The sequence below is a fragment of the Enterobacter sp. TMH.L2 genome (genome assembly GCF_050847315.1).
Classification (GTDB): domain Bacteria; phylum Pseudomonadota; class Gammaproteobacteria; order Enterobacterales; family Enterobacteriaceae; genus Cedecea.
Window position 1 is genome coordinate 1 of record NZ_CP193791.1, and the last position, 57,671, is coordinate 57,671.

General features: G+C 57.2%; 50 protein-coding genes and 1 tRNA gene (1 of these 51 running past the window's edge). 30 read left to right on the top strand and 21 right to left on the bottom strand.

The genetic code is table 11. From position 1 onward, the window contains the following. The 6 genes from dnaA to yidA all read left to right on the top strand — a co-directional run bounded on the left by dnaA (nucleotide 1) and on the right by yidA (nucleotide 7,596). Entirely contained in the window at nucleotides 1-1,383 is a 1,383-nt protein-coding gene (gene dnaA / locus ACREYP_RS00005; protein WP_008460649.1) for a chromosomal replication initiator protein DnaA, read from the top strand. 4 nt (nucleotides 1,384-1,387) lie between these two features. Next, a complete protein-coding gene (gene dnaN, locus ACREYP_RS00010; protein WP_008460651.1) occupies nucleotides 1,388-2,488 on the top strand; it encodes a DNA polymerase III subunit beta in 1,101 nt (366 codons plus the stop codon). Then, complete coding sequence (gene recF, locus ACREYP_RS00015; RefSeq protein ID WP_039298758.1) at nucleotides 2,489-3,562, top strand: DNA replication/repair protein RecF; 1,074 nt, start codon at nucleotides 2,489-2,491, stop codon at nucleotides 3,560-3,562. It begins immediately after the preceding gene. 28 nt (nucleotides 3,563-3,590) lie between these two features. Beyond that, nucleotides 3,591-6,005, top strand: a complete 2,415-nt coding sequence (gene gyrB / locus ACREYP_RS00020; RefSeq protein WP_008460653.1) for a DNA topoisomerase (ATP-hydrolyzing) subunit B — start codon at nucleotides 3,591-3,593, stop codon at nucleotides 6,003-6,005. Between the two features lie 231 nt (nucleotides 6,006-6,236). Beyond that, complete coding sequence (locus tag ACREYP_RS00025; protein WP_008460654.1) at nucleotides 6,237-6,635, top strand: YidB family protein; 399 nt, start codon at nucleotides 6,237-6,239, stop codon at nucleotides 6,633-6,635. A gap of 148 nt (nucleotides 6,636-6,783) precedes the next feature. After that, nucleotides 6,784-7,596 (top strand): sugar-phosphatase, encoded by an 813-nt coding sequence (gene yidA / locus ACREYP_RS00030; protein WP_008460655.1) that lies wholly within the window; start codon nucleotides 6,784-6,786, stop codon nucleotides 7,594-7,596. Between the two features lie 53 nt (nucleotides 7,597-7,649). Here yidA and ACREYP_RS00035 read toward each other — a convergent pair whose 3' ends face one another. Then, entirely contained in the window at nucleotides 7,650-8,771 is a 1,122-nt protein-coding gene (locus tag ACREYP_RS00035; protein WP_336818930.1) for an agmatine deiminase family protein, read from the bottom strand. Between the two features lie 130 nt (nucleotides 8,772-8,901). Here ACREYP_RS00035 and ACREYP_RS00040 point away from each other — a divergent pair, with 130 nt between their 5' ends. Both ACREYP_RS00040 and ACREYP_RS00045 read left to right on the top strand, forming a co-directional pair. Further along, on the top strand, nucleotides 8,902-9,777 hold the full coding sequence (locus ACREYP_RS00040; protein WP_336818932.1) for a LysR family transcriptional regulator: 876 nt from the start codon (nucleotides 8,902-8,904) through the stop codon (nucleotides 9,775-9,777). A gap of 45 nt (nucleotides 9,778-9,822) precedes the next feature. Then, on the top strand, nucleotides 9,823-11,088 hold the full coding sequence (locus ACREYP_RS00045; RefSeq protein ID WP_498881411.1) for a YidR family protein: 1,266 nt from the start codon (nucleotides 9,823-9,825) through the stop codon (nucleotides 11,086-11,088). A 5-nt stretch (nucleotides 11,089-11,093) separates the two neighbouring features. On the opposite strand, the gene ACREYP_RS00050 is transcribed toward ACREYP_RS00045, so the two are convergent. Continuing rightward, nucleotides 11,094-11,426, bottom strand: coding sequence for a YceK/YidQ family lipoprotein (locus tag ACREYP_RS00050; RefSeq protein WP_008460661.1), 333 nt, complete (start codon nucleotides 11,424-11,426; stop codon nucleotides 11,094-11,096). Between the two features lie 314 nt (nucleotides 11,427-11,740). Between ACREYP_RS00050 and ibpA the strand changes: the two genes are divergently transcribed. The 3 genes from ibpA (at nucleotide 11,741) to ACREYP_RS00065 (ending at nucleotide 14,483) form a co-directional block, all read left to right on the top strand. Further along, nucleotides 11,741-12,154 carry a small heat shock chaperone IbpA gene (gene ibpA / locus ACREYP_RS00055; protein WP_008460663.1) on the top strand — a complete coding sequence of 138 codons (414 nt, stop codon included), beginning with the start codon at nucleotides 11,741-11,743 and terminating at the stop codon, nucleotides 12,152-12,154. Nucleotides 12,155-12,267: 113 nt separating this feature from the next. Continuing rightward, nucleotides 12,268-12,696, top strand: coding sequence for a small heat shock chaperone IbpB (ibpB, locus tag ACREYP_RS00060; RefSeq protein ID WP_008460665.1), 429 nt, complete (start codon nucleotides 12,268-12,270; stop codon nucleotides 12,694-12,696). Between the two features lie 128 nt (nucleotides 12,697-12,824). After that, nucleotides 12,825-14,483, top strand: coding sequence for a putative transporter (locus ACREYP_RS00065; RefSeq protein ID WP_008460667.1), 1,659 nt, complete (start codon nucleotides 12,825-12,827; stop codon nucleotides 14,481-14,483). Here ACREYP_RS00065 and ACREYP_RS00070 read toward each other — a convergent pair. Further along, entirely contained in the window at nucleotides 14,478-15,221 is a 744-nt protein-coding gene (locus ACREYP_RS00070) for a GntR family transcriptional regulator (RefSeq protein WP_336818935.1), read from the bottom strand. The genes ACREYP_RS00065 and ACREYP_RS00070 overlap by 6 nt on opposite strands. A 224-nt stretch (nucleotides 15,222-15,445) precedes the next feature. Between ACREYP_RS00070 and ACREYP_RS00075 the strand changes: the two genes are divergently transcribed. The 8 genes from ACREYP_RS00075 to ACREYP_RS00110 all read left to right on the top strand — a co-directional run bounded on the left by ACREYP_RS00075 (nucleotide 15,446) and on the right by ACREYP_RS00110 (nucleotide 23,537). Beyond that, nucleotides 15,446-17,068: an alpha-glucoside-specific PTS transporter subunit IIBC gene (locus ACREYP_RS00075; RefSeq protein ID WP_008460671.1), complete on the top strand. Its 1,623-nt coding sequence runs from the start codon at nucleotides 15,446-15,448 to the stop codon at nucleotides 17,066-17,068. Then, nucleotides 17,065-18,387 carry a 6-phospho-alpha-glucosidase gene (locus tag ACREYP_RS00080; RefSeq protein ID WP_008460673.1) on the top strand — a complete coding sequence of 441 codons (1,323 nt, stop codon included), beginning with the start codon at nucleotides 17,065-17,067 and terminating at the stop codon, nucleotides 18,385-18,387. The genes ACREYP_RS00075 and ACREYP_RS00080 overlap by 4 nt, the downstream gene beginning before the upstream one ends. A gap of 162 nt (nucleotides 18,388-18,549) precedes the next feature. Continuing rightward, the gene (locus ACREYP_RS00085) at nucleotides 18,550-19,359 is read left to right on the top strand and encodes a hypothetical protein (protein WP_336818938.1); all 810 of its coding nucleotides are present in this window, start codon (nucleotides 18,550-18,552) and stop codon (nucleotides 19,357-19,359) included. Beyond that, nucleotides 19,343-20,056 carry an RES family NAD+ phosphorylase gene (locus ACREYP_RS00090; RefSeq protein ID WP_498881052.1) on the top strand — a complete coding sequence of 238 codons (714 nt, stop codon included), beginning with the start codon at nucleotides 19,343-19,345 and terminating at the stop codon, nucleotides 20,054-20,056. Before ACREYP_RS00085 ends, ACREYP_RS00090 begins: the two co-directional genes overlap by 17 nt. A 121-nt stretch (nucleotides 20,057-20,177) precedes the next feature. Further along, nucleotides 20,178-21,146, top strand: coding sequence for a cellulase family glycosylhydrolase (locus tag ACREYP_RS00095; protein ID WP_336818943.1), 969 nt, complete (start codon nucleotides 20,178-20,180; stop codon nucleotides 21,144-21,146). A gap of 113 nt (nucleotides 21,147-21,259) precedes the next feature. Beyond that, the gene (locus tag ACREYP_RS00100) at nucleotides 21,260-22,024 is read left to right on the top strand and encodes a basic amino acid ABC transporter substrate-binding protein (RefSeq protein WP_085938922.1); all 765 of its coding nucleotides are present in this window, start codon (nucleotides 21,260-21,262) and stop codon (nucleotides 22,022-22,024) included. A gap of 39 nt (nucleotides 22,025-22,063) precedes the next feature. Next, a complete protein-coding gene (locus ACREYP_RS00105) occupies nucleotides 22,064-22,828 on the top strand; it encodes an amino acid ABC transporter permease (protein ID WP_126354136.1) in 765 nt (254 codons plus the stop codon). Then, nucleotides 22,815-23,537, top strand: a complete 723-nt coding sequence (locus ACREYP_RS00110) for an amino acid ABC transporter ATP-binding protein (protein WP_008460680.1) — start codon at nucleotides 22,815-22,817, stop codon at nucleotides 23,535-23,537. The genes ACREYP_RS00105 and ACREYP_RS00110 overlap by 14 nt, the downstream gene beginning before the upstream one ends. A gap of 27 nt (nucleotides 23,538-23,564) precedes the next feature. Here the strand turns inward: ACREYP_RS00110 and ACREYP_RS00115 are convergent, their stop codons facing one another. The 5 genes from ACREYP_RS00115 to dsdX all read right to left on the bottom strand — a co-directional run bounded on the left by ACREYP_RS00115 (nucleotide 23,565) and on the right by dsdX (nucleotide 30,070). Then, nucleotides 23,565-24,548: a nucleoside hydrolase gene (locus ACREYP_RS00115; protein WP_336818947.1), complete on the bottom strand. Its 984-nt coding sequence runs from the start codon at nucleotides 24,546-24,548 to the stop codon at nucleotides 23,565-23,567. A 1-nt stretch (nucleotide 24,549) separates the two neighbouring features. Beyond that, the gene (locus ACREYP_RS00120) at nucleotides 24,550-25,581 is read right to left on the bottom strand and encodes a LacI family DNA-binding transcriptional regulator (RefSeq protein ID WP_008460682.1); all 1,032 of its coding nucleotides are present in this window, start codon (nucleotides 25,579-25,581) and stop codon (nucleotides 24,550-24,552) included. A gap of 91 nt (nucleotides 25,582-25,672) precedes the next feature. Continuing rightward, a complete protein-coding gene (locus ACREYP_RS00125) occupies nucleotides 25,673-27,067 on the bottom strand; it encodes an MFS transporter (protein ID WP_008460683.1) in 1,395 nt (464 codons plus the stop codon). A gap of 319 nt (nucleotides 27,068-27,386) precedes the next feature. Next, a complete protein-coding gene (gene dsdA / locus ACREYP_RS00130) occupies nucleotides 27,387-28,715 on the bottom strand; it encodes a D-serine ammonia-lyase (protein ID WP_336818950.1) in 1,329 nt (442 codons plus the stop codon). 17 nt (nucleotides 28,716-28,732) lie between these two features. Further along, the gene (gene dsdX, locus ACREYP_RS00135; RefSeq protein WP_336818952.1) at nucleotides 28,733-30,070 is read right to left on the bottom strand and encodes a D-serine transporter DsdX; all 1,338 of its coding nucleotides are present in this window, start codon (nucleotides 30,068-30,070) and stop codon (nucleotides 28,733-28,735) included. A gap of 224 nt (nucleotides 30,071-30,294) precedes the next feature. Here dsdX and dsdC point away from each other — a divergent pair, with 224 nt between their 5' ends. After that, nucleotides 30,295-31,230, top strand: coding sequence for a DNA-binding transcriptional regulator DsdC (dsdC, locus tag ACREYP_RS00140; RefSeq protein ID WP_008458760.1), 936 nt, complete (start codon nucleotides 30,295-30,297; stop codon nucleotides 31,228-31,230). Here dsdC and emrD read toward each other — a convergent pair whose 3' ends face one another. Then, nucleotides 31,231-32,415: a multidrug efflux MFS transporter EmrD gene (emrD, locus tag ACREYP_RS00145; protein WP_008458757.1), complete on the bottom strand. Its 1,185-nt coding sequence runs from the start codon at nucleotides 32,413-32,415 to the stop codon at nucleotides 31,231-31,233. Between the two features lie 362 nt (nucleotides 32,416-32,777). Between emrD and fhuE the strand changes: the two genes are divergently transcribed. Then, nucleotides 32,778-34,943 carry a ferric-rhodotorulic acid/ferric-coprogen receptor FhuE gene (gene fhuE / locus ACREYP_RS00150; protein ID WP_336818955.1) on the top strand — a complete coding sequence of 722 codons (2,166 nt, stop codon included), beginning with the start codon at nucleotides 32,778-32,780 and terminating at the stop codon, nucleotides 34,941-34,943. Nucleotides 34,944-35,001: 58 nt separating this feature from the next. On the opposite strand, the gene ACREYP_RS00155 is transcribed toward fhuE, so the two are convergent. The 3 genes from ACREYP_RS00155 to ACREYP_RS00165 form a co-directional block, all read right to left on the bottom strand. Continuing rightward, the gene (locus ACREYP_RS00155; protein ID WP_336818957.1) at nucleotides 35,002-35,280 is read right to left on the bottom strand and encodes a hypothetical protein; all 279 of its coding nucleotides are present in this window, start codon (nucleotides 35,278-35,280) and stop codon (nucleotides 35,002-35,004) included. A 112-nt stretch (nucleotides 35,281-35,392) separates the two neighbouring features. Further along, a complete protein-coding gene (locus tag ACREYP_RS00160) occupies nucleotides 35,393-36,175 on the bottom strand; it encodes a metallophosphoesterase family protein (protein WP_336818959.1) in 783 nt (260 codons plus the stop codon). After that, nucleotides 36,165-37,703 carry an MFS transporter gene (locus ACREYP_RS00165; RefSeq protein WP_498881053.1) on the bottom strand — a complete coding sequence of 513 codons (1,539 nt, stop codon included), beginning with the start codon at nucleotides 37,701-37,703 and terminating at the stop codon, nucleotides 36,165-36,167. The genes ACREYP_RS00160 and ACREYP_RS00165 overlap by 11 nt, the downstream gene beginning before the upstream one ends. A 114-nt stretch (nucleotides 37,704-37,817) precedes the next feature. Between ACREYP_RS00165 and ACREYP_RS00170 the strand changes: the two genes are divergently transcribed. From ACREYP_RS00170 to idnR, 7 genes are all read left to right on the top strand, one after another. Beyond that, on the top strand, nucleotides 37,818-38,711 hold the full coding sequence (locus tag ACREYP_RS00170; protein WP_336818962.1) for a LysR family transcriptional regulator: 894 nt from the start codon (nucleotides 37,818-37,820) through the stop codon (nucleotides 38,709-38,711). Nucleotides 38,712-38,796: 85 nt separating this feature from the next. Beyond that, entirely contained in the window at nucleotides 38,797-39,408 is a 612-nt protein-coding gene (locus tag ACREYP_RS00175; RefSeq protein WP_336818964.1) for a hypothetical protein, read from the top strand. A 187-nt stretch (nucleotides 39,409-39,595) separates the two neighbouring features. Further along, nucleotides 39,596-40,270, top strand: a complete 675-nt coding sequence (locus ACREYP_RS00180; RefSeq protein WP_498881054.1) for an HAD family hydrolase — start codon at nucleotides 39,596-39,598, stop codon at nucleotides 40,268-40,270. A 424-nt stretch (nucleotides 40,271-40,694) separates the two neighbouring features. Next, nucleotides 40,695-41,726 (top strand): L-idonate 5-dehydrogenase, encoded by a 1,032-nt coding sequence (idnD, locus tag ACREYP_RS00185; protein ID WP_336818968.1) that lies wholly within the window; start codon nucleotides 40,695-40,697, stop codon nucleotides 41,724-41,726. Between the two features lie 24 nt (nucleotides 41,727-41,750). After that, complete coding sequence (gene idnO, locus ACREYP_RS00190; RefSeq protein WP_336818970.1) at nucleotides 41,751-42,515, top strand: gluconate 5-dehydrogenase; 765 nt, start codon at nucleotides 41,751-41,753, stop codon at nucleotides 42,513-42,515. A gap of 194 nt (nucleotides 42,516-42,709) precedes the next feature. Next, nucleotides 42,710-44,029, top strand: coding sequence for a gluconate:H+ symporter (locus ACREYP_RS00195; RefSeq protein ID WP_008458734.1), 1,320 nt, complete (start codon nucleotides 42,710-42,712; stop codon nucleotides 44,027-44,029). A gap of 65 nt (nucleotides 44,030-44,094) precedes the next feature. Beyond that, entirely contained in the window at nucleotides 44,095-45,093 is a 999-nt protein-coding gene (gene idnR / locus ACREYP_RS00200) for a DNA-binding transcriptional regulator IdnR (RefSeq protein WP_008458732.1), read from the top strand. A gap of 421 nt (nucleotides 45,094-45,514) precedes the next feature. Here the strand turns inward: idnR and ACREYP_RS00205 are convergent. The 3 genes from ACREYP_RS00205 to ACREYP_RS00215 form a co-directional block, all read right to left on the bottom strand. After that, a tRNA-Sec gene (locus ACREYP_RS00205) sits at nucleotides 45,515-45,609 on the bottom strand. Between the two features lie 128 nt (nucleotides 45,610-45,737). Beyond that, on the bottom strand, nucleotides 45,738-46,652 hold the full coding sequence (locus ACREYP_RS00210) for an alpha/beta hydrolase (protein ID WP_336818974.1): 915 nt from the start codon (nucleotides 46,650-46,652) through the stop codon (nucleotides 45,738-45,740). A gap of 83 nt (nucleotides 46,653-46,735) precedes the next feature. After that, on the bottom strand, nucleotides 46,736-47,071 hold the full coding sequence (locus ACREYP_RS00215) for a nuclear transport factor 2 family protein (RefSeq protein WP_336818976.1): 336 nt from the start codon (nucleotides 47,069-47,071) through the stop codon (nucleotides 46,736-46,738). A 204-nt stretch (nucleotides 47,072-47,275) separates the two neighbouring features. On the opposite strand from ACREYP_RS00215, the gene ACREYP_RS00220 reads away from it, so the two are divergent. Next, nucleotides 47,276-47,497 (top strand): YgdI/YgdR family lipoprotein, encoded by a 222-nt coding sequence (locus ACREYP_RS00220; RefSeq protein WP_166994781.1) that lies wholly within the window; start codon nucleotides 47,276-47,278, stop codon nucleotides 47,495-47,497. 51 nt (nucleotides 47,498-47,548) lie between these two features. Here ACREYP_RS00220 and fdhE read toward each other — a convergent pair whose 3' ends face one another. Genes fdhE through fdnG form a run of 4 tightly spaced genes read right to left on the bottom strand, consistent with a single transcriptional unit; the run spans nucleotide 47,549 to nucleotide 53,072 of the window. Beyond that, nucleotides 47,549-48,478 carry a formate dehydrogenase accessory protein FdhE gene (gene fdhE / locus ACREYP_RS00225; RefSeq protein ID WP_008458723.1) on the bottom strand — a complete coding sequence of 310 codons (930 nt, stop codon included), beginning with the start codon at nucleotides 48,476-48,478 and terminating at the stop codon, nucleotides 47,549-47,551. Beyond that, nucleotides 48,475-49,110, bottom strand: a complete 636-nt coding sequence (gene fdoI, locus ACREYP_RS00230) for a formate dehydrogenase cytochrome b556 subunit (protein WP_008458721.1) — start codon at nucleotides 49,108-49,110, stop codon at nucleotides 48,475-48,477. The genes fdhE and fdoI overlap by 4 nt, the downstream gene beginning before the upstream one ends. Beyond that, nucleotides 49,107-50,009 (bottom strand): formate dehydrogenase subunit beta, encoded by a 903-nt coding sequence (gene fdxH, locus ACREYP_RS00235; protein WP_008458719.1) that lies wholly within the window; start codon nucleotides 50,007-50,009, stop codon nucleotides 49,107-49,109. The genes fdoI and fdxH overlap by 4 nt, the downstream gene beginning before the upstream one ends. Before the next feature lie 12 nt (nucleotides 50,010-50,021). Beyond that, a complete protein-coding gene (gene fdnG, locus ACREYP_RS00240; protein ID WP_336818979.1) occupies nucleotides 50,022-53,072 on the bottom strand; it encodes a formate dehydrogenase-N subunit alpha in 3,051 nt (1,016 codons plus the stop codon). Nucleotides 53,073-53,251: 179 nt separating this feature from the next. Between fdnG and fdhD the strand changes: the two genes are divergently transcribed. Beyond that, on the top strand, nucleotides 53,252-54,076 hold the full coding sequence (gene fdhD / locus ACREYP_RS00245) for a formate dehydrogenase accessory sulfurtransferase FdhD (RefSeq protein WP_336818981.1): 825 nt from the start codon (nucleotides 53,252-53,254) through the stop codon (nucleotides 54,074-54,076). A 210-nt stretch (nucleotides 54,077-54,286) separates the two neighbouring features. Here fdhD and exaC read toward each other — a convergent pair whose 3' ends face one another. After that, the gene (exaC, locus tag ACREYP_RS00250; RefSeq protein WP_166878657.1) at nucleotides 54,287-55,825 is read right to left on the bottom strand and encodes an acetaldehyde dehydrogenase ExaC; all 1,539 of its coding nucleotides are present in this window, start codon (nucleotides 55,823-55,825) and stop codon (nucleotides 54,287-54,289) included. 135 nt (nucleotides 55,826-55,960) lie between these two features. Further along, on the bottom strand, nucleotides 55,961-57,671 hold the 3' portion of the coding sequence (gene selB, locus ACREYP_RS00255) for a selenocysteine-specific translation elongation factor (protein ID WP_336818984.1). It continues 125 nt past the right edge of the window; only the last 1,711 of its 1,836 coding nucleotides appear in the window; its start codon lies beyond the right edge, outside the window; its stop codon occupies nucleotides 55,961-55,963.

Here is a 57,671-nt window from a genome sequence, read left to right on the forward strand (position 1 = left end):
GTGTCACTTTCGCTTTGGCAGCAGTGTCTTGCCCGATTGCAGGATGAGTTACCAGCCACAGAATTCAGTATGTGGATACGCCCCCTACAGGCGGAACTGAGCGATAACACGCTGGCTTTGTACGCGCCTAATCGTTTCGTGCTCGACTGGGTGCGGGATAAATATTTAAATAATATCAATGGGTTGCTCAACGATTTTTGCGGCAGCGATGCACCTTTATTACGCTTCGAAGTTGGCAGCAAACCCGTGACTCAGCCCGTTGCCGCTATGGCAACCGCGGCGGCCCCTGCCCAGGTTGCACGCGCTGCAGCGCCGATGCGCCCAAGCTGGGATAACATGCCTGCGCCTGCTGAGCCGTCCTACCGTTCTAACGTTAACCTGAAACACACCTTTGATAACTTCGTTGAAGGTAAATCGAACCAGCTGGCTCGCGCGGCAGCACGCCAGGTGGCCGATAACCCAGGCGGCGCGTATAACCCGCTCTTCCTTTATGGCGGCACCGGTTTAGGTAAAACGCACCTTTTACATGCGGTGGGTAACGGCATCATGGCCCGCAAGCCGAATGCCAAAGTGGTGTACATGCACTCTGAGCGTTTTGTTCAGGACATGGTTAAAGCACTGCAGAATAACGCCATCGAAGAGTTCAAACGCTACTACCGTTCGGTGGATGCGCTGCTTATCGATGACATCCAGTTTTTTGCCAATAAAGAACGTTCACAGGAAGAGTTTTTCCACACCTTTAATGCCCTGCTGGAAGGGAATCAACAGATCATTCTGACGTCGGATCGCTATCCAAAAGAGATCAACGGCGTGGAGGATCGTTTGAAATCCCGTTTCGGCTGGGGGCTGACGGTGGCGATCGAGCCGCCGGAGCTTGAAACCCGTGTGGCGATCCTGATGAAAAAGGCCGACGAGAACGATATCCGTCTGCCGGGCGAAGTGGCCTTCTTTATTGCCAAGCGACTGCGCTCCAACGTCCGCGAGCTGGAAGGGGCGCTGAACCGCGTAATCGCCAACGCCAACTTTACCGGCCGGGCGATTACCATCGACTTCGTGCGTGAAGCGCTGCGCGATCTGCTTGCGCTTCAGGAGAAGCTGGTCACCATCGATAATATTCAGAAAACGGTGGCCGAGTATTATAAAATTAAGGTCGCTGACTTGCTGTCCAAGCGTCGCTCCCGTTCCGTTGCCCGTCCGCGCCAGATGGCGATGGCGCTGGCAAAAGAGCTGACCAACCATAGCCTGCCGGAAATTGGCGATGCTTTTGGTGGACGCGACCACACCACGGTTTTACATGCCTGCCGCAAGATTGAGCAGCTGCGTGAAGAAAGCCACGATATTAAAGAAGATTTCTCCAATTTAATCAGAACATTATCTTCGTGACGCTATGAAATTTACCGTTGAACGTGAACATTTATTAAAACCGCTGCAGCAGGTAAGTGGCCCCCTCGGAGGCCGCCCGACTCTGCCTATCCTGGGCAACCTGCTGCTGCAGGTGGCTGAAGGTGCACTCTCTTTAACCGGTACCGATCTGGAAATGGAGATGGTGGCGCGCGTGGCGCTGGTACAGCCTCATGAACCTGGGGCTACGACCGTACCGGCACGTAAATTCTTCGATATCTGCCGTGGCCTGCCGGAAGGGGCTGAAATTGCGGTACAGCTGGAGGGCGACCGCATGCTGGTTCGCTCCGGGCGTAGCCGCTTTTCGCTTTCCACGCTGCCGGCGGCAGACTTCCCGAACCTGGACGACTGGCAGAGCGAGGTAGAATTTACCCTGCCGCAGGCGACCATGAAGCGCCTGATCGAAGCCACCCAGTTCTCTATGGCGCATCAGGACGTTCGTTATTACCTGAACGGCATGCTGTTCGAAACCGAAGGCGAAGACCTGCGTACCGTTGCAACGGACGGCCACCGCCTGGCGGTTTGTTCGATGCCGGTTGGTCAACCTTTGCCTAATCATTCGGTTATCGTGCCCCGTAAAGGTGTGATTGAGCTGATGCGTATGCTCGACGGCGGTGAAACCCCGCTGCACGTACAAATCGGCAGCAATAACATTCGCGCTCACGTCGGCGACTTCATCTTTACCTCCAAGCTGGTGGATGGCCGCTTCCCGGACTACCGTCGCGTGCTGCCGAAGAACCCGGATAAACACCTCGATGCAGGCTGCGACCTGTTGAAGCAGGCGTTTGCCCGTGCGGCGATTTTGTCGAACGAGAAATTCCGCGGCGTGCGCCTGTTCGTCAGCGAGAACCAGCTGAAAATCACGGCAAACAACCCCGAGCAGGAAGAAGCAGAAGAGATTCTGGACGTTTCCTACGACGGTACCGAGATGGAAATCGGCTTCAACGTCAGCTATGTGCTGGACGTGCTGAACGCCCTGAAGTGTGAGAACGTCCGCATTTTGCTGACCGACTCCGTTTCCAGCGTGCAGATTGAAGACGCGGCCAGCCAGGCGGCGGCCTATGTTGTTATGCCAATGAGACTGTAGATGTCACTTACGCGTTTGCTGATTAAAGACTTTCGCAACATCGAAAACGCGGATCTCGCTCTTTCTCCTGGCTTTAATTTTCTGGTCGGTGCTAACGGCAGCGGCAAAACCAGCGTGCTTGAGGCGATTTATACCCTCGGGCACGGTCGTGCTTTTCGCAGCCTGAAAATTGAACGCGTGATCCGCCATGAGCAGGACGCTTTTGTTTTGCACGGGCGGCTTCAGGACGGTGAAAGGGAAACCTCAATCGGCCTGACCAAAGACCGCACCGGCGACAGCAAAGTACGTATTGACGGCAGCGACGGCCACAAAATCGCCGAACTGGCGATGATGATGCCGATGCAGCTGATTACGCCCGAGGGGTTTACTTTGCTGGGCGGCGGCCCCAAATACCGTAGAGCTTTCCTTGATTGGGGCTGCTTTCACAATGAACCTGGCTTTTTTGTGGCCTGGAGTAACCTCAAACGCCTGCTGAAGCAACGTAACGCCGCGTTGCGCCAGGTGACACGCTACGCGCAGCTGCGCCCGTGGGATCAGGAGCTGATTCCGCTGGCCGAGCAAATCAGCCGCTGGCGCGCCGACTACAGCGCCGCCATTGCGGAAGATATGGCCGATACCTGCGCACAGTTTTTACCGGAATTTGCCCTGAGCTTCTCTTTCCAGCGCGGCTGGGAGAAAGAGAGCGACTATAGCGAAGTGCTGGAGCGCAATTTCGAACGCGACCGGATGCTGACCTATACCGCGCACGGCCCACATAAAGCGGATTTTCGTATTCGTGCCGACGGGGCGCCGGTGGAAGACACGCTCTCGCGCGGGCAGCTTAAATTACTGATGTGCGCCTTACGACTGGCGCAGGGTGAGTTTCTCACCCGGCAGAACGGGCGGCGTTGCCTGTATCTGATAGATGATTTTGCCTCTGAACTGGATGACGCCAGGCGCGGCCTGTTGGCCAGCCGGTTAAAGGCCACGGAGTCACAAGTTTTTGTTAGCGCGATCAGCGCCGAACATGTGATGGATATGGCGGACAAAAATTCAAAGATGTTCGCCGTGGATCAGGGTAAAATAGCGGATTAACCCAAGATTAAATGAGCGAGAAACGTTGATGTCGAATTCTTATGACTCCTCCAGTATCAAAGTCCTTAAGGGGCTGGATGCGGTACGTAAGCGCCCGGGCATGTATATCGGCGATACGGATGACGGCACCGGTCTGCACCACATGGTATTTGAGGTCGTGGATAACGCTATCGACGAAGCGCTCGCGGGCCACTGTAAAGACATCGTGGTCACTATCCACGCGGATAACTCCGTCTCGGTAACCGATGATGGCCGTGGTATTCCTACCGGTATTCACCCGGAAGAGGGTGTTTCTGCCGCGCAGGTTATCATGACCGTACTGCACGCTGGCGGTAAGTTTGATGACAACTCCTATAAGGTGTCCGGCGGCCTGCACGGCGTAGGCGTCTCGGTGGTTAACGCCCTGTCCCAGAAGCTTGAGCTGGTCATTCGCCGCGAAGGTAAAGTGCATCAGCAAACCTACATCCACGGTGAGCCTCAGGCTCCGCTGGCAGTGACCGGTGACGCCGATGTGACCGGGACTCAGGTGCGTTTCTGGCCGAGCCATGAAACCTTCACCAACGTAACCGAATTCGAATACGAAATCCTGGCTAAGCGCCTGCGCGAGCTGTCGTTCCTGAACTCTGGCGTGTCTATCCGCCTGATCGACAAGCGCGACGGTAAGCAGGATCACTTCCACTACGAAGGCGGCATCAAGGCGTTTGTTGAGTACCTCAACAAGAACAAAACCCCGATTCACCCGAACGTGTTCTATTTCAGCACTGAAAAAGACGGTATCGGCGTGGAAGTGGCGCTGCAGTGGAACGACGGTTTCCAGGAAAACATCTACTGCTTTACCAACAACATTCCTCAGCGCGACGGCGGGACTCACCTTGCGGGCTTCCGCGCGGCGATGACCCGTACCCTGAACGCCTACATGGACAAAGAAGGCTACAGCAAAAAAGCCAAAGTCAGCGCCACCGGTGACGATGCGCGTGAAGGCCTGATTGCCGTCGTTTCCGTGAAAGTGCCGGATCCTAAATTCTCTTCCCAGACCAAAGACAAGCTGGTTTCTTCGGAAGTGAAATCCGCAGTTGAGCAGCAGATGAACGAACTGCTGGCTGAATACCTGCTGGAAAACCCGTCTGACGCGAAAATCGTTGTCGGCAAAATTATTGATGCGGCGCGCGCTCGTGAAGCTGCACGTCGCGCACGTGAAATGACCCGCCGTAAAGGCGCGCTCGACCTGGCTGGCCTGCCTGGTAAGCTGGCGGACTGCCAGGAACGCGACCCGGCGCTGTCTGAACTGTACCTTGTGGAAGGGGACTCTGCGGGCGGCTCTGCAAAACAGGGGCGTAACCGTAAGAACCAGGCGATCCTGCCGCTGAAAGGTAAAATCCTTAACGTTGAGAAGGCGCGCTTCGACAAGATGCTCTCTTCTCAGGAAGTGGCGACGCTTATCACCGCGCTGGGCTGCGGCATTGGCCGTGACGAATACAACCCGGACAAGCTGCGCTACCACAGCATCATCATCATGACCGATGCGGACGTCGATGGTTCCCACATTCGTACGCTGCTGCTGACCTTCTTCTACCGTCAGATGCCTGAAATTGTTGAGCGCGGCCACGTCTATATTGCACAGCCGCCGCTGTACAAAGTGAAGAAAGGCAAGCAAGAACAGTACATCAAAGACGATGAAGCGATGGACCAGTACCAAATCGCTATCGCCCTTGACGGTGCGACTCTGCACACCAACGCAAGTGCACCTGCACTGGCCGGTGAACCACTCGAGAAGCTGGTGGCGGAATACAACACCGCGCAGAAAATGATTGGCCGCATGGAGCGCCGTTATCCACGCAACCTGCTGAACAACCTGGTTTATCACCCAACGCTGCAGGTGGCCGACCTGGCCGACGAAGCGAAAGTGACGCAGTGGATTTCTGCGCTGACCGTGACGCTGAACGAAAAAGAGCAGCACGGCAGCACCTGGAAATACGATATTCACCATAACAGCGAGCTGAACGTGTTTGAGCCGATTGTACGCGTGCGTACTCACGGCGTGGACACTGACTACGTGCTGGAAAAAGAGTTTGTGGAAGGGGGCGAATATGGCCGTCTTTGCGCACTCGGGGAGAAGCTGCGTGGCTTGATTGAGGAAGATGCGTTTATCGAACGCGGCGAACGCCGTCAGCCGGTAACCAGCTTCGAGCAGGCGCTGGAGTGGCTGCAGAAAGAGTCCCGCCGTGGTCTGGCAATCCAGCGCTATAAAGGCCTGGGCGAGATGAACCCGGATCAGCTGTGGGAAACCACCATGGATCCTGACAGCCGTCGCATGCTGCGCGTGACCGTTAAAGACGCGATTGCTGCGGACCAGCTGTTCACCACCTTGATGGGCGATGCGGTTGAACCACGTCGTGCGTTTATCGAAGAGAACGCCCTGAAAGCGGCGAACATCGATATCTAAGGCCTGCCCAGCCAGACTAAAGAGCCGTGCTTTTAGCACGGCTTTTTCCTTTTTTGTGGCTAGCAGCCGAAAATCAATGAATTGATTTTCCTGGTTTATTTTTTGGTGTCCTCTGGTATTTCATCTATACCTTTGCCTCACCATCGTGATGGAGCCGTGCTTTTAGCACGGCTTTTTTTATGGGCGCTATACTTTCCGGTGTCGATTTTCTACATCACAGAGGGAAACCCCATGGGACTTTTTGATCAGGTTGCGGGCTCGCTGCTGAACGGTGACGCCGGTAAATATCAGGCCATTCTAAGCTGGGTAGAACAGCAGGGCGGTATTCAGGCGCTGCTGGACAAGCTGCGCCAGGGCGGCTTAAGCGAAATCGTCTCCTCGTGGCTCAGCAGCAACAGCACAAATCAGCCGCTGAGCGGCGACCAGATAACTCAGGCCCTGGGTTCGCCGTCCGTTGCCGCGCTGGGGGAAAAACTGGGCGTGGATACCGGCTCGGCTTCCGCTTTACTGGCGGAATACCTGCCGAAGGTGATCGACGCGCTGTCGCCAAACGGTGAAGTGACGCCGGAAGCCCATAACGACTTGCTAAGTGCTGGCGTTAACCTGTTGAAAGGTAAGTTGTTCAGCTGACCTTTTTGTTGGCCCCGGCTGTATGTCCGGGGCTTTTAAAAGAGGAGTTTGCCTGCCGCCTCTCATCCCCCTTTTCCCCGGAGTTTGCTGCTGTTTTTTGAGCGGAATCGCGTTAGCATGAGGTAAATCCATTACCTCTGAAGATCTCATGACCATAAAACTGATTGCAATTGATATGGATGGCACGCTGCTGCTGCCAGACCACACTATCTCTCCGGCGGTAAAACAGGCCGTTGCGGCGGCGCGCGAGCGCGGCGTGAACGTCGTGATCTGTACCGGTCGTCCGTTTGCTGGCGTTGAAAGCTACCTGCGTGAGCTGCAGATGGATAAGCCCGGCGACTACTGCATCACTTACAACGGCGCGCTGGTGCAGAAGGCAAGCGACGGCAGCACCGTCGCCCAGACGGCGCTGAACTATGACGATTATCGTTTCCTGGAAAACCTGTCCCGCGAAGTGGGTTCACACTTCCATGCGCTGGATCGTCATACCCTTTACACCGCGAACCGCGATATCAGCTACTACACGGTGCATGAGTCCTTTATCGCCAGTATTCCTTTGGTGTTCTGCGAAGCGGAAAACATGGATAAAAACGGCGAGTTCCTGAAAGTCATGATGATTGACGAGCCGGCTATTCTCGATGAGGCCATCACCCGAATCCCGGCCGACGTCTTTGAGCGGTATACGCTGCTGAAAAGCTCGCCTTACTTCCTGGAAATCCTCGACAAGCGTGTCAACAAAGGCACCGGCGTGAAGTCACTGGCGGAGAAACTGGGCATTAAGCCGGAAGAAGTGATGACCATTGGCGACCAGGAAAACGACATCGCAATGCTGGAATACGCCGGTATGGGCGTGGCGATGGACAACGCGACCGACAAAGTGAAAGCCGTCAGCAACTTCGTCACCAAATCCAACCTGGAAGACGGCGTGGCCTACGCTATCGAGAAGTTTGTGCTGAATTAACCGGCTCTTATCTCGTCTGCTGGAGAGGGGAGCGCCAGGTGCGCTCCCTTTTGTTATTTCACTGCGGGTAACTGATTTGTTACACAGTGAATCCCTCCGCCTCCGGCGGCAATTGCGTCGATGTTAAGCTGCACAACCTCACGTTCAGGGTAGAGCGTCGACAGCAAACTAAACGCCGCCTCGTCCGTCTCTTCATCGCCAAACTCCGGGGCGATAATCGCGCCGTTAATCACGAAGTAATTGATGTACCCGGCGGCAAAGTCCGGGTTTCCTTCGCTGAAGCGGCTTGCGCGTGGGACCTGCGGCGGCGTGACGGTGTGAACCTGTAGCCTGCGACCCTCGGCGTCAGTGGCCTGCCTGAGGATGTCCAGGTGCGTCTGCGTCACTTTGTGGTCCCAGGAATCCGGGTCGGGATCGAGGTTGGCGATCACTACGCCGGGCTCAACAAAACGGGCGTAAAAATCGACATGGGCATCGGTAATATCTTTGCCTTTGATGCCCGGCAGCCAGATGATCTTTTTCAGGCCAAGCTGTGTTTTCAGCTCCTGCTCTACCCGGTCGCGGCTCCAGCCCGGATTGCGGTTGGCGTTTACCCAACTGCTTTCGGTCATGATGCCGGTGCCGTGCCCGTCCACTTCAATCCCGCCACCTTCGCCCGTCAGCGCGCTGCGGATGAACGGCGCTGCACCGTATTTTTCGGCCATAAATGCCGCCAGCTTCGTGTCTTTGCTGTGCCGCTGCTTATTGCCCCAGCCGTTGAAGTTAAAGCCCACGGCGGCGAGTTTGCCTGCCGATGAAGTGACAAAGCACGCGCCGGTGTCCCGCATCCAGATGTCGTCCAGCTCGGTCACCACGTAAGTGACGTTGTGGCTGCCGCATTTTTCCTCCGCCAGCGTGCGTTCGTGCTCCCGGCAAAATACCGTCAGCGGCTGGTAACCGGCGATGGCGTGCGCGATGCGCCCCAGGGCATCCTGCACGTCAGGGGTAAAATCTTTCCAGATAGCGCGCTGAGCGCCAAACGCGATAAATGCACGTTGCTGCGGTTCTCCTTCGTCAGGCATACGCCAGCCCGGGCTAACGGCCGCGAAGGCAGAAACAGGCAGCCCGAGAGAACCCGCCATACCCATCCCGGCCAGCACCGAGGTACATTTAATAAATTCACGACGCGTTGACATACCGGACTCCCGTATAGCTGTTTTAACGTAAGAAATTCTGCTCAGTATTACAGGTGGATATTTCATCACTGGCTGAATTCGGCTTCCAACGATATATTTAGCGGACATCTGATTAGCCTGGCTTATCGACATGTTAAAACACTGGCCACCGTTAAATGCCCTGCGTGGGTTTGAAGCCGCCGCGCGTCTGGGAAGCTTTCACCAGGCTGCGTCTGAACTGCACCTGACCCAGTCGGCCATCAGCCAGCAAATCCGCAGCCTGGAGGATTACCTGGAGCAGCCGCTGTTCTTTCGCAGCGGGCGCAGCGTCAGCCTGACGGACGCCGGCCAGGATCTCTACAGCACCGCGCAGGTCATGCTGCAACAGCTGGCGGTGGGTATTCGTCGGCTCGATCAGTACCGCAAGCCGAATCAGCTTATCGTGAACACCACGCCCGCTTTCGCCAGGCACTGGCTGTTGCCTAATCTGGCGGACTTTAATCGCCGGTATCCGCAGACCGATCTTTGGCTGTTCACCAGCTTCGACCCGCCGGATATGGCCAGCGAAACCGTCGATGTGGCTATCCGGGATGACCTCAGCCAGCAGGCAGAATGTCTTTTCGAGGTGTTGTACAAGGATAGACTTTATCCGGCCAGCCATCCCGCCGTGCAGGATTTGCCGGTAGAGCAGCGACTAACGCTGCACGGCGAACGCGAGATGAGCTGGGAGCACTGGAGCGTGGCTGGCGGGGTGGACGTCGGCCAGCAAAGCCAGGGGATGAATTTCTCCGATCCTGGATTGTTGCTTGACGCCGCCGCAGACGGGCTGGGTATTGCGCTTGTCAGCCAGCTGCTGGCAGAAAGAAAAAGGGAAACTAAGCAACTTCGCCCGCTGGTGGAGCAAACCGTGCGCGGCGCTGACTGGGCGTGGCTTATCCATCGTGAAAGCGAAAATGACCCGTTAACCCGCCAGTTTTGCGCGTGGCTCCGGGGCAGGTTGCATGGCAAAGTGGAAAGGCCTGGCTAATTCTTTTACCCTGAGGCGTACTCAGCGCTTCAGGGCAAAATCGTGATCAAACAACTCACCTTCGCACCGCGTCATCATCAGCTTACCAACGTTAACACCTGGACGCCGGACAGCCAGTGGCTGGCCTTCGACGTTCGGCCTTCGGGAGCCTTTTTTACCGGCACAACCATCGAGCGAGTTAATATCCAGAACGGTGACGTCGAGGTGGTTTATCGCGCCCCTGAAGGCGCCCACGTTGGCGTGGTGACCGTGAACCCACGGCAGCCGGAGCGCTACGTTTTCATCCATGGCCCGGAAAATCCGGACGTCGACTGGCACTATGACTTCCACCACCGCCGTGGCGTGGTTGTGGCGCAGGGTGAGGCCAGCAATCTTGATGCAATGGACATTACCTCGCCCTATACCCCAGGCGCGCTGCGCGGCGGCAGCCATGTTCACGTCTGGAGCCCGGACGGCAGCCGCTTGAGCTTCACCTACAACGACCACGTTATGCACGAGCTTGATGCGCGCCTCGACCTGCGTAACGTCGGCGTCGCGCTGCCGTTTGGCCCCGTGACGCCGGCTAAACAGCATCCACGAGAATACGGCGGGAGCCATTATTGCGTGCTGGTGAGCCGCACGACGGCAGAGCCAGAGCCCGGCAGCGATGAGATTAACCGTGCCTACGAAGAAGGCTGGGTCGGGGAACATGGCTACCGGAAGCCAGACGGCAGCGTTCAACGCTGGGCGCTGGCGTTTATCGGCGATACCCGGTTAGCAAACGGCGAGAAGGTGCCCGAGCTGTTTATCGTGGACCTTCCCAATGAGCCGAAGGCTTACCAGCAGGCCGGAAGTGAACCGCTGTATGGCACCGCCACGACGCTGCCAGCGCCGCCAAAAAGCGTGATGCAACGTCGGCTGACCTTTACCCATCAGCGCCGTTATCCGGGTCTGGTGAATCAGCCCCGGCACTGGATCCGCAGCAGCCCGGACGGCAGCCAGCTTGCCTTCCTGATGCGCGACGACAGCGGCGTGGTGCAGCTTTGGGTGATATCCCCGAACGGCGGCGAGCCCCGGCAGGTTACCCACGGTGAGCACGACATTCAGTCGGCCTTTAACTGGCATCCTTCAGGTAAAGCTCTTGGGTTTGTGCAGCAGGGGCGTGTGGTGCTGTGTGACGCGCAAAGCGGGGTCATTACGCCATTAAGTTCGGCAGAGGGCGAAGCACCTTCTGGCGATGCCATCGTCTTCTCCCCGAACGGCAAGCAGGTTGCCTGGATGCAGGACGCCGAAGGTTTCCGCCAGTTATGGAGCGCGGAAACCGGCCTGTAAATGATTCAGTGAGGCAGTTCTGCCGGTGGGATAACGGCGTTAGTGGCCAGATTCTGTTGCTCGCTGGCTTCCACACGCGATCTCACCGAATTGTCCTTGCGGAACATATCCCACGGCAGCAGCACCGTGTCGAGCACGGCGGTAAACGGCAGGTCTAGCGCAACCAGCGGCTTGATTGCCCAACTGGTATCGTCGTCGCCAAGCGTTGCCGCACTGGCTCGGGTACCAGGATACAAGCCTTCTTTGCCGCCGCTGTGTGACATCATACTTGAGCAGCCGGTCAGTAATAACAGCCCGCTGCTAATCACCAGAGTTGGAAACCAGTTTCTCATTATCATTTTGCTGTCATCTTCAATGGTTGGCGGAGTACCAGCCCCAGCGGAGTTATAACACCCGCCCGTGATTTAAAAATGTTCCTCGTTCCGCTCTGCGGCGGCTATCGCATATTTTTAACCTTTTATGCTGTTTGCCAGTCTAAGTAAGGAAAGCCATTCACGCAAAAAATTTGCGTTCAGGCGCCTTGAAAAATTTTAAGCAAGCCACATTTTAGTAGGGTAACCAGAGAGAGTACGCCGATTGGGTACTCAGGTTCATGGCCTGTCCAAAGGGAAGGCTTTTACATCTTACTCGCTGATTTCAGGAGCTTTTTATTATGCGTAACTTCGATCTTTCTCCGCTGTACCGTTCCGCCATTGGTTTTGACCGTCTGTTTAATCTGCTGGAAAGCAACCAGAGCCAAAGTAACGGCGGCTACCCTCCGTACAACGTTGAATTAGTGGACGAAAACCACTATCGCATTGCTATCGCCGTCGCCGGTTTCGCAGAAAGCGAACTTGAGATCACTGCCCAGGATAACTTGCTTATCGTCAAAGGGGCGCACGCGGGCGAGCAGCAAGAGCGGACTTACCTCTACCAGGGCATTGCCGAACGCAACTTCGAGCGCAAATTCCAGCTGGCGGAAAACATCCACGTTCGTGGCGCGAACCTGGTCAACGGCCTGCTGTACATCAGCCTGGAACGTGAAATTCCTGAATCGATGAAGCCTCGCCGCATCGAAATCAACTAATTCATGGGGTCGCGCCGCGCGCGGCCCGTCATCAAGCTGGCTTGCCGTCAGGGAGCCAATGCCCGTTCGCATGCGGGCAGGTTATTTCTTGCTTCAAAGAAGGAGAAAACACTATGCGTAACTACGATTTATCCCCACTTCTGCGTCAATGGATCGGCTTCGATAAACTGGCCAACGCGCTGCAGTCCAGCGGTGAAAGCCAGGGCTTCCCGCCGTACAACATCGAAAAAAGCGACGATAACCATTACCGCATCACGCTGGCTTTGGCCGGTTTCCGCCAGGAAGATCTTGATATCGAGCTGGAAGGCACCCGCCTGAGCGTGAAGGGCACCCCGGTTAAACCGGAAAAAGAGACCAACTGGCTGCATCAGGGGCTGGTGACTCAGCCGTTCAGCCTGAGCTTTACCCTGGCCGAGCATATGCAGGTCTCAGGGGCAACGTTCACCAACGGCTTGCTGCACATTGACCTGGTGCGGGACATCCCGGAAGCGGTTGCTCCGCAGCGGATCGCCATTAGCGAACGCCCGGCGCTGAATAGCTAAATAATTTTCCCATATGAAGTATTAAGGCCCCTGAAAATGGGGCCTTTTTTGTGCTCCGCACCCCATTATCCTCCCCATAGCTCTGCCAGAATCCTTAGTAACAATAATGTTATTCACAGGGATTATATATGAGTGGAATAGCGTTAACCGTCAGCATGCTGGCGCTGGTTGCCGTCGTGGGATTGTGGATCGGTAATATCAAGATCCGCGGGGTGGGCTTCGGGATCGGAGGCGTGCTGTTTGGCGGCATTATTGTCGGCCACTTTGTCAATCAGGCCGGGATTGGCCTGAACGGCGATATGCTGCACTTTATCCAGGAATTTGGGCTGATCCTGTTTGTTTACACGATAGGCATCCAGGTCGGACCCGGCTTCTTCTCATCCCTGCGCGTTTCCGGCCTGCGGCTAAATTTGTTCGCTATTCTTATCGTTGTGCTCGGTGCGTTGGTCACTGCCGTGGTCTACAAGCTGTTTGATGTGCCGCTGCCTGTGGTATTGGGGATCTTCTCCGGTGCCGTCACGAATACGCCAGCGCTGGGGGCCGGGCAGCAGATCCTGACCGATCTCGGTACGCCGGGGCAATTGGTTGACCAAATGGGGATGAGCTACGCGATGGCCTATCCGTTTGGGATTTGCGGCATCCTGCTGACCATGTGGCTGTTACGCATGGCCTTTCGCGTCAGCGTTGACAAAGAAGCTCAGCAGTTTGAAGCCAACAGCGGCCAAAATCATGCCCAGCTGCACACCATGAATATCTGCGTCGCCAACCCAAACCTGAACGGTCTGGCGATTCAGGACATCCCTATTCTTAACAGCGACGAAATAATATGCTCCCGCCTCAAACGCGGAGAGCTGCTGATGGTGCCTTCTCCAGGCACCCTCGTTCAGACTGGCGACCTGCTGCACCTCGTTGGGGCAGAAAAAGATCTGCACAAAGCGCTGCTGGTGATCGGCAACGAAGTGGATACTTCGCTTTCCACGCGAGGCACGGATCTGCGGGTTGAGCGCGTCGTGGTGACCAACGAAAAGGTTCTGGGCAAGAAGATCCGCGATCTGCATCTGAAGCAGAAATATGACGTGGTGATATCTCGCCTTAACCGCGCCGGGGTCGAGCTGGTGGCCAGCAGCAACGCCAGCCTGCAGTTCGGCGACATCCTCAACCTGGTCGGACGCCCTCAATCGATCGACGCGGTGGCCGCAGAGGTCGGTAACGCGCAGCATAAGCTGCAGCAGGTGCAAATGTTGCCGGTGTTTATCGGCATCGGGCTTGGCGTGCTGCTGGGCTCCATTCCGCTGTTTATCCCAGGTTTCCCGGCGGCGCTGCGCCTTGGCCTGGCTGGTGGGCCGCTGATTATGGCGCTGATCCTCGGGCGCATCGGCAGCATCGGCAAGCTTTACTGGTTTATGCCGCCGAGCGCGAACCTGGCGCTGCGTGAGCTGGGTATCGTCCTGTTTCTGGCGGTGGTCGGGCTCAAGTCCGGCGGGGATTTTATCGACACGCTGCTGGTGGGCGACGGCGTAAGCTGGATTGGCTACGGCATTCTGATCACCGCGGTGCCGCTGATTACCGTCGGCCTGCTTGCTCGCCTGCTGGTGAAGATGAACTACCTGACGCTGTGCGGCATGCTGGCGGGCTCGATGACAGACCCACCTGCGCTGGCCTTTGCCAACGGGCTGCATGCGACCAGTGGAGCCGCCGCGCTTTCTTACGCTACGGTTTACCCGCTGGTGATGTTCCTGCGCATTATTACTCCCCAACTGCTGGCGCTGCTGTTCTGGGGACTATAGCTCTCCGCCGCCCGACTGGCCGGGCGGCGCCCTCGAATGATCCCGGCGTAAGTGGTAATCCACCTGATATTCGCTGGCATTTCTGAACATCACTGAATAGTTAAGAAATTCGCCTTTGTCGCTGTAGGAGAGCGAGGTGATGCGCAAAATCGGTGTCGCCTCCGCGATGTTCAACAGTTTTGCCGTTTTTGCGTCGGCGAGTACCGGCGTCAGCGTTTCATAGTTGCCGCTGATGACTATCTGGCATTCATCTTCGATATAGCTGAATTTTGACCCCTCAAGGTGGGCCAGGGACAGGTTGCGAAAGAGTTTGACCGGCATATAGCTGTCTTCCACCATCAGCGGCTTGCCGCCCACGGCGCGCACGCGGCGGGAGTAATAGATTTTTTCGTCGATCTTAATGCGCAGCAGGCTGGCTATCGCCGGGGGCGCGGGCATCACGTTAAATTCCAGCACCTCGCTCAGCACCTCTTTGCCCTGGCTGCGCATCACTTCCACAAAACCCGTCAGGTTAGTGGTTTCGTGGTGAACGTCTTTTTTTGTCACCCAGGTACCGCTGCCCTGGCGGCGATTAACCAGACCCCAGCCCACAAGCAAATCCACCGCTTTACGAATCGTCATGCGCGACACGCCAAATTCTTCAGCCAGCTTCTTTTCCCCAGGCAGGGGGCTGCCTAGGGTGTAGTCGGCAGAATTAAGCCGCAGCCGTAGCCTGTCGGCAATTGATTTGTAGATCATAGCTGGACATCTCCAGGCTTTATCACGCCGTTATATGTCGGTTAATTGTCTAGTTTTAACTATAAAAGTAGACAACTTTGGCCAAATAAAAACCATGAATACGATCACGAATCGCTGCGCCTGACGCGGCGAGCCACCGCCCGCGCTCATATCCTCAGCCTCAGGCCAACTAAAAAAATAAGGCCGCCTCTTACTCTACGAAGTTGTTACATGAGGATTTAAAAATGCTCAGTCAAATACAACGTTTTGGTGGTGCAATGTTTACCCCGGTTTTGCTGTTCCCCTTCGCCGGGATCGTGGTCGGGCTTGCCATCATGCTGCGCAACCCGCTGTTTGTTGGCGAAGCGCTCACCGCACCAGACACTCTGTTTGCTCAAATTGTCCATATCATCGAGGAAGGCGGCTGGACGGTGTTCCGCAATATGCCGCTGATTTTTGCCGTGGGTTTGCCCATCGGCCTGGCAAAACAGGCCCAGGGGCGAGCTTGCCTGGCGGTGCTGGTGAGCTTCTTAACCTGGAACTACTTCATCAATGCGATGGGGATGACGTGGGGGCACTACTTCGGCGTCGACTTTAGCCTCGACCCTACGGCAGGCAGCGGCCTGACGATGATGGCCGGGATTAAAACGCTCGACACCAGCATCATCGGGGCGATTGTTATCTCCGGCATCGTCACCGCGATTCACAACCGTTATTTCGATAAGCCGCTGCCGGTGTTCCTCGGTATTTTCCAGGGCAGCTCTTTTGTGGTGATTGTGGCCTTCCTGGTGATGATCCCCTGCGCCTGGCTGACGCTGCTCGGCTGGCCAAAAGTGCAGCTCGGCATCGAATCGCTGCAGGCGTTTTTACGCAGTGCCGGGGCGCTGGGGGTCTGGGTATACACCTTCCTTGAACGTATTCTGATCCCTACCGGGCTGCACCACTTCGTCTATGGCCCGTTCATCTTCGGCCCGGCGGCGGTTGAAGGCGGCATTCAGGTGTACTGGGCGCAGCATTTGCAGGAGTTCAGCCAGAGCACTGCCTCGCTGAAATCTCTGTTCCCGGAAGGCGGCTTCGCCCTGCACGGCAACTCGAAGGTGTTCGGTTCGGTGGGTATCGCGCTGGCGCTCTACTACACCGCCTCGCCGCAGAACCGCGTGAAGGTTGCCGGGCTGCTGATACCCGCGACGCTGACAGCCATGCTGGTCGGCATCACTGAACCGCTGGAATTTACCTTCCTGTTTATCTCTCCGCTGCTGTTCGCTGTTCACGCCTTCCTGGCCGCCTCAATGGCAACGGTGATGTACATGGCGGGCGTGGTGGGCAACATGGGCGGCGGCCTGCTGGACCAGTTCCTGCCGCAAAACTGGATCCCCATGTTCCATAACCACGCCTCGATGGTCTTTACCCAGATAGGTATCGGCATCGCCTTTACCGGCGTCTACTTCGTGGTTTTCCGCGCCCTGATTCTGCGTTTCAACCTGAAAACGCCGGGCCGGGAAGACAGCGAGATCAAACTTTACAGCAAGGCCGACTACCAGGCGGCACGGCAGCAAACCAGTGCGGCAGTCAGTCAGGATGCAAAGCACGGGCAGGCGCATGGCTTCCTGCAGGCGCTCGGCGGCGCGGCGAATATCGCCAGCCTGAATAACTGCGCGACTCGTCTGCGTATCACGCTCGGTGACATGGCTCTGACCGAAGCCGACGAAGTGTTCAAAGCCCTTGGCGCCCACGGCGTGGTGCGCAGCGGCAATGGCATTCAGGTGATTGTCGGGCTGCATGTCCCGCAAATTCGCGACCAGATTGAAACCCTTATCAAAGAGCAAACTTCAGACGAACACCCATCCATGACGGAGGCAGTATCATGAAAAAATTCTCGGTAGTTGTAGCAGGTGGCGGCAGTACTTTTACCCCTGGCATCGTGCTGATGCTGTTGGCTAACCAGACCCGTTTCCCGCTGCGGGCGCTGAAGTTCTACGATAACGACGGCGCACGCCAGGAAACTATCGCCGAAGCCTGCAAAATCATCCTGAAAGAGCAGGCCCCGGATATCGACTTCAGCTATACCACCGACCCGCAGGAAGCGTTCAGTGACGTGGATTTTGTGATGGCGCACATTCGCGTGGGCAAATATCCGATGCGTGAAAAAGACGAGAAAATCCCGCTTCGCCACGGCGTACTCGGCCAGGAAACCTGCGGCCCGGGCGGGATAGCCTACGGCATGCGCTCCATCGGCGGCGTGCTGGAGCTGGTGGATTATATGGAAAAATATTCGCCGAACGCCTGGATGTTGAACTACTCCAACCCGGCAGCCATTGTGGCGGAAGCGACCCGCCGCCTGCGTCCAGACTCAAAAATCCTGAATATCTGCGATATGCCTATCGGCATCGAAAGCCGCATGGCGCAGATTGTGGGCCTGAAGGATCGCAAAGAGATGAAGGTGCGTTACTACGGCCTGAACCACTTTGGCTGGTGGACTCACGTAGAAGATAAAGACGGCAATGACTTGATGCCGAAAATTCGCGAACATGTGGCTAAATATGGCTATGTGCCGCCAAAAGATGAGCATGGCACCGAAGCAAGCTGGAACGATACGTTTGCCAAAGCAAAAGATGTCTGGGCGCTTGATCCGGACACGCTGCCGAACACCTACCTGAAATACTATTTGTATCCGGATTACGTGGTGCAGCACTCCAACCCGGAGCGCACCAGGGCGAATGAGGTAATGGATCACCGCGAGAAGCACGTGTTTGGTTCCTGCAACGCCATTATTAGCGCCGGGAAATCCTCTGCAGGTGAGCTGGAAATTGACGAACATGCCTCTTACATCGTCGATCTTGCAACGGCCATTGCCTTTAACACCCAGGAGCGGATGCTGCTGATTGTGCCGAATAACGGAGCAATCAATAACTTCGACCCGGAAGCCATGGTGGAAATCCCTTGTCTGGTGGGCAAAGACGGGCCGGAGCCGCTGGTCGTGGGGAACATCCCTCAGTTCCAGAAAGGATTGATGAGCCAGCAGGTCGCCGTTGAAAAACTGGTCGTGGATGCCTGGGAACACCGCTCTTATCAGAAACTGTGGCAGGCGATCACCCTGTCGAAAACCGTGCCGAGCGCCTCCGTTGCCAAAGCGATTCTTGATGATTTGATTGAAGCGAACAAAGACTACTGGCCTGAATTGAAATAAGTTTTCTCAGGCTTTTACGAAGCGCGGCGGAGACGTCGCGCTTTTTTTATGGCGATGCTTCCCAGATTGCCTTCTCCAGTCTGGACATTTTTTGTACCCGGCGATAAAGTTGCTAGGGTTATTAAGGTTAGTTTGGTTAGTTGGGTTATTTTGGAGGGCGCAATGGTATCAAGGCAAACCGGACGTATTGAGAAGAAAAAAGACCGGGTGCTGTTTGACAGCGAGAGCGTGAAGCTCACGCTTGCAAGAGGCGTTCGCGAACCAAACAGCAAGCGCGAAGCCGGGCTGACCCTGCAGCTTGCGCTTCGCGGTGGCGTTTCCGGGCTGGAAGCGCTGCATACCCAACTCACTCATCTGCTAGAGGCAACCGAAGAGCTACAAACGCAGCAGCAGGCGCTGGAGCTTAATGACGGTTATGAAAAGCTGGTGGAACTCTATGGCGAGAAGCTTATCGGTGAGGGCGTGCTTGTCGCCCATGAACCCGCGGCCAGCTACACTGCAGATTCGTCAAAGCGTTACGCGGCACAAAGCAGTTTTCTTCCTCCGGCCCAGCAGTGCGAGGTGATTAACCAGGCCCGCCTGGCACAGGCGCGAGACAGGTTAACGGACGAAGGCTGGCTGACCACCCATGAAATCGCCATGCTGGGCGGCTACTCGACAAAAAATGTCTCGGCTCAGCCAACGCGCTGGAAGGCGGCTGGAAAAATTTTCTCGGTCATTAAACGCGGCGTCGGGAACGTCTATCCGCGCTATGGTCTGGATGAAAACTACCGTCCTCTGCCTGTGATGAAAGTCATTCTGGAAACCTTCGCTCAGCATAAAACGGCCTGGGGGCTGGCAGAATGGTTTGCGACCTCTAACGGCCTGCTGGCGGGAAAAACGCCTGCCGAAATGGTCTCTGCTTATCCGGCGAACGTGCTACAGGCCGCTGAATACGAGGTCAGGAGGCTACAGGATGGCGCCGAAGGATGAGGCCAAAACGAAAGGACTTTTTGGCGAGCCTGTGTTGCTTGCCCCTGAACTTCCTGAGCCGGGAGACGCGATCCCGATTTTTAAAGAAACTTTACCGGCGGGAAAGGTCCTTTATCGCTGTCATGCCCTTACCTGGCCTGGAAACAGTTTCAATCCAGGGCGTGAACTGACCGGCAACGATTACGGTGCCAGATTCAGCCCTTTTAAAGATATACAGGGGCGGCTGGTGCCGAGCCTGTATGCGGCAGACAGCATCACAGGGGCGCTGGCCGAAACGCTTTTTCACGACCTGATTGGCGGCGAGCGGCGGGGCTTTTTATCCATCAGGCCGTGGCGGCACTGGGGAATGAGTCAACTGGTGCTCAGGCTAGAGATGACGCTGGTGACGCTTAAAACAGCAGACCTCTACCGGATGGGGTTATCAAAGCAGTTTTTTCTGTTAAGCGATCGCCTGGTTTACCCGCAAACGCAGCGCTGGGCGCGCGCGATTCACGATCAAAATCCCGCCATTGACGGCATGGTCTGGAAATCCCGACAGCATGATGACAGCAGTGCTTTCCTTTTTTATGGCGACAGAACTCGTCCTGAGGATTTAGCGTTGCTGCGTGAAGCTTGTGGGATATTTTCAACGCCAGAAGTGGTTGAAGAGATTGTGAAGATGGCGGACAGGCTCGGCATTGTGCTCAGCGACGAGTAGTTCGCTTTGGCAATCCTTCACACTCGGCATCACGATTAATTTTTTATTGCAATCCTCACTCCCCGCAAATGGGAAAAGCATGCTAAATATTAGTTTTCCTTCGCTAAGTAACGTGCCGCCGATGTTAAAGCCAACTCTTATTCTGGTTGCCCTCTCTTTCTGTGCCAGTTCGTTTGCGCAGCAGCAGGATGTTTTGCCGCCCACCTGGACCAGCCAGCTTGGGGTGGGAATGAACGTTGACTGGGCATTAACAGAGCGAGGCATCCGCGAATTTGACCCTCTGACGGTGCGTGACTTTCAGCAGCGAGGCTTTGGCCACGTCCGCATTCGCGTTGCCGGGCCGATAACCCATCAGAAACTGGTGCATTTACGGCGCATCGTGGATGCCTGCGAGCAGTACCATATCGTGCCGGTGATCAGCTACCGGGCTGCGGAGCTGAAAGCGAAGCCGACCGCTGAAAATGCGGAAGATATTGTGGAGTGGTGGACGACCGTGGCGCGCTTTTTTGCCAAAAATGACGACTCGCTGGTGTTCGATATTATCGGGCAGCCGGAGGAGAAACTCAGCGCCAACCCTCAGTTGCTCAACCAGATTTACGACAAAACCGTGAAGGCGATTCATAAAATCAGCCCTCAGCGCCATATCTTTGTTGCGCCACGCAACCACGCCTCCCCGGAAGCGCTGGCCACGCTTAAAATTCCTGAATCCCGCCACGGACTGGTCATGGCTGACTGGCACCTGATGCCGGGCGGCCCAAAAAACTGGAACGGCAAAACATGGAACGGAAGAAACCAGTGGACGACGGGGACGGATGCGGAAAAAGCGGCTATCCACGCCCGCATCGAAACCGCCGTGCACTGGCAGCAGAAAACCGGCCATCTTTCCTGGGTCGGGAACTGGTCTCCTGGCAGTAAATTACCGGTCGATCAGCAGGTTGCGATGGCGACGTTTGTCGCCTGTGAATTACAAAAAGCGCAGATTCCGTATGCAGTCAACGGCGATGAAAAATTCTACGATGGGGAAGAGGGCGCCTGGCGGCCTGATATGGCGCCATTGCTGGACGCTATTCTGAAGCCTCAGTGCCAGTAATTATCACTCAGCGTGAATTATCTGTTGCTGCATTTCGGGTAATTATGTATTTTTATGCAAATTAACTGCATAAAAACATCATATATCCAGGGGCTTCTATGTTTACTAAAGCGATGAAATCAGTAGTGGCTGGCGGGTGTTTGCTCGCGGCATTGTTCAGTTCTGCTCAGGCGCTGGCGCAGACCTACGTTGTGGGTTCCGGCGGCACCTACCGCCCGTTTGAATACGAAAACAGCCAGAAACAGCTGGAAGGTTTCGATATCGACATCATCAAAGCCATCGCTAAAGCCGAAGGGTTTGATATCAAGCTGGTTAACACGCCGTGGGAAGGTATCTTCGCCACGCTGAACTCCGGCGATCGCGACATCATCATTTCCGGTATCACCATCACCGACAAGCGTAAAGCGATGGTCGATTTCTCCACGCCGTACTTCCCGGCAGAGCAATCCATCGTGGTGCCGACCGACTCTAAAGTAGATTCTGTTACCTCGCTGAAAGGCAAAAAAGTGGGCGTGGTTAACTCCAGCACCGGCGACATTGTAGTGTCCGACGTTCTGGGTAAAAACAGCACCGACATCAAGCGCTTTGACAACACGCCGCTGATGCTGCAGGAACTGACTGAAGACGGTATCGACGCCGCCGTGGGCGACGTGGGCGTGGTGAAGTACTACATCAAATCCCACCCGGAAAAACCGCTGAAGCTGGTGCCGGACAGCAAGTTTGAGCGTCAGTACTTCGGCATCGCGGTTGCCAAAGGTAATACCGAGCTGAAAGGCAAAATCGACGCCGGCCTGAAGAAAATCATTGCCGACGGCACCTACGCTAAAATTTACGCCACCTGGTTCGACAACAACGTGCCAACCCTCCCGGCAGAGTAATTATCAATCGGGGCCGCTCCGGCCCCAAAAAGGACAGGTATGACCGGATTTCGCTGGGAGATAATCTCAGAATACGCGCCGTTATTTATGCAGGGCGCGCTGATGACCATCAAGTGCACCATTATCTGCGTGATTTTAGGCACGACCTGGGGGCTGCTGCTGGGGCTGGGGCGTATGGCTCACGCCGATGACGGCCCGTGGAAGCACGTGCTGCGTTATGCCGTGCAGTGGCCAGTGCGCGTTTACGTCAGCGCGTTTCGCGGCACGCCTCTGTTCGTGCAGATCATGGTGGTTCACTTTGCGCTGGTGCCGCTGTTTATTAACCCGCGCGACGGGATCATGATCACCAGTGGAATGATGTCCGTGGACTTCGCCCGCGAACTGCGCTCCGAATACGGCGCGTTTCTCTCCTGCGTGGTGGCGATCACCCTTAACGCCGGGGCCTATGTGTCCGAGATTTTCCGCGCCGGTATTCAGTCCATCGACAAAGGGCAGATGGAAGCGTCACGCGCGCTGGGTATGGGCTGGGGCAAAACGATGCGTAAGGTTATTCTGCCGCAGGCGTTCCGCCGCATCCTGCCGCCGCTGGGCAACAACGCGATTGCCATTGTGAAAGACTCGTCGCTGGCATCCGCCATCGGTCTCGCCGACCTGGCCTACGCGGCGCGTACCGTTTCCGGCGCTTATGCGACTTACTGGGAACCGTACCTGACCATCTCCGTGGTGTACTGGGTGCTGACGTTCCTGCTTTCGCTGCTGGTGCAACATATGGAAAAGAGGTTTGGCAAAAGTGATTCACGTTAAGGATTTACAGAAACAGTTTGGCAAAACTCACGTGCTGCGCGGTATTTCCTGCGATATCGCGCCTCAGGAAGTGGTTTGCGTGATTGGCCCTTCCGGCTCCGGCAAAAGTACGTTTCTGCGCTGCCTGAACGCGCTGGAAAAACCGGACGGTGGCGAAGTCGTAGTCAACGGTTTTGCGGTACACGACCCAAAAACTAATCTCAACACGCTGCGCGAAGGCGTGGGCATGGTGTTCCAGCGTTTTAACCTGTTCCCGCACATGACGGTGCTGGAAAACCTGATCATGGCACCCATGTCGCTGAAAGGGCTGTCCAAAGCGGAAGCGGTAAACCGCGCCGAAAAGCTGCTGCAAAAGGTCGGCCTGCTGGACAAAATCGACGCCTGGCCTTCGAGCCTCTCCGGTGGCCAGCAGCAGCGCGTGGCGATTGCCCGTGCGCTGGCGATGGAGCCGTCGATAATTCTGTTCGACGAGCCAACTTCAGCGCTGGATCCTGAGCTTGTCGGCGAAGTGCTGGCGGTGATGAAACAGCTGGCGCAGGAAGGGATGACGATGATTATCGTGACCCATGAAATGGGCTTTGCCCGCGAAGTGGCGGACCGGGTGATCTTCATTGACCAGGGTGTGATTCAGGAACAGGGCGTGCCGGCGCAGATCTTTAGCGCCCCGCAAAACCCGCGAACTCAGGCCTTCCTCAGCAAGGTTCTGTAAAAAAGGGCGCTTATGCGCCCTTTTCTTTTATGCAAACTGGCGGATATGCCGGTCGATAAGCGCCAGCAGCTTCTGGTTATCCACGGTTTGCAGCAGCTTCACCGGCTTACCCTGCGGCGCGTCAACGTTCACTGCCAGCCGCAAATGTTCCGGGCCATACCGCAGGGTTCTGCCGCGGCTCAGCCCGCTCAGCGACACATCCACATAATCCTCCGCCCAGCTCACCAGCTCGGGCTCAAGCAGCCAGGCAACGGTCAGCACGTCGTGGATCCAGCAGCCCGGCAGTTGGCGAGTTTGCATGGAAAAATCCATCCACGGACGAATGGTGTCCACGAGAAAACGGCTCAGGCGGTTATCGCAGGTGGCCAGCGCATCTAAATCCTGGTGAGTCATCATGGTTTGGGTGGTGACGTCCATCGGCACCAGAACGATGTTTGCGCCGCTGGTCAGCACGGCGTGTGCGGCCTCCGGGTCAACGCCGAAGTTGGTATCCTTCAGGTAGCCATCAACGTTAAACACGCCGCCCATGATGACAATCTCTTTTACCGCGCTCGCCATCTGCGGGTAAAGCTGCAAAGCCAGCGCCACGTTGGTCAACGGGCCGATAGCTATCAGCGTGATTTCACCAGGATTCGTACAGATAAGCTCGCCCATCTTATGCACCGCCAGCGGGGCCACTTCGGCCAGCATTTGCGGGGCAGTAACGTCCTTCCACAGGTGGCGCAGACCCACTTTATCGACTTTGTGATCCAGATGTTCTCGCCACGGTGCTGAAGGCTCGATCAGCGCACGCGAAGCGCCGCGGGCGATCTCAACGGCCATGCCCAGGCGAGCGACTAAATCAGAGGCGACGGCGTAGCCCACTTCGCTTGGCGTATTGCCGGACACGGTGGTAATAAGCTCCAGAGAAATCTCTGGCGCCGCCAGCGCCAGGGCAAGGGCCAGACCGTCGTCTACGTTAGCCCCGGCAACGCCGTTACCCGGATCGCAATCGATAATTAAACGCTTCATGTTACTTATAACTTCCTGCTGTGGTGAGGGAGTGACAGCCGCAGGACTCGCCAATCTCCAGCTCAAAATCAAATTCGTGTTTATGCGGCTGCCCGTCCCACTTTTTCAGCATTTCGATGGCTTTTTTTGCCATTTTCGTGACGGGCTGGCGAACCGTCGTCAAAGAGGGTACGTTGAAGGCCGATTCCAGGGTGCCGTTGAAGCACACCAGGGCGAGGTCTTTCGGCGCGGAAAGCCCGTGTTCAGACAGTGCTCTCAGGCAGCCAAAGGCCTGTTGTTCATTGGTGGCAAACAGCGCCCGAGGCAATTCGCCAGCCAGCATTTGCTTTGTGGCATCGTAGCCGCCCTGGCGAGTGTAATCCGTTGAAAAAATCCATTCAGGGTGCACGGTAAGGCCCGCTTCTTCCAACGCCAGCCGCCAGCCGCTGATGCGATCCTGAGTGTTTAGCATCTCCTGTGGCCCGCAAATAATGGCGATATCGCGATAGCCGTGCTCAATCAGATGGCGGGTTGCGCGCCGTGCGGCGTGCTGCTCGTTAACCTGAATCGAGCAAACGTTCAGCTCCGGCTCAACCCTGTCCAGCATCACGCAAGGCGTGCCGCTGGCCTGGATAAGATCGATGTAAGGATGCCTGTCGACGCTGGTATAAATCAGCCCGTCCACCTGGCGATGTAGCAGGTTATTGATAAGCTCCAGCTCGCGGGCGCGGTCATCGCCGGAATCCCCCAGCAAGAGCACCCGGCCATCGGCAAAAGCCTCCTGCTGGAGCGCGTGCGCCATGGACGAGATAAACGGGTTGGCGATATTGGGCACGACTAAACCGTAGGTGCGCGTGGTGCCGCTGGCCAAAGCCCTGGCAATGCCGTTCGGGCGGTAGCCGGTTTTCTTGATGGCGGCGAGCACGCGCTCACGCGTCGCCTGCGCGACCGGACGCGGGCCGTTGTTAATCACGTAGCTGACGACCGCGACGGAAGTCCCTGCTTCTTTGGCGACTTCAGCGCGGGTAACGCGGTGTACTTGAGGCTTAGTCACTGAATACCTGCTTTATTTGGCTGGCGGGCGATAAACGGAGCCACAGCATAAAGCTTTGCTCCGTAAAAATCGCCGTCAACTCTGTGACAAATCAAATAGCGTCTTCCGGCAGATTAAGGTCGCGACCTCGGGTCTCAGGTGCAAAGAAGGTGGTCACCAGCCCGATGCCCGCCATCACTGCAAAGTAGAGCGCGATAGGCCACCAGTGCCCGGTCCAGGAGAGCAGTGCGGCGGCAATCAGCGGTGCAGTTCCGCCGGAAAGCATCGACCCCAGCTCTTTGGCAAACGCCATCTTGGTATAGCGGTTTGTCACGCCGAAAAGCTCCACGCCCCAGGCGGCCTGCACACCGAAAATGCCCAGCGAAGCCAGCCCCATGCCGACAACGATGGTTGGAATAACGATCATCGGCTCGCGAGAGTCCAGCAGCATAAAGGCCGGGAAAGCGTAGATAATCAGCAGCAGGCAGAACCAGCGGTAAACGATCCGGCGGCCAAAGCGGTCGGAGAGCCAGCCGGCAAAAGGAATAATGGCGAAGCCCAGCACCGAGGCGATCAGCACCGCCAGCGTGGGGACGGATTTATCCACCGCCAGCACTTTGGCGACGTAGCCAATGATAAAACCCTGGGCGAGATAAGAAGGGCCGTTTTCACCAATGCGTAGCCCGACCATGGTCCAGAAGGCGCGGGTCCTCTGCCAGAAGCTGCGAGGATCTTTCTGCTGCTCGGCCAGCCCCTTTTCCCGCACCTGTTTACGCTCGGCTTCCAGCAGCGCTTTTTGGCGCTCAAACACCGGGGTTTCACGCAGATGCTGGCGAATAATCAGGGCAACAGCGGCAATCAACATGCTGCACAGGAACGGAATACGCCAGCCCCAGGCAAGCAGCGTCTCTTTATCCATCTGCAGCACCAGTAGCCAGGTCAGAGAAGCCAGCAGCGTGCCGCTGTTGGAGCCCAGCCCGATAATGGATGACACCAGGCCACGGCGTTTCACTGGCGCATATTCACCCAGCATGACGGTACCGCCGGACAGCTCCGCACCCGCGCCAAGCCCCTGGGCAAAACGCAGAATCACAAGGCAGGTTGGCGCCCAGACGCCAATTTGCGCGTAGCTTGGGATCAGGCCAATAAGCGTAGTGGAGCAGCCCATCAGCGCAATGGTAATGACCATCACCATTTTTCTGCCGTAGCGGTCGCCCAGCCCGCCAAACAGCAGGGCGCCTATTGGCCGGGCAACAAAGCCCACGGAGTAAGCGGCAAAGCTGGAGAGCAGCGCCATGACGGGCGTGGCATCCGGGAAGAACACATCGCCAAAGATGATCCCGGCCGCCAGGCCATAAAGCGCGAAGTCCGCGTATTCCATCGTGGTGCCGAGCCAGCAGGAGAAGGTGGCGCGAATAAAATCACGTTTACCTTCCGGCGTGGCCAGACGCTCTTCTGCCGCGTGTTGCGCCGAAGCCGGAGGAGGGGAGAAAGTGCTTGTCGTCATTAGAGTTCTCACAGAGATCGAACGTTATCTGTTGGCGAAGATGCCATTTTTAATCATTTCTCGCAGTGTATCTACGCGCGTAGATTGATCAAATAATTAAACCGGAAGTGAGAGTAAGGTAACTAAATGACAAAAATATGACGGGGAAGGTGACCTTCACCCTAATCCTCTCCCTGGAAGGGAGAGGGGACAGAACAGCATTCAGGCCAAAGATGCGGGTTTCTTCCGGCCCTTATTAGGTGAGGGGCCGATCGGGAGCAAAATATGCCGGGGTTTTCTCCCTCTCCCCTTTGGGGAGAGGGCTGGGGTGAGGGGCTAATCAGCGAGCCTTCGTTAAATACTGCGCCATCTCAGCCTCAGGAACCATACCGCCTCCGGTGGCCCAGACCAGGTGCGTCGCGTTATCAAGCTGTTGGGCGCTGAAGCCCTGCAGCTCATGGTAAGACGTCGTCGCGCACACGCGCTGCGGCCCGGCCATACCAGCCAGGGCCGACGGCTCCAGGCGAATATTTTCCTCTTCAGCCAGCCAGCCTAGCAGGTTGTACAGCGTTTGATCGTCCACGGTATAGAAGCCGTCCAGCAGCCTTTGCATTGCTCTGCCGACAAAGCCGGAAGCCCGTCCCACGGCCAGACCGTCGGCGGCGGTCAGGTTATCTATCCCGATATCCTGCACGGAAAGCGCATCATGCAGGCCGGTATAAACCCCCAACAGCATGCAGGGGGAGTGGGTTGGCTCGGCAAAAATACAATGAACGTGGTCGCCAAAGGCCAGTTTCAGCCCAAACGCCACGCCACCGGGGCCGCCGCCGACGCCGCAGGGCAGATAGACAAACAAAGGGTGCTGCTCATCGACGGTAATAGCCTGTTGCGAGAATTGATCTTTTAGCCGTTGCCCGGCGACGGCGTAGCCAAGGAACAGCGTGCGGGAATTTTCATCATCGATAAAGAAGCAGTTGGCGTCAGCCTCGGCGGCTTTTCTCCCTTGCTCAACGGCAACCCCGTAATCTTCGGCGTATTCAACCACCTCCACGCCGTGGCTGCGCAGTTTAGCTTTTTTCCATTCGCGGGCGTCGGCGGACATATGCACCGTGACGCGGAAGCCAATTCGGGCGCTGATGATCCCAATCGACAGACCCAGGTTGCCGGTAGAGCCAACGGCGATGCTATAGCGGCTGAAAAACTCGCGTAATTCAGGAGAAAGCAGCTGGCTGTAGTCATCTTCAGGACTCAGTAGGCCCGCCTCGGTAGCCAGTTTTTCTGCGTGAGTCAGGACTTCATAAATGCCCCCGCGAGCCTTAATCGAGCCAGAAATAGGCAGATGGCTGTCTTTTTTCAGCCACAGTTTACCGAAGAGCCGCTGCCCATTTTCTTTTTCCAGGCGCTTTTGCATCGCCGGAATGGCGGCCAGCTCTGACTCGATAATCCCACCGGTTGCGGCGGTTTCCGGGAATGCTTTGGCCAGATAAGGCGCAAAACGAGCCAGCCTGGCGTGCGCCTCTTTCACGTCCTGCTCAGTCAGGCCAACATGCGGTAAGCCTTCGGCAAGGGAGGTGGCTCCCGGATTAAACCAGGTCGTTTCGTTCAGGGCGGTAAGCTCGCTGAGCAGCGGAAATTTTTCGGTTAACGCGTGTAATTCTGTCGATTTCATAACGAGCCTCCTGGCGCTCAGATGATAAAGGAAAGCAGGAATGTGCCGGCCAGTGCAACTAAAGAAGCGATGAATGTCGCCGTGGTGTAGTACTTAAAGGTTTCATGGAGCGTCGCGCCGCAGTACTGCTTCACCAGCCAGAACAGCGAATCCGTCACAATGGTGCAGCCGATAGCGCCGGAGCCGATGGCGAGCGTCACAATCTCGGGGCTGACGTTGGGATAGAGCGGCAGCAGCGGAGCAACGATAGCCGTGGCGCCCATCATCGCCACGGTCGCAGACCCGACGGCGGCGTGAAGGATAAGGGCAACCAGCCAGGCCAGCAGGATCGGATGCATATGCAGGCTGGAAAGGCTCAGCGCCAGGCTGTCTGCCATGCCGCTGGCCTTGAGAATGGCGTTAAACGCGCCGCCTGCCCCGATGATCATCAGGATATTCGCGATGGAGCCAAAGCCAGTTTCGGTGTGGCTCAGCAGCGTAGCGATACCCATGTTCTGACGCAGGCCCAGCAGATAATAGGCCACGAAAACGGCGATAAACATGGCGGTAATCGGGTTGCCGATAAACTCCAGCGCGGTATAAGCCTTGCTGCCCGGGGTCATGTTCAGCTCAGCGAGCGTCTTCGCCAGCATCAGGCCAATGGGTAGCAGCACGGTAAACAGCGTGGCACTCAAGGACGGCAGAGAAGCCGCATCGCGCGTTTGCAGATATGAAAATTCGACGGGAACGGATTTAAACGGCAGACGCTTGCCCAGGCATTTCAGAAAGAGCGGGCCACCCACCAGAGACGCCAGCAGGCCAACCGCTAAGCCATACACAATCACGGTGCCTACATCGGCGCCGAGTTTATTGGTCACAAACAGCGCCGCCGGATGTGGGGGCACCACGCAGTGAACGGCCATCAGCGCGGTACACAGCGGGATCGCCAGTTTCAGCAGCGAAGTGTGGGTCTTTTTGGCGATGGAAAAGGCCAGCGGGATGAGCAGCACCACGCCAACCTCAACGAACAACGTAATGCCGCAAATCAGGCCGACCAGTACCATAATCACGTCGGCGGAAAGCCAGCGGCAGCGCCGCAGCGCCAGGCCAATGCGTTCGGCGGCGCCGGAGACTTCCATCATTTTTCCCAGAATGGTCCCCAGCCCGATGACCGCGGCTAAAAAGCCGAGTGTGCCGCCGATGCCGCTTTCCACTGCGTTGACCATCTCCAGCGGGCCCATGCCCATCATCACGCCGACGAAAAAGCTCGCCAGCAGCAGCGCGAGGAAAGGATGAAGCTTCAGTTTTATGATGGTCAACACGATTAACACTATGCTGGCAAGCAGCGTACCCACCACCCAGATTTGCGATCCCATTAGCCCTTCTCCTGTGCATCATTTGCGGGCTATTGGATAAAAATCCATCCGGGCTGACAAACGATAAAACTGGCCTTTCACATGAGGTAAATTGAATCAATAGGGTGATTTGAGTCGAAATCAGGCGATGAAATGTGTTTCAGGTTCGCTTTTCTTCAACTAAATGCTGCTGGTTAGCCGCGGATTTTTTAAACTTGGCCGCTGGAATTGAGAGAGAGGTCACGATGGAAACGTCACGCGAGGGGCGAAATCGGTTATTAAACGGCTGGCAACTGTCGAAGCTGTACACTTTTGAGGTGGCGGCGCGCCATCAATCTTTTGCACTGGCGGCGGATGAACTGTCACTCAGCCCCAGCGCGGTTAGCCACCGGATAAACCAGCTGGAAGAGGAGCTGGGGATCCAGCTTTTTGTTCGCTCGCATCGTAAAGTGGAACTGACGCACGAAGGCAAGCGGGTGTTCTGGGCGCTGAAATCGTCTCTGGACACGTTGAACCAGGAGATTCTGGATATCAAAAACCAGGAACTCTCGGGGGTGCTGACCGTGTACTCCAGGCCGTCGATCGCCCAGTGCTGGCTGGTGCCCGCGCTGGGGGATTTCACCCAGCGCTACCCTGCTATCTCGTTAACTATTCTGACCGGGAACGACAACCTCAATTTACAGCGTGCGGGTATCGATCTGGCGCTCTATTTTGACGATGCGCCTTCCTCGCAGCTGAGCCACCATTTTCTGATGGATGAGGCGATTCTGCCGGTTTGCAGCCCGGAATATGCCCGCCGCTTTGAACTCAATTCCCGGCCTGCTCAACTGCGCCACTGTACTTTGCTGCATGACCGGCAGGCGTGGAGCAATGATTCCGGCACCGATGAGTGGTACAGCTGGGCTCAGCAGTTTGGTATTGAACTCCCGGCCTCGACGGGCATAGGCTTCGATCGCTCTGACCTGGCGGTGATTGCCGCGATGAACCACGTTGGCGTAGCGATGGGGAGAAAAAGGCTGGTGCAAAAGCGGCTGGAGCGGGGCGAGCTCATCGCCCCGTTTGGGGAGAAAACGTTAAAATGCCATCAGCATTACTACATTTCGACCCTCAGTGGCCGACAATGGCCGAAGATTGACGCTTTTATTAGCTGGCTGAAAAACCTTGCCGAAGAGGCTAAATAACTAAACTGTCTCGCCATGATGCTGGAACCGCTGCGCCAGCGGCAGCCAGCAGCACAGGATCAGCACGCCCATCGCGGTCATCAGCATGCCGATGCTGTATTGCCCGGTTTGTGGCATCAGCGCGGAGAACCAGGCCATCACGCCGGAGCCGATGTTTTGCAGACCGCCAACCAGCGCCCCTGCGGTACCGGCCAGGAACGGGAACGGCTCCATCGCGCCGCTGGTCGCCAGCGGGAACAGCATGCCTGCGCCGAAGAAGAACAGCGCCGCAGGTACCAGCAGTGTCCAGATATTCATGATGCCGAACCAGCCTGGGATCCACATGAAAATCCCGGCGAACAGGCAGCTCAATACCGCCTGCCACATCAGGCTGGAGAAACGCACGTTCTGGCGGCCCGCGTACCAGGAGCCAAAAAACGCCGCCGGAATGGGCAGAATAAACAGAATGCTGACCACCACGCCGTTCAGGCCGAGTACGCCGCCCATCAGTACGCCGGAGCAGGCTTCAAACACCGCCACTCCCGCCAGGCCACCAACCAGCATCAGCAGATAGCAGTTGAAGGAGATATTGCCGAGCAGCATTTTGTAGCTGCGCATCAGGCGAGGCGGCGTGGCGTCTGCCGGGCGAGTTTCGGGCAGCCAGCGCCACATAGAAAACGCGACAATGGCACACAGCAGCAGCAGGAAACCGTAGCAGGCCCGCCAGCCCCAGACGCTGTCCAGCATCCCGCCAATAACCGGTGCTAGCAGCGGACTCACCAGAATGCCCATGTTCAGCAGGCTGTTGGCCTGGCGTAAATCACCGCCTTCGTAGAGATCGCGCGGCATGGTTCTCGCCATCACGCCCGCGACCCCGGTGCCCATGCCCTGCAGGGCGCTTGCCAGCACCAGAATATGCAAATTAGTGGTAAACAGTGCACCGAGCGTCGCCAGCATAAAAATCACCATGCCGGCGAGGATCACCGGGCGGCGGCCAATGCGATCGGAAAGCGGGCCATAAAACAGCTGAGACACGCCGTAGGTAAACAAATAGGCCGCCATCACGCGCTGAATCGCGCCGCTGCGCACGCCCATTTCATGAGCCATATCGGGAATAGAAGGAATATAAATCGTCTGTGTCATCTGCCCGACAGCAACCAGCAGAATCAACATCATCAGCAGGTGGATATTGGCTAACTTTCTCATGGCGTCCGATCGTTTACCTGAAAAAAGAGAGAGGCTTCGCAGCGTATTTTGCTGTGTATGTTTTGAAAGCGAGAGGAATCTATCACAACCTATGCAATAAGCCAGATGATGAGGCTGTTTTAACAGCAGAATTACGTGTCGGTTTGTAAAGCGAAAGCGGCAATTTTTATTGCCACCAAACGCCCATTTTTGCCCCGCAACGGTGCAATCTTCGTTAACCCTCAGAGAATTACATTTGTTTACAGGTTAAATACAAATGCGTATATTTCTCATCCGCATTTAATCGTGCGCGTCTTTATAAAAATCAAAAAAAGGTGCCGGCCACGGAAAACGCCGCAGCACTGCAAAAATGAGGGTTTAACATGGCATTTGTTAACTTCTCCAGGGATCGGTTCACGTTACGGGCAGGCGGCCCATCACTCCTGGCGGCGGCCATTGCGCTGGCGCTGCTGCCTTCTGCGCAGGCAGAAGACACCATCACGGTGAATACTCAGGCGGACAATCCGCTGGCGGGACAGGAACAGGATTACAGCGTCAAAACCACCACCACCGGCACCAAGCTGCTGCTGGTTCCGCGCGATATCCCGCAATCCGTCAGCGTCATCAGCCAGCAGCGTATTCAGGATCAGAACCTGCAAACCATCGGCGAGGTGCTGGATAACACCACCGGCATCAGCACCAAGCTGGTGGACAGCAGCCGTGCCACCTACTTTGCGCGCGGCTTCTTCATCAGCAACTATGCCTACGACGACATGCCCACGCAGGTTAGCGACGTCTGGGACTTCGGTGATACCGGATCGGATACCGCCGTGTTTGAAAATATTGAAGTAGTGCGCGGCGCGGCGGGGCTGATGAGCGGCAGCGGCAATCCATCGGCGTACATCAACATGGTGCGCAAGCACGCCGACAGCCGCGAATTTAAAGGCAACGTGTCCGCCAGCTACGGTAGCTGGGACAAGCAGCGCTATGTGGCCGATCTTTCCGCGCCGCTGAGCGAGTCCGGCAACGTGCGGGGCCGTGTGGTCACCGGCTACCAGGACAACGACACCTGGCTGGACAAAAGCCACTACCGCAAGAAATTTATCTACGGCGTGGTGGATGCCGATTTGACCGACTCCACCACGCTTTCCGTCGGCTACGACTACCAGGAAAGCAATGACGACAGCCCGACCTGGGGCGGCCTGCCCACCTGGTATGCCGACGGCAGCCGGACGCACTTTAGCCGCAGCGCCACCACCGCGCCGGACTGGGCTTACTCCAACAAAGACGCCACCAAAGTGTTCGCCAACCTGGTCCAGCGCTTTGATAATGGCTGGGAAGCGCGTATCAACACGCTGCACGCCGAAACCAACTTCGACTCTAAGCTGATGTACGTCACCGGCTTCCCGGATAAAGTCACCGGCGCGGGCACCAGCGCCTATGGCGGCTGGAACCGGGGCGAGCGTAAACAGGATTCGGTGGATGCGTTTGTGCGTGGTGGCTTTGACCTGTTTGGCCGCCAGCACGAGCTGATGTTCGGCGGCAGCTACAGCCGCCAGCGTAACCACTACGATAACGCCATGCCGAACACAGGCTTGCCTTACGGCGGCATCGCGATGGGCAGCTTCTACAGCAGCGTCGCAGACCCAAGCTGGTCAGCCTTCTCGCTCTACAGCAAAGATGTGGTGCGCCAGCAGGCCGCCTACACCGCTGCACGTTTCTCGCTGGCTGACCCGCTGCACCTGATTGTGGGCGCCCGCTATACCGAATGGGACGCGGACTACAATCCGTCCACCGCGCCGCAAACCAGCCTGAGCAGCAAAAAACACGACGTGACGCCGTACGCGGGGCTGGTTTACGACATCAATGACACCTGGTCGGCCTACACCAGCTACACCTCCATCTTCCAGCCAACCGATAAGCGCGACGTCAACGGCGATTACCTCGACCCAACCACCGGGAAGAGCTATGAAGCGGGCGTGAAAGCAGACTGGTTTAACACGCGCCTTACGACCTCGCTGGCGGTGTTCCGCATCGAACAGGACAAAGTTGCCCAGTCGCTCGGTACGCCGGTTAACGGCAACCCTGGTGAAACGGCGTATAAATCCGTGGACGGCACCGTGAGCCGCGGCGTGGAGTTTGAGCTGAACGGCGCGCTGACCGATAACTGGCAGCTTACCTTCGGGGCGTCCCGCTATGTGGCGGACGACAATAACGGCGACGCGGTAAACCCTGACCAGCCGCGTACCACGATGAAGCTGTTCACCCGCTACCAGCTGCCGATGCTGCCGGAAGTGACCGTGGGCGGCGGTGTGAACTGGCAGAGTAAAACCTGGCAGGATGCCTACGGCCCGAACGGCAACACCCGCATCAAACAGGGCAGCTACGCGCTGGTGGATCTCTTCACCCGTTACCAGGTAACGAAAAACTTCGCCGTGCAGGGCAACATCAATAACCTGTTCGACAAAGAATATGAATCCTGGCTTTCCGACTATGTGGTTTATGGCGCCCCGCGCAGCTTCTCGCTGACGGCAAACTACAGCTTCTAGGCGTGACGGGGAGGTCAGTGACCTCCCTGATTATGTGGGGAGAAATGGCGCCGACCGTTTAGAAATGTACCGGCTGTCCGAAACCGTCGCCGCTGTCGGTACTGTTATCCCTGCGGCCTCTGGCTTCCAGCTGGTCGGCGCGGATGCGGTCCCGGATATCCTGGCGCTGTTCCGGCGTCAGGTAGCGGCTGTTGTAGTAGGGATCGGGCCACGGGGAGCGCATAAAGCTGTCGTCCAGGTGTTGCCTGTCCTGGCGGTCTATTCCTGAATTGTCTGATGACGAACAGGCCGCCAGCAGCAGCGGAGCCAGCAGAACGAGTGCATATTTAGAGGCCATTTTTCTTCCTGAAGCGGCAAGCAATGAAAGTGAGGCAGTATCGCGCATCGACATATTGATGTGCGTTATCTGACGCCAATATTGCGCAGCTTATCACGAAATAGTGAGCCGCTCAGAATACCGACAGCGCCCGTGAACAGGCCATGCCGTGTTGATACAGCTCCTCCGCGTAAAAGTCAGGCACCGGGCTGTCTTTAATTGCCTGGGCCACGGCGGCGACGTCATAATTTACCGTTTGAACCGCCAGTTTTAGCTTCCCGTAACGGTAGTGCCCCCTCAGCCAGGTGGCCTGCGGCTCGCCGGGTTTGATTCGCCCGACGGCACCGGTATTGGCGACGATTAGTCTGCGGCCATCGCTGCGGACTAATTCGCGAATATCCGCGTAGTGCGTATGCCCGGAAACCATCACATCGAACTGATGCGTGGTTTGCCACTTCATCAGTTGGCTGCAGGAGAACTGGCGATGCACATACTCGGACAGAGAATCCGGGCTGGCGTGGACCAGCAGAATTCTGAGCGGCCCGGCGTAAAACGCTCTCGACCGGGGCAGGGCGCTGAGCCAGCGGCGGTTCTCCCCCGTCAGTGTGCGTTTGCTCAAGGTAATCGCCTGTTCACGGGCTTGTTGTTCATGGACGGAGTGCTTAGCCAGCGGCGTGACCGGCTCGTCCATTGCTACGCGGCGGTCGTGGTTGCCCATCACCACCGGAATGTTGCGGCTGCGAATCAGGTTTATCACTTCATTAGGCCACGGCGCAAAATCCACCAGATCGCCCAGGCACCAAATTTGGTTGATGTGGTGGCGGTCAATGTCCTGCAAAACGGCCTCAAGTGCCGGTAAATTGGCGTGAATATCGCTGAAAATCGCAAACTGGAAATCAATATCTTTAGCGTTCATTGAGCTGACTCCCGGCGCGATCCCGCACGGTGAAAACGACAACCAGAGCAATGAAGAAAGCGAACAGCGCAGCGCAAACCAGCATCAGCGAGAAGCCGCTGGCGTAGCTGTGGCGGATTAGCGAGCTTAGCGTCTGAGCCTGTTTCTCCGGCCACAGCGCAAGGGCGCGCTGCACATCTCCGGCCACAACCTGAGTAATAAAATCGTCGCGTACCGGCAGGTTGCTAGCCTGCATCGTTGAGGTCAGCACGTGACGCGTATGCCCGGCCAGAATGGCCCCCAGCAGCGCAAAACCTTGCAGAATGCCGGAGAAGCGCGCCGTGGTGCTGATCCCCGAAGCCATGCCCGCCCTTTCGTGAGGCACGGTGCCCATAATCGCCTTCTGCGTTTCGCCGTTAAGAATACCGCCGCCGCTGCCCAGCACGGCCATACCGGCGATAACCAGCCAGGGCCACTGCGCCAGCACACCGCTGGCGATAATCAGGTTGCCGACGCCAACCAGCCCTAATCCGGCGGCTAAGATCCAGCGGGCGGCCATGCGGTGTGCCATCCAGCGGGCCACCATCGGGAAGAACAGCATGGCGAGCGCGAACGGCAGCATACCCACCCCGGACGCCAGGGCGGTTTTCCCCTCGACGTTTTGCAGCATCAGCGGCAGCAGCGAGGTCATTACCTGCGCCGTAGCCGCATAGGTAAACATGGCCAGCACTGCGCCAATAAACGGCAGCGAGCGAAACAGGCGGAGATCGAGCATTGGCTGGGCTTTGTAACGTTCGACCAGCGCAAAGAACAAAAAGAACCACGCCGAAGCGATAAAGCGCCCCATCACTTCGGGACTGCTCCAGCCGTGCTCCGGGGCGAGGATCAGCGCCCAGGTAAGAGAAAACATGGCGGCGATAAACAGCGAAATGCCGTGTACGTCCGGCTTACCGCCGGCTGGATTGCGGGACTCTTCGATGGTGCGCAGCACCGCCATCGCCAACAGCAGGCAGATGGGAATGTTGATGTAGAACGCCCAGCGCCAGCCGAAATAGGCGCTGATGATGCCGCCGGCCAAAGGCGCGAGCACCATGGTGATGCCCATCATACCGCCCCAGATGGCCCAGGCGCGGCCTCTGGCCTGCGGCTCGCGGAAGGTGTGGCCGATGATCGCCAGCGCGGGTGCCAGCAAGAACGCCGAGCCGACGCCCTGCAGTGCGCGGGCAATATTCAGCATCAGGATGGTGGTGGCCGCTCCGCAGGCAAGGGACGCCAGGGCAAACAGGGCGATACCGAATAAAAAAATCCGCCGTCTGCCGAAGCGGTCCGCCAGCGAACCGGCGGGCAGCAAAAGGGAAGAGAAGCACAGCACGTAGGTGCCAATCACCCACTCCATATCGGCAAACGTGGCGTCCAGCCCGCGGGCGATGGTCGGCAACACGACGCCAACGATATTTGTGTCGATGACCGTCATCGCGCAGCCCATGGAAGCAACCAGCAGCACGGTGGTGTCGTTTTTGGCCACGGGCGCGGCCAGCACAGTAGACATAAAAGCTCCGAAAACGCGGGAAGAACACGCCTTAAGCTTCACGATCCGGGGCGCGGTATTCAATTTCTACGTTCGGCATTATTATTAGTTAATACCTAATAATCAGGAGTAAACATGGAGCTTCGCCATCTGCGCTATTTCCTCGAAGTTGCCCGAACGCTCCATTTTGGTGCGGCGGCGGAAACGCTGAACATCTCCACGCCGACGCTGTCGGTGCAAATCAGTCAGCTTGAGCGGGAGTTTGGCACCCCGCTATTTTTACGCACCAAAAGGCGCGTACAGCTGACCCAGGCCGGGGAGATTTTCCGCGAAGAAGCCGAAGCCACGCTGCGGCAGGCTGAGCTGACGCGTGAGCGTGTGCTTAGCGCTGCACGCGGCGAGCAGGGCTACATTCGTGTCGGCTACGTGGCGTCTTCGCTTTGGTCGGGGACGCTTAGCTCGGTGATGGGGGCGTTTCGTGGGAGATATCCGGATATCTCGCTTGGTGTGCGAGAAGTGCTGATGGACAGCATGGCGGCGGCGCTGGTGGAGGGCAAAATCGACGTTGGGTTTGTGCGAGCCCCGGTTGCGCTGCCGTCAGAAGTCGGGCACCTGTTGGTGCAAAGCGACTGTTTTTGCCTGGCGCTCCCCGCTTCCCATCGTCTGGCTTCCCGCGCGGAAGCTATCGACCCTGCGGCTCTGGCCGGGGAAAGCTTTATTCTGCCGGAGCAGACTGCTGGCTCACATGAAATCGCCCGCCGCGGTGGGTTTGTGCTCAACGATGCCATCCGCTCCAGCACGCTGACCGAAGTGCTGGCGCATATCGCGCTGGGCAACGGCATCGCGGTTATTCCGGAGATCATGGCGAAAACTATTGGCGTGCCGGAGGTGGTCTATCGCCCGATTGCCGGGGCAGAAATCCCTTCGGCTATCTGGATGCTGTACCGCAAGCGGGAGCGCACGCCGCTGATTAAGCGCCTTATTCGCTTCGCAAAAGAGCACGTTTCGGGTGGGTCAGGAAACGTTTGAACACACTCTTTCACCCCCGGGATTCATTTGGCGGTTACGCTTGATCCAGAGCAGTCCTTACCCTGACCTGAATCCTGGAGAAAGCATGATCAAGCCTCGTTTGTTTATCCCGGCCCTAAGCCTCCTTCTGCTGAGCGCTGGCGCTGCTGCGGCGGACAATGTCATCACCCCGGTGCGCGGCACCATTGATGCAGTCAATGATTCGTCGCTGCAAATCACCACCCGGCAGGGCGAAAAACTCTCCGTTGGCCTGACGGACAACACCCGAATCAACGGCGTGAGCGAAGCGAAGATGAGCGATATCAAGCCCGATAGCTTTATCGGCACCGCCGCCGTGCCGCAGGCGGACGGCACGCTGAAGGCGCTGGAGGTACACGTTTTTGCCCCGAGCCTGCGCGGTTCCGGGGAAGGGTTTAATCCGTTTGAGTCCGCCAACGGCCAGGTGAACACCATGACCAACGGCACGGTCGGCACGCTGGTAAACAGCCACGGGCGCACGATGACGGTGAAATTCCACGGCCAGCAGAAAACCGTGCAGGTGCCGGACGACGTGCCGGTGGTGCTGATCAGCCCCGCCGACAAATCCGTGCTCAAGCCGGGCGTGAAAGTGGTGCTGTTTGCCACCAAAGATGACAAAGGCCAGGCCGTCGCGCGCGGGATTTCTGCAGGGGTTAACGGGCTGACGCCGCCGATGTAATTTGTGGTGATTATCAGAACAGTGGCGACATCTATACAGAGGACCTGTCAGTAAGCTTTACAGGTTGAATCATTGATCTGTATTTCCCTTCTCCCTTTTAGGGAGAAGGTGGTTGCCCAGGTGAACAATAAATAACGCCCATGTATGATGCTCCGCAGACCATCAGACTCCTGTGGAGAGCACGTCATTGACAGCACAAACGGGCGATATACTTTTTAACGGCCAGCGCTTTTCGGCCTTCTTCTTTGATATGGACGGCACCATTCTGACCTCCATTCGCGTGGCAGAACGCATCTGGGGTGAGTGGGCCGTGCGTCACGGCATCGATCCGGTCGCTTTCCTGCCCACCATTCACGGCGTGCGCGCGGTGGAGACGATTGCCCGCCAGAATCTACCGGGCGTGGATGCCGAAGCCGAAGCACAGCGGATTACCGAAGCTGAAATCGCCGATGTGGATGGCGTGGAAGCCATCGGCGGCGCGCGAGAGTTTTTGCAGGCGCTGCCGATGGATCGCTGGGCCATTTTTACCTCCGCCCCAAAAGCGCTGGCGCTGCGCCGCATTCAGGCCGCCGGTTTGCCTGAACCCAAAGTCATTATTGCGGCGGAAGACGTCCGTCTCGGTAAACCCGCCCCGGAGGGCTACCTGCTGGCGGCGGAAAAATTGGGCGTAAACGCGGCCGACTGCCTGGTGTTTGAGGATGCCCTGCGGGTGTACAAGCCGGTGAAGCGGCAGGCGCAAAAATCTTTGTCATTTCCGGCACCAACGCTCACCACACCGGGGAGCTCTCTCGTTATACCGGCGCGGAAAATTACGATGCCCTGCGAGTTGAGGCCGACGGCTCGGGTATTCTCTTGCAGCTAAGCTAATTATTCAGGCTCTCTTTTGTGGCAGAGCCTATTCAAGGTGATTGACAGATTCCCGGCCGATGAGTGCCGGGTTATCTCTTTCATTCTCATGGGTAATTAAAAATATTACTCTACTTTGTAAATAAATAATTCATACTTTTCATGATGGCTAATATTTGATTTGCAGAACGTTCATGTATTTTTCTTTTAAAGGTTTTTGATGTTTTTTATTTATTTATCAGAATTCTCAGAAGCTATTTTTTTATTTTCCGCATTACATCGCCCCATCCCTGGCGCCAACCGCTAAGAACTAAAAGGTGCGTCACGTTATGCGTAACATCCTTCTGTAACAGCCTTTAAGTGTGATTTTCATCACAATTATGGGCAGGTAAAAGCCTTTAAATAGCGCTGAGTTTTACCCGCTGACTATTGAGGCATTGATGAAAATTAACACTGAATCCTGTGTGATCTCAGGCAAGCAAACCGTTTCCGTTAGCCATCAGGAAATTGAGTGGAATAATAAAGGGACGTTGCTGAAGATTTCCCGGGGAGGCATTTGCGGGTCCGATTTGCATTATTATCAGGAAGGGAGGGTCGGCAACTTTGCCGTAAAAGCCCCAATGATTTTAGGCCATGAAGTTATTGGCACGGTAGTGCATACCGATTCTCCTGAATTACATGAAGGGCAGACGGTCGCTATTAATCCATCCAAACCTTGTGGCCATTGTAAATATTGCCTTAGCCAGGAAGAAAATCAATGCACAACCATGCGCTTCTTCGGCAGCGCAATGTACTTCCCACACGTTGACGGCGGCTTTACCCGCTTTAAAACCGTCGACTGCGCGCAGTGCGTTCCCTATCCCGCTGAAGCGGATGAAAAAGTGATGGTGTTTGCCGAGCCGCTGGCGGTGGCCATCCACGCCGCGCACGAGGCGGGAGATCTGCAGGGCAAGCGCGTGTTTATCTCCGGCGTAGGGCCGATTGGCTGCCTGATCGCCAGCGCGGTAAAAACGCTGGGAGCGGCAGAAATTGTCTGCGCCGATGTCAGCCCGCGCTCGCTTTCGCTGGCCGCGCAGATGGGCGCCGACACGCTGGTGAACCCGCTGCACGATAGCCTGGACGGCTGGAAAGAGGAAAAAGGCTACTTCGATATCAGCTTTGAAGCCTCCGGCCACCCTTCTTCAGTAACCACCTGCCTGGAAGTGACCCGCGCCAAAGGCACCATGGTGCAGGTGGGAATGGGCGGCGCAGTGCCGGAATTCCCCATGATGATGCTCATCGCCAAAGAGATTTCGCTGAAAGGCTCTTTCCGCTTCACCACGGAGTTCAATACGGCCGTTTCCTGGCTGGCTAACAAGGTGATTAACCCGCTGCCGTTGCTGAGCGCAGAGTATGCCTTTACCGACCTGGAGCAGGCGCTGATCTTTGCCGGGGATAAAACCCAGGCCGCGAAAGTCCAGCTGGTTTTCTGAGGCCTGTTAATAAGGATTAAGGCAATGAACGATCTTTTTTCACTGAAAGGCAAGAACATCCTGATTACCGGCTCTGCGCAGGGGCTCGGGTACCTGATGGCTACCGGGCTGGGTCAGTACGGGGCGCAGATTGTCGTCAACGCCAGCACGCCAGCTAAGGTCGAGGCTGCGGTGCAAAAGCTGCGGGGCGAAGGGATCCGCGCCGTGGGCGCCCCGTTCGACGTGACGCAGAAACAAGATGTCGATGCGGCTGTGGAGCGCATTGAGCAGGAAGTGGGCCCGATTGATGTGCTGGTGAACAACGCCGGAATTCAGCGCCGCCATCCTTTTACCGAGTTCCCCGAGCAGGACTGGAATGATGTGATTGCGGTGAACCAGACCGGCGTTTTCCTGGTTTCGCAGGCGGTGACCCGCCGGATGGTGGCGCGCCAGGCCGGGAAGGTGATCAATATCTGCTCTATGCAGAGTGAGCTGGGGCGCGACACGATCACGCCTTACGCCGCCTCGAAAGGCGCGGTGAAGATGCTGACCCGGGGCATGTGCGTTGAGCTGGCCCGCCACAACATTCAGGTCAACGGCATCGCCCCCGGCTACTTCAAAACGGAAATGACTCAGGCGCTGGTGAATGACGAAGCGTTCAGCGGCTGGCTGTGCAAACGGACGCCCGCCGCACGCTGGGGTGATCCGCAGGAGCTGATTGGCGCCGCGGTGTTCCTCTCTTCAAAAGCTTCAGATTTCGTTAACGGGCACCTGTTGTTTGTTGATGGCGGCATGCTGGCCGCCGTTTAACGGCGCGAGTGCCTGCCGAAAAGTGAAGGCGGGTAGACCGAATAAAAGGTGGAGAGCATGGGCCTTCTCTCGCCGCAGAAAGCTGAAAATCAAGCGATTGGTTTTCAGCTTTTTTAAACGCGCTGACTGCCCGACCTGACCACTAACCTGCAGCGCTTCGCGCTGCTTTTTTTGCACTGATAAGAGATAAGCGTATGCCATTACTTATTATTGCCGCAGGCGTCGCCCTGCTGCTGGTCCTGATGATCGGTTTTAAAGTGAACGGCTTTATCGCGCTGGTTCTGGTGGCGGCGGTGGTTGGGTTTGCGGAGGGAATGGATCCCCAGGCGATTCTGCACTCCATTCAAAACGGGATTGGCGGCACCCTCGGCGGGCTGGCGATGATCCTTGGCTTTGGGGCGATGCTCGGGAAGCTGATTTCGGATACCGGGGCGGCGCAGCGCATCGCCACCACCCTGATCGAGGCCTTCGGCGCGAAGCGCGTACAGTGGGCGCTGATGATTGCCGGGCTGGTGGTTGGGATGGCGATGTTCTTTGAGGTCGGCTTTGTGCTGCTTTTGCCGCTGGTGTTCACCGTTGTCGCCTCGTCCGGCCTGCCGCTGCTGTATGTGGGGGTACCGATGGTGGCCGCGCTGTCGGTCACGCACTGCTTCCTGCCGCCGCACCCGGGGCCGACCGCGATTGCCACCATGTATAACGCCAATCTCGGTACCACCCTGCTATACGGGCTGATTATCAGCCTGCCGACTATTATCGTTGCCGGACCGCTGTTCTCCCGTTTGTTAACCCGGTTTGAAAAGCAGCCGCCGGAAGGTCTGTTCAGCTCGCGGGTGTTCAGCGAGGCGGAAATGCCTTCGTTCTGGAACAGCCTGCTGGTGTCCATCACGCCCGTGCTGCTGATGGCCATTGCCGCGCTTTGTAACGTGGTGCTGCCTGAAAAAAGTGGGCTCAGATCTTTCCTCGACTTTATTGGTAACCCGGCGGTCGCGCTGTTTATTGCCCTGACTATCGCCACCTTTACCCTCGGCTGGCGCAAAGGGCGAAGCATGGAGCAGGTGATGAACATCGCCGGGGACTCTATCGGCGCTATCGCGATGATCGTGTTTATCATCGCCGGTGGCGGCGCCTTTAAGCAGGTGCTGGTCGACAGCGGCGTAGGGCAGTACATCGCGCACCTGATGAACGGCGCGCCGCTCTCGCCGCTGCTGATGTGCTGGACGGTAGCTGCTCTGCTGCGTATTGCGCTGGGTTCGGCGACCGTCGCGGCGATCACTACCGCAGGCGTGGTGCTGCCTATCATCAGCGTGACCCACGCCGACCCGGCCCTGATGGTGCTGGCGACCGGGGCGGGGAGCGTGATCGCCTCTCACGTTAACGATCCGGGATTCTGGCTGTTTAAGGGCTACTTTAACCTCAGCGTGGGGGAAACGCTGCGTACCTGGACCGTTATGGAAACGCTGATCTCAGTCATGGGGCTGCTGGGCGTATTGACGATAAATGCCGTTTTGCATTAAATCGTTGTATGACTCGCCGACAGGCCACCGGGTGCGCGCGCTGCGCCCCGGTATAGAGAGGGCCGATGAGAAACCATCGCATTTCTTTGCAGGATATCGCCACGCTGGCTGGCGTAACGAAGATGACCGTCAGCCGCTACATCCGTTCGCCTAAAAAGGTTGCAAAGGAAACCGGGCTGCGCATCGCCCGAATCATGGAAGAGATTGATTACGTGCCCAATCGGGCCCCCGGTATGCTGCTGAATGCCCGCAGCTTTACGCTGGGGGTGCTGATTCCTTCTTTTCAGAACCAGCTCTTCGCCGACATTCTCGCCGGCATTGAGTCCGTCACGTCCGGGCAGAATTACCAGACGCTGATCGCCAACTATAACTACAACCGCGAGTCGGAAGAGGAGTCGGTGATTAACCTGCTCTCCTACAACATCGACGGCATTATTCTCTGCGAGAAGTACCACACCTTCCGCACCGTGAAGTTTTTGCGGTCCGCTGCCATCCCGGTTGTGGAACTGATGGATATTCAGGGCGACCGGCTGGATATGGAAGTGGGGTTTGATAACCGCCAGGCCGCGTTAGACATGGTTGGCACCATGCTGGACAAGCGACAGCGGCGCAGGATCGTCTACCTCGGTTCAAAAGATGACGTGCGCGACGAGCAGCGCTTTCGCGGCTACTGCGATGCCATGACGCAGCGCGGCCTGGAGCCGCAGCGCATCAACCCGAAAGCCATTTCATCCATCCACCTCGGCATGCAGCTGATGCGCGACGCAATGGCGACTTACCCCGATCTGGACGGCGTATTCTGCACGAACGACGATATTGCGATGGGCGCCCTGCTGCTCTGCCGCGAGCGGGGCCTGCTTGTCCCGGAACAGATCTCGATCGCCGGTTTTCACGGGCTGGAGATGGGGCGCCAGATGATCCCCAGCCTGGCAAGTGTGATCACCCCCCGCTTTGACATTGGCCGGGTGGCGGCCAGAATGCTGCTGGATAAGATCGGCAATGAAGACCTGAACCACAACACCATTGATTTGGGCTACCAGATTTACCACGGGCAGACGCTGTGAGCGGGTTTTGTGAGGCAGGCGCCAGGAAGGGAACACGCCGTTGATGACGCCGCGTATTTTTCCCCTCTCCCTTTTAGGAAGAGGGTCGGGTGAGGGGCTAGTGAATATTATTTCCGGACTGGCTATCGATCGTTGCCAGACCTGAATCTGCGCGGACAAAGCGGGGCGCTCGCAGGCTGTCGATCAGAAGGTTAAACATCGTGATTAACAGAGAGCTGCAATATTTCCGTACCTGGAAGTGGCCAGCATCATCTATGGATGTATAAGATTTGTATCGCGCTGAAAGTTAATAAGGATTATTACGAATTTTTGGAATGTTGCATGAAGTAGATTGCACGCTAAAACATTAATGTGCTTTGGTGGAAATATTTTAATATTCTCAACCAATTATTTTATTTAGATGTTTTTGATATTTTAAACTTGGCGGAAAGTCACAGGAGTCGAACCTGCCCGGCGCCGCTGGCGGCACCAACTGGAGTTGAAGTCCAGCCGCCTCACCGGAGACGACGACCTTCCGCGCCTGCATTGCTACATGGAGGCGGGCGCAGTATACCGGGTTTCATGCTGCTGCCCAATGGGTCAGTAAGAATATATCCTGCGCCTAAAGTGAAATTATTTGCTAAATCAGTCTAACGACCTGGGAATCACTCCGTTGACGCGGTTCGCCAGGCTATGTCTCTTATGGCCTCTCTCGCTGTCAGGCTAATGCCGCCCAGCTGAAAGAAACCGTGGATCACGCCCAGATAGCGCTGGCAGCTTGCCGTAACACCTTGTTCTATAAGCTGGGAATAAAGTAATTCGCCCTCATCGCGCAGGGGATCGTATTCGGCGGTGAGGATATGCACTGGTGGCAGCCCGGCAAAATCTTCGCGCCACAGCGGGCTGGCTTCCGGATGCATCACATCCGTTCCAGGGAAATAAGCTTCAAAGCCACTGAGCAGCGTGTCGCGGGTGATAATGTAGTCTTCGCCGTTCTGCTGGTAGCTTGGTTGCTGAGCGCTGGCGTCGAGCATCGGATAAATCAGCATCAGGCTAGCCGGGAGCCATTCCTTGGCGGCTTTCAGACGCAGGGCGGTTACCAGGGCGATATGCCCGCCCGCGCTGTCTCCGGCAAGCGTGATACGCTCACTATCGACGCCTAAATTCATGGCGTGCTGCCTGATTAATATGGCAGCACGTTCGGCATCATCATGGGCGGCAGGGTAAGTGTGTTCTGGGGCCAGGCGATACTGCACGGCAATGACCCGGCATCCGCTGTGAAAAGCTAACTGGCGGAGCTGATTATCGTGAGTGGCAAACCCGCCGCTGACAAAGCAGCCGCCGTGATAATAAATCACCGTCGGTAGTGTTCCACTGGCGTCGAGTGGGGAAACGACCCGTAACGGCATTCCCTCCAGTGAAATATCTTCCACCTGGACTCTGGTTTCCGTTTCACCGGCCAGCACGGTACTGGCGATATAGCCCGCCCGGCGGTCGGCAAAACTTTGCTGGCGGGAAGAGGGGCGACCGGCGGCAATAAAGTCATTCACCAGCCGGGCAATAGCGGGTTCGAGGGCCATAATACGTCCTTTTACTGGATGAATATCCATATCCTATGCCGACAAACTGGCCAGGTAAACCCATCATTTATGGCGGGCAGGGTTCAGCCAAAAAAGAACCATGCCGTTTTTATCAGCCCATTTTCCACTTCGAAAACGGCCATGCTTTCAATCGGTTCATCGCTTAGGCCGTGGATCTTCTCATGATCGAACACCTTGTTGCCCATTGCGGTGCGGGAAATGATTTCTGCTCGCAGGGCCGGGTTATTGAAGCGGTGATCTTTGTAGAAGGCATACAGGGCATCGTGTCCTGCCAGAGAAGGCGTTACGGCTGGCGGGCGATAGGCGGTGAAATCTTCGCTAAAGCAGGCTGTAAAGGCGTCGAGGTCGTGGGCGTTGTACGCCTCGAACTGGCGGATGACGGGGTCTGTGACTGACATAAAAGTATCCTGATAAGAGAAACTGGCGGGCTGCCAAAATATGGTTGTGTGCCGGGACAGCGTCTCTTGCCCGATGGAAAATGTCTAATGAAAGGAATGGTGACGAGGTTAAGCCTCCTGTCTCTCTTCGCAATACACATTAACAACCGGTTGCATTTCATCCCGTTACAATCCCGTGTCTAAAACAATACAGGGTTGGCAAAAATGAAAAAACTTTTCGGGATGATGTTGGTTGGCGTGGTGGCGTTCTCGGTTGTGGCCTGCTCCAGCAGCTACGTAATGGCGACCAAAAATGGGGAAATGATCGTCACCAAAGGTAAACCAGAGGTGGATAAGCAAACCGGACTGACGCGCTACTATGACGCGCAGGGCGTGGAGCATCAGATCCAAAACGATCAAATCACCCAGCTGATTAAGCGCGGCTGATCGTTAGAAAAGAAAACTACCGGCCAGCGCAAGCTGGCCGGTAGGGCAGTTTTATTCCCCTTCGCCAGGGAATAAGAACGGGTTGATGCTGCTGCGGGCGAAGCCTTCCTGCTCCATGCGGGCGTCAAGCACCAGCGAGGCCAGGTCGTCGGCGACGGCTTCCACTTTCGGGTCCTTTTCCTGATAGAGAATTTTCAGGTAGGTGCCGCAGTCGCCGCAGCTTTCGGCTTTGATCGCCGCCTGTTCGCTGTCCAGCGACCAGTAGTTTAAGTCGCGGGTCTGCTCGCAGTTGCTGCACTTCACGCGCACCACGTGCCATTCGGTTTCGCATAGATTGCAATGTAAATAACGCAGGCCGTTAGTGGTGCCGATGTGCACCATGCTGGAAACCGGAATCGAGCCGCAAACCGGGCAGAACTGGCGCTGTTCGCCATATTCGGCTTTGGCTTTGCCGGGGATAAGCGTCGCCATTTGCGCCCAGTAGAGCGACAGCGCAGCCCAGATAAACGGTGCCTTGTCGCTGCTGACGAGCGCGAAGTCGGCGTTGAACAGCGCGGTGGCCATCTCTTCCAGCTCCTGGGAAGACGCCTTTTCAAGATTTTCAATCACCGCTAACGCCGGGCCGTCCATCTCAGGCTTCAGCTCGGCAATCAGCGACTGCAGCAGGCGCTGCCAGTGCGGGTCGCGCGGCAGGACGTGAATATCCAGCGGCGGCTTGCCGGTTTTAGCTGCTTCGGCAATCAGGGCGGTTAAATCCATCTCCAGGGGGTGGTCGTACAGCACCACTTCCTGCGCGTGGGCAATCAGCGCGGCAAAGCGCAGATAGTCGCCCAGCGGGTTGCTGGCAGCCAGCTCGCGCAGGCGTTCAGCACGGCGGTTGTAGAGATTTTTGAGCCTGGGGAATAATAACGGCGGAATCACTTCCGCCGTGCGTTTCTCGCTCTTCTCCAGCTGATCTTGCGGGATTATGCGAATACTCATTCAGATGACTTTTCCTGTTTCCGGCGGACTTCGCGATACCATTTCGGGTGATGTTTCTTCGCCCACGTCGTGGTAACCCAGCCCTCCACCATCGCGGTGATGGTGCCTTTTACCCAAAGGGCGGCGTAAATATGCACCATGATAACCACAATTAACGCTACCGCGGCAAATGAATGCAGCATTAACGCAAATCGAATAACCGGAATTGGGAAGGCTGGCGCAAAGTAAGGACGCCAGATAATCACGCCGCTCGCCAGCAACAGCACCAGGAAAATAATCGCCGCCCAGAACACGCATTTCTGGCCGAAGTTATAGCGCCCGGTGTCTCCCACTTCCTCGTTGACGACGATCTTACGAATATTCTTCGCCCAAAAGATATCATCCCGATTGATTAGGTTGTGGTGCCAGTAACGGAAAAACATGATGATGAAGGAGGCGAACATCACCACCCCAACGAACGGGTGGAGGATGCGCGCCAGCTGCGGCGTGCCGAGAATGCCCATCAGCCAGTTGAAGGACGGGAAGAAAAAGCCCAGTCCGCTCACCGCCGCCAGCACGAAGCAGAAGGCGGTGATCCAGTGGTTGATGCGCTCGGGCGCGCTATAGCGCTGAATGGTCGGTTGCTTTTTCATTTACGCACCTCGTCGTCGTCATGGTGCAGATTATCGTCCTCTTCATCGGCACGGTTCGGGCCGACCCCAACGTAGTGGAAGACGCTGGCGGCGAAGGTTGCCGCAAAGCCGATGGCGGCCAGCGGTTTCCAGACGCCTTTCCAGAACTTCACGGTTGGGCTGATGGACGGGTTCTCCGGCAGGCCGTGATACAGCGTCGGCTTGTCCGCATGGTGCAGCACGTACATCACGTGCGTCCCGCCAACGCCTGCCGGATCGTACAAACCTGCGTTGTCATAACCACGGGTTTTCAGTTCCGCCACGCGCTCGCCGGCGAGGGTCTTCATATCCTCTTTCGAGCCGAAATGAATCGCCCCGGTCGGACAGGTTTTCACGCATGCAGGCTCCTGGCCCACGGTGACGCGGTCTACGCACAGGGTGCATTTGTAGACGCGGTTGTCCTCCGGGTTCAGGCGCGGCACGTCGAACGGGCAGCCCGCAATGCAATAGCCGCAGCCGATGCACTGTTCGGACTGGAAGTCGACGATGCCGTTGGCATACTGAATAATAGCCCCTTCCGACGGGCACGCCTTCAGGCAGCCCGGATCCGCGCAGTGCATACAGCCGTCTTTGCGGATCAGCCATTCCAGTTTGTCGTTCTGCTCCACTTCCGAGAAGCGCATCACCGTCCAGGATTTGGCGGTCAGGTCCGCCGGGTTGTCGTACACCCCGACGTTGTGCCCCACTTCATCACGGATGTCGTTCCACTCCGAGCACGCCACCTGGCAGGCCTTACAGCCGATGCAGGTGGTGACGTCGATAAGCTTGGCGACCTCTTGCTGGTGATCCCGCGCCTGAGGCGCGGGCGTGAAGCCGTTAGTGGCGGAACGACGGATAATGTCCTGAGATTGATAAGCCATAATTCGTCTCCGTTACACCTTTTCCACGTTGACCAGGAACGCCTTGAACTCTGGCGTTTGCGTGTTGGCATCCCCGACAAACGGCGTCAGGGTGTTGGCGATAAAGCCTTTCTTCGCCACGCCCTCGTAACCCCAGTGAATCGGGATCCCGATGGTGTCCACTTTCTGGCCGTGAACGTCCAGCGTGCGGATACGCTTGGTCACCACCGCTTTGGCCTTGATGTAGCCGCGGTTGGAGGAGACCTTCACCGTGTCGCCGTGGGCGATGCCGAGCTTGTTGGCAAGCTTCTCGCCAATCTCGACAAACTGCTCCGGCTGCGCGATGGCGTTCAGCAGCGCGTGCTTGGTCCAGTAGTGGAAGTGCTCCGTCAGACGATAGGTGGTGCCGACATACGGGAACTTGTCGTGCGTGCCCATCGCCTCCAGGTCATCTTTAAACACGCGTGCCGCCGGGTTGGAGACCACGTTCGGGTGCAGCGGGTTGGTACCCAGCGGCGTTTCAAACGGCTCGTAGTGTTCCGGGAACGGCCCTTCTGCCATCTTGTCGAGGGCAAACAGGCGACCCAGGCCTTCCGGCTGCATGATAAACGGCCCGACGCCGCTGTCCGGCGCAGCGGTGCTGTAGTCCGGCACGTCGATGCCGCCCCATTTCGCGCCATCCCAGGAGATCAGGCGGCGTTTTTCATCCCACGGTTTACCCGACGGATCGGCGGAGGCACGGTTATACAGAATGCGGCGGTTAAGCGGCCACGCCCATGCCCAGCCGAGCGTATTGCCCAGGCCTGACGGGTCGGCGTTGTCGCGGCGTGCCATCTGGTTGCCGTCCGGCGTCCAGCTCCCGGCGAAGATCCAACAGCCGCTGGACGTTGTCCCGTCGTCGCGCAGCTGAGCAAAGGAGCTGAGCTGCTGCCCTTTTTTCACCAGCACCGCGCCGGTGGCCGGGTCAATCAGGTCTGCCAGCGCCTTGCCGTTGCTTTCCATGGCCACTTCTTCCGGCGCCGGGTTATCCGGGGTCAGGTACTGCCAGGTCATGTTCAGTACCTGCTCAGGCACTTTGCCGCCGTCGCGCTCGTACATGCGGCGCAGGCGGGTGAAGATGCCGGAGAGGATTTCGCCGTCGTTCAGCGCTTCCCCCGGCGCATCCGCCCCCTTCCAGTGCCACTGCAGCCAGCGCCCGGAGTTGACGATGGAGCCGTTCTCTTCCGCGAAGCAGGTGGATGGCAGGCGGAACACCTCGGTCTGGATTTGCGACGGATCAACGTCGTTCATCTCGCCGTGGTTCTGCCAGAAGTTGGAGGTTTCGGTGTTCAGCGGGTCAATGGTGACCAGGAACTTCAGCTTCGAAAGCGAGGCCACGACCTTGTTCTTGTTAGGGAACGAGGCCACCGGGTTAAAGCCCTGGCACAGATAACCGTTGACCTTGCCCTGGCTCATCATCTCGAAGTACTGCAGCACGTCGTAGCCTTTGTCCCACTTCGGCAACCAGTCGTAGCCCCAGTTGTTTTCTTTCGTCGCTTTGTCGCCAAAGAAGGCTTTCATCATCGAGACGAAGAATTTCGGGTAGTTGCCCCAGTAGTTCACCTGGCCTTTCAGCAGCGGTTTCGGCGTGTTGGCCGCCAGATAGCTGTCGATATCCACCTGTTTTTCGCTGGGCAGGTTCATGTAACCCGGCAGGCTGGTGGAAAGCAGGCCGAGGTCGGTCAGACCCTGAATGTTGGAGTGGCCACGCAGGGCGTTAACGCCGCCGCCCGCCATCCCCATGTTGCCGAGCAGCAGCTGGATCATCGCCATGGTGCGGATGTTCTGCGCGCCGATGGAGTGCTGTGTCCAGCCCAGGGCGTACAGGAACGATGCGGTTTTGTCCGCCACGCTGGTTTCGGCGATGTACTCGCACACCTTCAGGAAGTCTTCCTTCGGCGTACCGCAGATGCTGGTGACCACATCCGGCGTGTAGCGGGAAATATGCTCTTTCAGCAGGTTCCACACGCAGCGCGGGTGCTGAAGCGTCAGATCGCGTTTGGCGAAGCCTTCTTCATCCAGCTCGTAGTTCCAGGTGGTTTTGTCGTACTTGCGGTTTGCCGCGTCGTAGCCGGTGAACAGGCCGTCGTCGAAGCCGAAGTCCTCACGCACAATCAGGTTGGCGTTGGTGTAAGACTCGACGTATTCGCGATTGAATTTGTTGTTGTTTATCAGGTACAGCAGGACGCCCGACAGGAATGCAATGTCGGTCCCGGAACGGATAGGCGTGTAGAAATCCGCCACCGAAGCGGTTCGCGTAAAGCGAGGATCGATCACAATCAGCTTCGCGCCGTTGTGAATTTTGGCTTCCATCGCCCAGCGGAATCCCACCGGATGCGCTTCTGCCGCGTTCCCACCCATTACCACGATGAGGTTGGCGTTTTTGATATCAACCCAGTGATTGGTCATCGCACCGCGACCAAATGTTGGAGCAAGACTTGCTACCGTTGGTCCGTGTCAGACACGCGCCTGGTTATCCACGGCAAGCATGCCGAGGGCGCGGGAAAATTTCTGGGTTAAATAGCCGGTTTCGTTGCTGGACGCGGAGGCGCAAAGCATCCCCGTGGAGAGCCAGCGGTTGACCGTGGTGCCCTGGTCGTTCTTTTCGATGAAGTTGGCGTCGCGGTCTTCTTTCATCAGCTTCGCGATGCGGTTAAAGGCATCGTCCCAGCTGATTGGCTGCCATTTATCGGAGCCTGGCGCGCGGTAAGAAGGCGTTTTCAGGCGGCTTTCGGAGTGGATGAAGTCCACCAGACCGGCCCCTTTCGGGCACAGCGCGCCGCGGTTTACCGGGTGGTCCGGGTCACCTTCGATATGGAAAATTGAGGCTTTTGCGTTTTTTGCGCCGTCGCCGAGGCTATACATCAATAGCCCACAGCCCACGGAGCAGTATGTGCAGGTGTTACGGGTTTCACGGGTGCGCAGCAGCTTGTACTGCCGGGTTTCCGCTAGCGCAGCGCCGGGGGCAAAACCCAGTGCTGCTGCCGTGGTGCCTGCCATACCGCCAGCGCAGATCTTAAAGAACTGCCTTCTGCTGACCTGCATGGATCGCTCCTTACATTTCGACATTTCACATTGCTTAGGATTTATTTTGCGGGGTAACCCGCAAAGGTTCACAATTAGAACCAGTATAGATTTTGATGGCTTTCTTCCCTTCATCCGGAAGGGGTATTAAGTAGAATACCACAATGGTCCTGAGGGTGTTCTCGAATGGTTAAAACTAAGTGAACAAATTTCGCTACTCTGAAAAAGAAACTGTGGCGCAGATCACCGGCGCGCGCACGATTGATCTTTGGCACCGGGGCAATCTCACCGTGGCAGAAACCGACTGGCTGGCGGAGGAAGTGCCCGTGGCGCTGGTTTACAACGGCATTTCACACGTTGTGATGATGGCATCGCCTAAAGACCTCGAAGCGTTTGCCCTCGGGTTTTCGCTGTCCGAAGGCATCATTGAAAGCCCTGCGGAGATTTATGGGATGGATGTGTCGCCGTCCTGCAACGGTATTGAAGTGCAAATTGAGCTGTCCAGCCGCCGCTTTATGGGGCTGAAAGAGCGCCGGCGAGCGCTGGCCGGGCGAACCGGCTGCGGCGTTTGCGGCGTCGAGCAGTTAAACGACATTGGCCGCCCGGTTCCGCCGCTGCCGTTTACCCAGACTTTTGCCCTGGAGAACCTGGATGCGGCGCTGAAAAAAATGCGTGACTACCAGCCCGTCGGCGAGCTGACCGGCTGTACCCATGCGGCACTTTGGCTAGATCCAGAGGGCCACATCCTCGACGGAAGGGAAGATATTGGCCGCCACGTAGCGCTGGATAAAATGCTCGGCGTTCGCAGCCGTAACCCGTGGCACAACGGCGCTGCGCTGGTGTCGAGCCGGGCTAGCTATGAAATGGTGCAGAAGGCCGCGATGTGCGGCATTGAAATCCTGTTCGCGGTGTCTGCGGCGACCTCATTAGCGGTTGAAGTTGCGCAGCGGACAAATCTCACGCTGGTGGGCTTTAACCGGCCTGGGCGGGCAACGGTTTATACGCATCCTGAGCGGCTCCGCTAGGTTTTCCCCTCATCCCGGCCCTCTCCCCAAAGGGGAGAGGGAGGAAAGAAGTGGAAGATGAAGCAATCCTCTCCCCATAGGAGCGAGGGAGGAAAGAAGTGAAAGGTGGAGCAATCCTCTCCCCAGGCGAGCCAGGAGAAAATATCTAACAGGCAACGCTAACTCGTCCCCTCTCCCTGCCAGGGAGAGGGTTAAGGTGAGGGTCAATCCTCAGAACAGGCCCAGCGGCTTATCGGAATAGCTCACCAGCAGGCACTTCGTCTGCTGATAATGCTCCAGCATCATCTTATGGGTTTCGCGCCCAATCCCGGACTGTTTGTAGCCCCCGAACGCCGCGTGCGCCGGGTAGGCGTGATAACAGTTGGTCCACACGCGCCCGGCCTGAATGCCGCGCCCCATTTTATACGCCAGGCTGCCGTTACGGCTCCACACGCCCGCGCCCAGGCCGTATTCCGTGTCGTTTGCCAGCTCCAGCGCCTCTTCCACGGTTTTAAACGTAGTGACGGCGAGCACCGGCCCGAAAATTTCCTCCTGGAACACACGCATGTTGTTTTTACCGAACAGGATGGTCGGCTCAAGGTAGTAGCCCGCCTGCAGGTCGCCCGTCAGCGCTTTTCTGCGCCCGCCAGTAAGTACATCCGCACCTTCTTTCTTGCCGATGTCGATGTAGTTGAGGATGGTTTCCATCTGCCCCTGAGACACCTGCGCGCCCATCTGGGTGCGACTGTCCAGCGGGTTGCCGGAGCGAATGGCTTCTACGCGGCGGATCGCGCGTTCAATGAAACGTTCGTAGATGGACTCCTGCACCAGCGCGCGGCTTGGGCAGGTGCAGACCTCGCCCTGGTTGAAGGCGAACAGCGCAAAGCCTTCTAGCGCCTTGTCGAAGAAGGCGTCTTCCTCTTCCATTACGTCGGCGAAGAAGATGTTCGGGGATTTGCCGCCCAGCTCCAGCGTGACCGGGATAATGTTCTGGGTGGCGTACTGCATGATCTGCTGGCCGACTTCGGTGGAGCCGGTAAACGCCACTTTAGCGATGCGTTTGGAGGTCGCCAGGTATTCACCTATTTCACCGCCCGCGCCGTTGACCACGTTAACCACGCCCGGCGGCAGCAGGTCGCCAACCAGCTCCATCAGCAGCAGCACGGAGAGCGGGGTCAGTCGCGCAGGCTTCAGTACGATGCAGTTGCCCGCCGCCAGCGCCGGGGCCATTTTCCAGCTCGCCATCAGCAGTGGGAAGTTCCACGGGATGATCTGCGCCACCACGCCAAGCGGTTCGTGGAAGTGATAGGCGACGGTGTCTTTATCCACCTCGCTGATGCCGCCTTCCTGGGCACGAATGCAGGAGGCGAAGTAGCGAAAGTGGTCGATAGCCAGAGGCACGTCGGCGGCGCTGGTTTCGCGAATCGGTTTGCCGTTGTCCCAGGTTTCCGCCGTCGCCAGCAGCTCAATGTTTTGCTCCATGCGGTCGGCAATTTTTAGCAGGATAGACGCGCGCTCCTGCACGGACATCTGTCCCCAGCCCTTTTTAGCCGCGTGGGCAGCATCCAGCGCCAGGTCGATGTCGGCCTTGCCGGAGCTGGCGATTTCGCACAGCGGCTGGCCGGTTACCGGGGTGAGGTTTGCATAGTACTGGCCGCCAACCGGGGCAACCCACTGGCCGCCGATGTAGTTGTCGTAACGGGGTTTAAGTTTGAGCGGGAAACCATACTCGCCGGGAATAATACGGGTATCGGGAGGATTATTTGTCATGGCCGTCTCCTTGTGATGGTTCACTCACAAGGGTAGTTCGGGCTGTCTGTTTCTTCGCCATTTCGCGTCGGCTTTACGACATGCTTCACGGATTCCCTGGGGAAGAGGACAGACCTCTTCCCGCAGAATGGAATATTACGCCGGTAAAAATAGCGCCTTATCGCGCAGCAGATGGTCGTTGCCGCGCCGCCGGGTGAAGCCAATTTTGTCGAAATACTCCAGAATCTGAATCGCCAGTTTGCGGCCCACGCCCAACCTGTCGCGGAAGTCGGCGGCGTTGGTCGCGCCGTGGGTTTGATCCAGCTCGCGGATCAGATCGGCAAACGCCTGCAGGCGATCGTTCCGATAATAACGATCTTTCAGAATCGCGGTGACCAGCCCTTGCTGAGCGGCGGATCTTAGCAGCTGGCGCATGACCTGCTCTTCTTCACCGGTTTCTTTGGCCAGGTCACGGACCCACCACGGCTCGTCGCCGAACAGGGCGTCGACTTTATCCCACACGGCCTGCTGTGCTGAGGAAAACCCAGGTTCATGTCCCGGCAGATGCAGCCAGCCCTGGCGGCTCATTATTAGGCCTTCACCGCGCATTTTTTCGATGAGCGACAGTACCAGGCCTTCATCCTCTGCGGGCAGCGCCATACGGCGCAGGCGTTCTCGCCCCGGCCCCGGCTGATCGTCGTGTTGCTGGTGGTAGCGAGCCAGCGCGTCGAGCAGTTTTTGCTGCCAGAGAGCGGCCACGTCCGGGCTTAACAGCGCGTTGCCCGCCTGCAAGTATCCCGGCTTCGCAAGTAAGGCCTGAAGCCCTTGCGTTGTTAACTGACGCGCCCAGCTAAATTCGTTGAGCAAAACGGCGCCTCGCGTCAGGTGAGATCCCAGCGCTTGCTGGTCATCGGTGGTTTCTGCCAGCTCACCCAGCCAGCTCAGGAAGGCAGGCTGGCGTTTACCACGGCGTGGCGCATGAAGCTGCACGGCACGGGCTCCGGCGAGCGTGATGCGCGCGCTGATATCGCGCAGCACCAGGCGGTCGTTATCCGCCAGCCACAGCGGGACATCCAGCACCAGCTCGGCCAGATTACCTTCGAGCAGCGAAACTCGCCCGGTCACGTGGCGGGCAGAATGGTGAATATGCAGCGGCTGCCATTGCTGGAGCGGCTGCAGCGTTTGCAGCTCGACGATGACGCGCTCAACCGGCTGCAGCGGTTTGTCGCTCAGCAGCCAGTCGCCCCGGCTTATGTCGGTTTTTTCCGCGTCACCGCTGATGTTCAGCGCAATACGCTGCCCGGCCATCGCGCGGGTTACCGGCTGGTTTTGAGCGTGGAGGCCGCGCACGCGCATCGGTTTTTCTGCGCCCGTCAGCCAGAGTGAATCGCCGATATTGACTTCGCCGCTCAGCGCCGTGCCGGTCACAACCAGCCCTGCGCCCTTGACCGTAAAGGCGCGGTCGATGGCGAGGCGGAAGCGATGTGCCGTGGCATGAGGGCGTTCGCCCAGCCCTTTGAGATGCTGCTGTAGCGCCTCGACGCCTTCCCCGCTGGTGGAGGCGGTCACAAAGATTGCGGCCTGGGTATCACCCAGTAATGCAGTAACTTCATCGCGGACTTCCGCAATGCGGCTGTCGCTCACGCGGTCGGCTTTAGTCAGCGCGACTGTGATCTGCGGGTTGCCGGTCAGCTGTAAAATCGCAAGATGTTCGCGGGTTTGCGCCATCACGCCATCATCGCAGGCGATGACCAGCAGGGCATGATCGATGCCGCCGACGCCAGCCAGCATGTTGGCCAGAAACTTTTCATGCCCGGGCACGTCGATAAAGCCGATAACCCGGCCATCCGGCTGCGGCCAGTAGGCG

Coding starts and splice junctions, on each gene's coding strand:
- dnaN (WP_008460651.1), top strand. CDS start 1,388: ATGAAATTTACCGTTGAACGTGAACATTTATTAAAACCGCTGCAGCAG.
- recF (WP_039298758.1), top strand. CDS start 2,489: ATGTCACTTACGCGTTTGCTGATTAAAGACTTTCGCAACATCGAAAAC.
- gyrB (WP_008460653.1), top strand. CDS start 3,591: ATGTCGAATTCTTATGACTCCTCCAGTATCAAAGTCCTTAAGGGGCTG.
- ACREYP_RS00025 (WP_008460654.1), top strand. CDS start 6,237: ATGGGACTTTTTGATCAGGTTGCGGGCTCGCTGCTGAACGGTGACGCC.
- yidA (WP_008460655.1), top strand. CDS start 6,784: ATGACCATAAAACTGATTGCAATTGATATGGATGGCACGCTGCTGCTG.
- ACREYP_RS00035 (WP_336818930.1), bottom strand. CDS start 8,771: ATGTCAACGCGTCGTGAATTTATTAAATGTACCTCGGTGCTGGCCGGG.
- ACREYP_RS00040 (WP_336818932.1), top strand. CDS start 8,902: ATGTTAAAACACTGGCCACCGTTAAATGCCCTGCGTGGGTTTGAAGCC.
- ACREYP_RS00050 (WP_008460661.1), bottom strand. CDS start 11,426: ATGATAATGAGAAACTGGTTTCCAACTCTGGTGATTAGCAGCGGGCTG.
- ibpA (WP_008460663.1), top strand. CDS start 11,741: ATGCGTAACTTCGATCTTTCTCCGCTGTACCGTTCCGCCATTGGTTTT.
- ibpB (WP_008460665.1), top strand. CDS start 12,268: ATGCGTAACTACGATTTATCCCCACTTCTGCGTCAATGGATCGGCTTC.
- ACREYP_RS00065 (WP_008460667.1), top strand. CDS start 12,825: ATGAGTGGAATAGCGTTAACCGTCAGCATGCTGGCGCTGGTTGCCGTC.
- ACREYP_RS00070 (WP_336818935.1), bottom strand. CDS start 15,221: ATGATCTACAAATCAATTGCCGACAGGCTACGGCTGCGGCTTAATTCT.
- ACREYP_RS00075 (WP_008460671.1), top strand. CDS start 15,446: ATGCTCAGTCAAATACAACGTTTTGGTGGTGCAATGTTTACCCCGGTT.
- ACREYP_RS00080 (WP_008460673.1), top strand. CDS start 17,065: ATGAAAAAATTCTCGGTAGTTGTAGCAGGTGGCGGCAGTACTTTTACC.
- ACREYP_RS00085 (WP_336818938.1), top strand. CDS start 18,550: ATGGTATCAAGGCAAACCGGACGTATTGAGAAGAAAAAAGACCGGGTG.
- ACREYP_RS00090 (WP_498881052.1), top strand. CDS start 19,343: ATGGCGCCGAAGGATGAGGCCAAAACGAAAGGACTTTTTGGCGAGCCT.
- ACREYP_RS00095 (WP_336818943.1), top strand. CDS start 20,178: ATGTTAAAGCCAACTCTTATTCTGGTTGCCCTCTCTTTCTGTGCCAGT.
- ACREYP_RS00100 (WP_085938922.1), top strand. CDS start 21,260: ATGAAATCAGTAGTGGCTGGCGGGTGTTTGCTCGCGGCATTGTTCAGT.
- ACREYP_RS00105 (WP_126354136.1), top strand. CDS start 22,064: ATGACCGGATTTCGCTGGGAGATAATCTCAGAATACGCGCCGTTATTT.
- ACREYP_RS00115 (WP_336818947.1), bottom strand. CDS start 24,548: ATGAAGCGTTTAATTATCGATTGCGATCCGGGTAACGGCGTTGCCGGG.
- ACREYP_RS00125 (WP_008460683.1), bottom strand. CDS start 27,067: ATGACGACAAGCACTTTCTCCCCTCCTCCGGCTTCGGCGCAACACGCG.
- dsdA (WP_336818950.1), bottom strand. CDS start 28,715: ATGAAATCGACAGAATTACACGCGTTAACCGAAAAATTTCCGCTGCTC.
- dsdX (WP_336818952.1), bottom strand. CDS start 30,070: ATGGGATCGCAAATCTGGGTGGTGGGTACGCTGCTTGCCAGCATAGTG.
- dsdC (WP_008458760.1), top strand. CDS start 30,295: ATGGAAACGTCACGCGAGGGGCGAAATCGGTTATTAAACGGCTGGCAA.
- emrD (WP_008458757.1), bottom strand. CDS start 32,415: ATGAGAAAGTTAGCCAATATCCACCTGCTGATGATGTTGATTCTGCTG.
- fhuE (WP_336818955.1), top strand. CDS start 32,778: ATGGCATTTGTTAACTTCTCCAGGGATCGGTTCACGTTACGGGCAGGC.
- ACREYP_RS00155 (WP_336818957.1), bottom strand. CDS start 35,280: ATGGCCTCTAAATATGCACTCGTTCTGCTGGCTCCGCTGCTGCTGGCG.
- ACREYP_RS00160 (WP_336818959.1), bottom strand. CDS start 36,175: ATGAACGCTAAAGATATTGATTTCCAGTTTGCGATTTTCAGCGATATT.
- ACREYP_RS00165 (WP_498881053.1), bottom strand. CDS start 37,703: ATGTCTACTGTGCTGGCCGCGCCCGTGGCCAAAAACGACACCACCGTG.
- ACREYP_RS00170 (WP_336818962.1), top strand. CDS start 37,818: ATGGAGCTTCGCCATCTGCGCTATTTCCTCGAAGTTGCCCGAACGCTC.
- ACREYP_RS00175 (WP_336818964.1), top strand. CDS start 38,797: ATGATCAAGCCTCGTTTGTTTATCCCGGCCCTAAGCCTCCTTCTGCTG.
- idnD (WP_336818968.1), top strand. CDS start 40,695: ATGAAAATTAACACTGAATCCTGTGTGATCTCAGGCAAGCAAACCGTT.
- idnO (WP_336818970.1), top strand. CDS start 41,751: ATGAACGATCTTTTTTCACTGAAAGGCAAGAACATCCTGATTACCGGC.
- ACREYP_RS00195 (WP_008458734.1), top strand. CDS start 42,710: ATGCCATTACTTATTATTGCCGCAGGCGTCGCCCTGCTGCTGGTCCTG.
- idnR (WP_008458732.1), top strand. CDS start 44,095: ATGAGAAACCATCGCATTTCTTTGCAGGATATCGCCACGCTGGCTGGC.
- ACREYP_RS00210 (WP_336818974.1), bottom strand. CDS start 46,652: ATGGCCCTCGAACCCGCTATTGCCCGGCTGGTGAATGACTTTATTGCC.
- ACREYP_RS00215 (WP_336818976.1), bottom strand. CDS start 47,071: ATGTCAGTCACAGACCCCGTCATCCGCCAGTTCGAGGCGTACAACGCC.
- ACREYP_RS00220 (WP_166994781.1), top strand. CDS start 47,276: ATGAAAAAACTTTTCGGGATGATGTTGGTTGGCGTGGTGGCGTTCTCG.
- fdhE (WP_008458723.1), bottom strand. CDS start 48,478: ATGAGTATTCGCATAATCCCGCAAGATCAGCTGGAGAAGAGCGAGAAA.
- fdoI (WP_008458721.1), bottom strand. CDS start 49,110: ATGAAAAAGCAACCGACCATTCAGCGCTATAGCGCGCCCGAGCGCATC.
- fdxH (WP_008458719.1), bottom strand. CDS start 50,009: ATGGCTTATCAATCTCAGGACATTATCCGTCGTTCCGCCACTAACGGC.
- exaC (WP_166878657.1), bottom strand. CDS start 55,825: ATGACAAATAATCCTCCCGATACCCGTATTATTCCCGGCGAGTATGGT.